This window comes from Aeromonas sp. SER (assembly GCF_038739615.1).
GTDB classification, from domain to species: domain Bacteria; phylum Pseudomonadota; class Gammaproteobacteria; order Enterobacterales; family Aeromonadaceae; genus Aeromonas; species Aeromonas jandaei.
In genome coordinates, this window is sequence record NZ_JBCGFC010000003.1 from 402,478 (window position 1) to 460,148 (window position 57,671).

Sequence of the window (57,671 nt, forward strand, 5' to 3'; positions counted from 1 at the left end):
GTTTCGGCCGCTGCTGGTTGGCAAGCTCACCCGCTGGCGCGCCATCGAGGCCAGTCAGGTGGCCCACGCCATGATTACCCTCTCCCGGCAACCCGCCGGGAGCGAGATTGTCGAGAACGAGCAACTGCTGCGCCTCTGAACAAGCCATCCCGACCACTCATCAACAACAAGGGCAAGCCGATTGGCTTGCCCTTTTGATACCGGCCTGTCTTGTATCGACTCAAGGCCGGTCAGTTCGTGATCGAACGGCCGTTAACCGCGGATATGGTCGATAAAGGCGTCGATCTGCTCGCGGGTGCAGGCGGGGTTCATAAAGACCGCCTTCTCCCCGGCGATGTAAGAGTACTTGCCGCGGGCGTCATAGTCGGAGTGGGCCACCGCCTCCACCCAGTTGGTGTAGAGCCCGACTTTGCCACGCCCCTTGAACAGGCTGCGGTGATAGTCGGTATTGCGCTGCAAGCGCGCCTTGTAGGCAGGATCGCTGGAGCGGGCCAGTTCGAAAGCGAACTCGGCCTCCGGATCGCTCACCCACTCGGGGTTGTAGATCTTGAAGCCGACACTCGGCCCCTGATTCTCCTGCGCCACCAGCTTGACGTTGCCAAGCTGACTGAGGCGATAGCGGAAGTAGTTGGCATTTTGCAGGCAGTGGGCCAGCACGATGCGATACCCCTCCACCCCCATATAGTTGAGCGCCGCATAGGCACCGAACAGGCCGCTCGCCCCGCGGGAGCACTCGATGGTGGATTGCAGGTGGGTCTGACCCTGAATGTCCCGCTCGAAGTAGGAGAAGTTCTCCGGGTCGTTCTCCATCGCCTTGAGGTCATCCTGCTCCTTGATCATCACCAGACTGGAGGTGTAGGGCACATAGCCCCACTTCTGGAAGTCGACGGTAAAGGAGTCAGCATATTTGAGCTCGGCAAAGCGCGCCACGTTGCGTTCGATCCCGGCCAGGGTCGCGGCATTGATGCCAAGCGGGTTGGCGGCAAAGTCGTAATCGAGGAAGAAGATCATCGACCAGCCGATGGCGGCATCGACGTGGATATGCGGTTTGACTGCCACTTCGAACTGCTCGCAGAGGCGATTGCGCAGTTCGAACACGGGTTTCACCTGATCCACCCCGAAGGTGTCGGTAGTGCCCATGGTGAGCATGATGGCGGGCACCACGTGTTTCAGGGCAAAACAGGCGGTCAGGGTGCGCTCGAGGTGGTCGAGATCGATGTCGTTGTTCTCGCCGACCTGAATGCGGATGGTCTTGTTCTCGATGTCGACCCCGAGCAGGGAGAGGTTGGTGATGTTGGAGTAGTGACCGCCCTGGGAGTTGATGATGCGGTAATCCTGATAGTGGCCAAGCCCCTTGTGCTTGGCTTGTGGCAAGCTTTTGCGAATGCCGAGCAGGTAGCCGTAGAGGTTACAAAAGGTCCCCCCCTGGGTGAAGATGCCGGTGGCGCGAGCCGGGTCATAACCCGCCAGCAGGGCAATCTGGCGCACCACCTTCTTCTCCAGCTCCTCGGCCACTCCGGCATATTCGGAGTAAACCAGATTGGGGTTGGCCAGAATACCCATCTGGGCGCCATAGATAGCGGGATCCGCCGACATGGTGATGACGTTCTCGACGCTGGAGGGGTTCTCCCAATCCTTCGACAGCGCGGCGGCAAACAACAGCTCGGCCATCGGCTCGCCCGGAGTGCGCATGGTGGCGGGCACCGGCATGGTCTCACAGAGAGCGGCCAGGCGGGCGCGGCCATCTGGCCAGGCATTCAAACGGGCATCGGGAGCCAGGCCACGGGCCCGAAATTCATTGAGGCTGGCGAATCCGGGTTCGCGAAAGACTGGCCAGAGATCGGGATTACGTGAGAAAAAATTGGCTTTAACGCTGGCAAACCGGTTGGCAAACAGGGGGGAGACGGCGTTGACACTTTGGTCTTGAAGATAAACTAAGTCACTCATTTTTATACCATTAGTACAGCAAATGTCCGGCCCTTATACTCTCGGGTCTGGCGCATCAACAGAGACAATAACTAATGGCCTGCCATACTTTTTGTTATGTTTTAGCCATGGCAAGGGGCAGAAAAAAGGCGCTTTTTATGCGCCTCTTTATATTTCGTGATCCCGATCACTTCAGCAGTTGTGCCTTCAGCGCAGCGCCGCCAGCAGCCAGTCGGCAAACTCGCTCAACGCCTCGCGACTGGCCGGGAACTCCCCCTGCCACCCTTGCAAACAGCTGGCGATCGCATCAGAGCGATAGGGACAACTCACCAGCAGTTGGGCCAGCCGATCGAAGGGTGCCGGATCCAGGGTGTCGCTGAAAATCTGCGCCCGCACTATGCTCCCCTTCTCCACATCAAAATGCAGCTCCACCCCGCCCCAGCCAAAGCGCTCTTCCAGCAGATGAGTGAAGGCGGGCGCGTGGCCAAAGTTCCACTCCCAGCTGCGCTGGCGAGCGAAGGTCTCGGCAAAACCGGGCAGATCGGGCATCTGCTCCGGGGAGATATGCTCGGGCTGCACCCGCTCGCCATAGTGTTCAAAAAAGGCGGCAGCCAGCGCGTCGCTCACCTGATGGTGGTCAATCCCCGGCAGCAGTTCGCACAGATTGGCCACCCGACCGCGTACCGAGCTGATCCCCTTGGCCGCCAGCTTCTTGGGGTCGGGGTTGAGGTAGTTGGCGAGCCGACCGAGATCGGCGTCCAGCAGCAGGGTACCGTGGTGAAAACCGCGATCCAGGGTCTCCCTGTAAGCCGAACCCGATACCTTGCGCTCCCCGTCCGGAGTCGCCACCAGCAGGTCGTTGCGACCGGAGGCAAAGGCCTCAATCCCCAGTCGCTTGAGCCCGTCCAGCACGATGGCGGTGGAGACGCTCTTGTCATACTCCGGCTTGCCCGCCATGAAGGTGAAGCAACTGTTGCCAAGGTCGTGAAACACGGCGCCACCACCGCTGCTGCGGCGAGCCAGCGTCACTCCGTCCTCTTCCATGCGGCGGGTGTTGCACTCCTTCCACGGGTTCTGGGCACGGCCAATCACCACGGTATTGGCGTTGCGCCAAAGGAACAGCACCCGCTGACGGGGATCCATCTGGCGGAAGATGCACTCCTCGACGGCGAGGTTGAAGAGGGGATCGTGAGAATCGGAGAGAAGCAGACGCAAGCGGGACATGAAACAGCCTTATCCGGAACAGGGGGGAACATCATAGCACCAGAGCTCGCCAACCGGGCGACGAGGCTGATTTAACCATCAACAAACAACCGGAATACATTTTTCCCTCATGTGGAAAACATCGCAGAAGTATCGCGTGATATGACGACACAGGCTGACGCTTTCCCGACAAAAAGCGGCAATTTAAACGAAGATTCGGAGGAAAAAACGGCATGATAATGGCTAAAATGCAGCCATTTTCGCAAGCCATATGACTCCGGGATGGGGCAGGCAAGTTGTGAAAACAGACTTCGCAGGCAATTAGTGTGATGAAAAACACAAAAACAAATTCTTATACCGCTACTGCCCTGCTCCGCTAGCCTTTTTCCCCTATTGCAGGTTACAAAAAATTGTTTGACTCTAGCTCTGATACCGCCTCCCGAGAGACACCCTGTATGACGGAGCTCGAACCCTCCCCACGCTGTACGCTCTGGTTCCTGCCCATGCTGGCCAGCTGGATGTTCTCTGCGCTTGCAAGCGTGCCACTGAAGGCCGAAGAGCAAGTCACACTCCAGCTCTCCTGGCAGCATCAGTTCCAGTTTGCCGGTTACTACGCCGCCATCGCCAAGGGCTACTACCGGGAAGCCGGACTCAACGTCTCCCTGCGCGAAGCCACGCCCCGCACCGATGTGGTCAACGCAGTGACCAGTGGCCAGGCGCAGTTTGGCATCAGCGGCAGCGACTTGCTGCTGGCCCGCGCCGCCGGCAAGCCGGTGGTGGTGCTGGCAGCCATGTTGCAGCACTCTCCCCTGCTGCTGCTGACGCTCGATCGCCCCGATATCCGCAATGCCGCCGATCTCGCCGGCAAGCGGCTGATGCTGGAACCCGGCTCCGGCGAGCTGCTCACCTATCTCAGCAAACATATTCCCGCCCGGACGTGGCAGATCCACCCCAACGACAACGGCGTCGAGGCACTGCTCTCAGGCAAGGTGGATGCCATCAGTGCCTACAGCACCACGGAGCCCTTCTATCTGCAGCAAAAGGAGATCCCCTATCGGGTCTTCAGTCCCCGCAGCGCCAACAACGACTTTTACGCCGACAACCTCTTTACCTCCGAACGGGAGCTGGCGACCCGCCCCGGCCGGGTCTTTGCCTTTCGTCAGGCGAGCCTGCGCGGCTGGCGCTATGCCATGGATAATCCGGAGGAGATGATCGACTGGATCATGGAGCACTACCCTAGCGGGGCCGGACGGGAGCAACTCACCTTTGAAGCGCGCGAGACCCGCTCGCTGATGCAGCCCGACTTTGTCGAGCCGGGATACATGCAGCCGGAACGCTGGCTGCAGATCGCCAATATCTATCGGGAGGCGGGCCTGCTCGCCTCCGACATCAGCCTCGATCGCTTTCTCTACAATCCAGCCCAGGAGCGGCTGCGCCAGCAGCGGCAACTGCTCGACAAGAGCGTGGCCATCGCCATGCTGATCACCTTTACCCTGCTAATCCTGCTCGGCATCTTCCTCCACCTCTACCTGCGTCTACGTCAGGAGTCGCGCGACCGCCAGCGCCTCACCCGCGAGCTGGCCCAGAGCGAGCAGCACTACCGCTTCGTGGCGGAGAACAGCGCCGACGTGATCTGGACCATGGATACCGCCAGCCTGCGCTTTCGCTACATCAGCCCGGCCATCCAGCCGCTGAGCGGTTACAACGCGAGCGAGCTGTTCGCTCTGCCGTTCAAGAAGCTGCTGCCCGATGCCGCACGCATAAAACTCAAGGAGGAGATCACCGCCACCCTCGCCGCCTGGTATCGCGGTGAACATGAGCAGACCCGCAGCGTCATTCGCACCGACCTGCGCCACAAGGATGGCCATCTGGTCGCCACCGAGACCATCACCACCCTGCACGGCAACGAGCAGGGGGAGCCAGAAGCCATTCTGGGGGTAACCCGCGACATCACCGAGCGGGCAGCCCGGGAGGAGATGATGCGCCGCCTCGCCTTCTACGATCCCCTGACCGGTCTGCCCAACCGCCGCCTGCTGCAGCAACGGCTGAAAGAGGCGCTGGAGCACAACGCCGACCAACCATTGGCACTGATGTTCATCGATCTCGATCACTTCAAGCCGATCAACGACACCTTCGGCCACGAGACCGGCGATGTGCTGCTCAATATGGTGGCCAAGCGGATGCGCTACTGTGTGCGGGAACATGATCTGGTGGCACGCCTTGGCGGCGACGAATTTGTTATCCTGCTGCCCGACACCAGCGACGAGGCGCTGACCATCGCCGACCACCTCCATCACAGCCTGCGCCACCCCTTCAGGATGAACGACGAGCAGGAGCTGCGCATCTCCAGCAGTATCGGGATTGCTCTCTATCCGGAGCACGGCGAGGATGCCAAAACCCTGATGCACCACGCGGATCAGGCGATGTATCAGGCGAAAAACCGCGGCCGTGGCCGGGTCTGTCTCTATACCGCCGGGCTCGACCCAGCGCAGGGCTCGCTGGTGTGGCAAGGCAGCCACGAGTGCGGCCATCCCCGCATTGATGCCGAACATCGCCAGCTCTTTGTGCTCACCAACCGGCTGCTGGAGCGGATGAAGGATAACGAGGCCCATCCCGCTCTCTATCTGGAGAGTCTGGAGAACCTGTTCGAGATGGCGCACCACCACTTCACCTTCGAGGAGAGCCTGCTGGCCGAGCTCGATTACCCCGAGCTCGAGACTCACCGTCAGGACCATCAGCAACTGCTGCAAAAAGCGGCCCAGCTGATGAACGCCGCCCGCGCAGGCACCCTCGGCAACGACGAGTTGCTCAACTTCATCATTCAGGAGCTGGTCGTCGGCCACATGAGCCAGGCCGACCGGCGCTACTTCCCGCTGCTGAAGGGACGCTGACTCAGCGTCCCAGCCACCTGAATGTGTGAAACGAGAAGGGCCACCGAGGTGGCCCTTCTGTCATTGTGCGCCCGGCTCGTTTGCCGTGATCGCGACCCCACGGCGCGACATCAGGCTGTAGTAGAGCAGCGGGATCACCACCAGGGTGAGCAGGGTGGAGACCAGGATCCCGAAAATCAGGCTGATGGCCAGTCCGTTGAAGATGGGATCATCGAGGATAAACAGAGCCCCGATCATCGCCGCCAGCGCCGTCAGCATGATGGGTTTGGCCCGCACCTGCGCCGCTTCGATCACTGCCTGCTCGAACACCACTCCGGCGCTGCGCTGCTGCTCGATAAAGTCCACCAGCAGGATGCTGTTGCGTACGATGATCCCGGCCAGGGCGATCATCCCTATCATCGAGGTGGCGGTAAACTGGGCTCCCAGCAGGGCGTGGCCCGGCATCACCCCTATGATGGTGAGCGGAATGGGGGCCATGATGATGAGTGGCACCAGATAGGAGCGGAACTGGGCCACCACCAGCAGGTAGATGAGGATCATCCCCACCCCGTAAGCAATCCCCATATCGCGGAAGGTCTCGTAGGTGATCTTCCACTCACCGTCCCACAACAGCGCCACCTCCCCCAGCTTGTCGGGCTGCTGCACGTAATATTGGGGCAGGTCGATATCGGCACCGGCGGCAAACATGCCGTAGAGCGGGCTGTCGGTATGGCCCCCCATGTCGGCAACCACCATCACCATGGGCTGCATGTTCTTGTGCATGATATAGCTGGGGGCCGCCTCATCACGGCGATTCACCAGCTCGGAGACCCGCACCAGCTGGCCGCTCTGGCTGCGCACCTTGAGGGCCAGTACGCCCGCCAGATCCCGTTTGTCACCGGGAGCCAGTTCTATGCGGATCGGCACCGGATACTTAGCGCCGTGCCCCTGCAGCCAGCTGGCATCCTGATAACCCACCCCGCCATTGAGGGTGTTCACCAGATCCCCGAGATCGACCCCGAGCAGGGCCGCCTTGCTGCGATCCACCTCCAGCCGCCACTTGGGCTGCGGGTCGGTCAGATAGATATCCACGTCCACCAGATCCGCCGTGGCCACAAAACGTGCCTGTACGGCGCGGGCAGCGGCTTCGCGAGTGGCCTGCGTCGGGCCATACACTTCCGCGACAATGGGTGACCAGACAGGCGGTCCCGGGGGCACCTCCACCACCTTGAGATTGCCCCCTGCCGCGCTGGCGATGGCCTGCAAGGGCGCACGCACCGACCGGGCAATCTCGTGACTGCTGCGATCCCGTTCATGCTTGTCCACCAGATTGACCTGAATATCCCCCACGTTGGCGCCGCTGCGGATAAAGTAGTGACGCACCAGCCCGTTGAAATTGATGGGGGCGGCGGTGCCGGCGTAGATCTGGTAATCCTTCACCTCCTCCACCTTGGCAAGCTCTCGCCCGACCGCCAGCAGGGTGCGCTCGGTCTGCTCCAGGGTCGCCCCCTCCGGCATATCGAGCACCAGCTGAAATTCCGACTTGTTGTCGAAGGGGAGCATCTTGAGCACTACCCACTGCACCATGGGCATGGCGGCGGCCGCCCCGACTAGCAGCAACACCGCCAGCCAGAGTTTGCGTCTGGCACGCTTGGCGCCATCACCGATCAGGAAAGGGGTCATCAGCCGGTGAAAGAGGCCAGCCTTGGCCTCGCCGTGAGCACCGTGCACCTCATCCTTGAGCAAATGGCTCGCCAGCCAGGGGGAGAAGATAAAGGCCACCAGCAGGGAGATAAGCATCCCCATGCTGGCATTGATGGGGATGGGGCTCATGTAGGGGCCCATCAGGCCGCTGACAAAGGCCATCGGCAGCAGGGCCGCGATGACGGTCAGGGTCGCCAGTATGGTCGGCCCGCCCACCTCGTCCACCGCCCCTGGAATAAGATCCTTGAGGGAACCCTTGCCCAAACCGCGATGGCGGTGGATGTTCTCCACCACCACGATGGCATCATCCACCAAAATGCCGATGGAGAAGATCAGCGCAAACAGCGACACCCGGTTGAGGGTAAAGCCCCACGCCCAGCTGGCAAACAGGGTCAGCGCCAGGGTGATGACGATGGCCACCCCCACCACCAGCGCCTCGCGCCACCCCATGCTCACCAGCACCAACAGCACCACCGCCGTGGTGGCAAAAATCAGCTTGCCGATGAGGGTGTTGGATTTGTTCTCGGCGGTGACGCCGTAGTCCCGGGTCACCGTCACCTCGACCCCGGCCGGAATAAGCCGATTCTTGAGACTCTCGACCCGCGCCTCCACCCGCTTGGCCACCTCGACCGCGTTCTGGCCCGGCTGCTTGCCGATGGCCAGGGTCACCGCCGGATAACTGGCCTGCCCCTGCCCCATCCAACTGCGTTTGGTCGGAGTCTCCTGACCCAGAGAGACCTTGGCCACATCCCCCAGATAGACCGGCTTGCCGTCGTGCAGCCCCACCACCAGTTCGCGGGCCTCCTGCTCGCTTTGCAGGAACTGCCCCACCTGGACCTTGATCTCCCGGTTATCTTGCTCGATAGTCTGTGTCGTGCCTACCTGATTGGCGGCCGCAAGTCGCTGGCTCAGCTCGCCCCAGCTGATGCCGTGGGCGCTGAGGGCCGCCGGATCCGGCATCACCCGCAAAACGGCGCTCTGGCCGCCCAGCGTGTAGATATCGCGGGTACCGGGAATGCGCTTGAGTTCGGTCTCCAGCTCATGGGCAACCCGGGTCAGCTCGGGTGCCCCCAGTTGCTTGCTCCCCTCTTTGCTCCAATCTTTGCTCCATAAGGTCAGACTGACGATGGGGACATCGTCGATCCCCCGGGGTTTCACCAGCGGCTGACCGACTCCGATCCCTTGTGGCAACCAGTCACGGTTGGAGTCGAGCTGGTTGTTGAGATCGACGATGGCCTGCTCGCGACTCACCCCCACCTTGAACACCACCACCAGCAGGGCGCCATCGGGTTGGGAAAAAGAGTAGAGGGTATCAATCCCCTGTATCTGGGAGACCACCTGCTCGGCAGGGGTAGTAACGAGGGATTCCACCTCTGCCGGAGTGGCTCCCGGGAAAGGGATATAGACATCGGCGAAGGTGACATCGATCTGCGGCTCCTCCTCCTTGGGGGTCACCAGCACAGCAAACAGGCCGAGCAACAGCCCCACCAGCGCCAGCAGCGGAGTGATGGCCGAGCCCTGAAACAGCGCCGCCAGCCGACCGGCAGGCCCCATCCTCTCCTTGCTGCCGTTCAGCTCGCTACTCATGGGCCACCTCCTGATGCTGCGCCCAGCCATCGGGGGCCAGCTTGTCACCGGCTTGCAGCCCGGCCAGGATCTCGCACTGCCCTTCAAAGCAATGGCCTACCCGCACCGGCGTCAGGGCCCAGCCAGCGGGCTGCTGCAGATAGACGCCGTTGAACTCCCCTTGCCGCAGCAGAGCGCGATCCGGTACTTGCAGCACCTGACGCTCACCCTGTTTGAGCTGCACCTTGAGCCACATGCCGGGCAATACCCCGGCGGTTTGCGGCGGCAAGTCGAGGCGCAACCTGAAGGCGTGGCTCTGGCTGTCGGCATAGTTGAAGCGGATCAGTTTGACCGGGATAACGGCCCTGCCATCCGGCAGCAGCACCAGCACATCCGCTGGCTGACTGGCGAGTGCGATCACAGATTGGGGCAGGTCTACATCCACCCGCAGCTCATCAAGGGAAAAGCCGGAGAGCAACGGGGTACCGGGGGCAACTGTCTCCCCCAGCTCCACCAACCGCTTGGTCACCACCCCGGCGTAAGGGGCCAGAATGCGGGTATAACCGTAAGCCTCGCGGGCCTGAGTGAGGGCCGCATCGGCCGCATTGACCTCGGCGCGGGCGGCGCGATCAGTCGCCTGGGCACTGTCGAGCTGGGCGCGGGTGATCACCCCCTTTGCAATCAGCGCCTGAAAGCGGGCAAGCTGGCGCTCTGCCTCCACCTGCTGGGCCTTGGCTCTGGCAAGCCGCGCCTCGGCACCGGAAACGGCGGCAAACTGCTCCTTGCCGCTGATCTCGAGCAGCGGTTGCCCCGCCTGCACCTGATCGTTCACATCCACCAGCATGCGGGAGACCCGGCCGCTGGTCTGGGCCGCCACCGTCCCCTGATTGATGGCACTGACAGTGCCATCCAGCGTCAGCCAGTCGGTCACCTGACGGGGAACCAGAGTCAGGGTGGCATCACCATTCGCCTCGGCAGACCATGTCATCGGAGATACAAGAGCGGAGGTCACAGCCAGCATGGCGGCCCCCAGCAAGCGGATCTGTTCCATGATATTTCTCCTTCCCCGACACTAGGGGCAATCCATTCAGGCAGAGCGGGGGTGGCAGCGCTTCTCCCGCACCTTCACCAAGACCCGATCAACAAGCAAAATCCCGGCCACCATGGCCGCAATAAACAACAGTATCATGGGCTGGCCACTGGAAATGAGACTCAAGGCTGGCCCCGGGCAGATGCCCACCAATCCCCAGCCGATGCCAAACAGCGCGGCCCCACCGATCAGACGACGATCCAGCCGAGGGGCCGGTACGGCGGCGATGGGCTCACCCAACACACTCTGACGACGGGGTTTCACCAGCAGAAAATAACCCGGCATAAAGACCAGCAGGGCGCCCCCCATCACGAAGGCGAGGCTGGGATCCCAGGCCCCAGCCAGATCGAGAAAACCGGTGACCCGGGCGGGATCCACCATGCCGGAGATGGCCATCCCCAGTCCAAACAGCAGGCCCGCAAACAAACTTGTCAGCAATTTCATGGCGATCAGCCCCTTACAACAGATGATGAGTGACAAAGACGGTGATAAAGCCAGCCGCCATAAAGGTGAGAGTGGCGACTATGGAGCGCAGGGAGAGCCGCCCCATGCCGCAGATGCCGTGGCCACTGGTGCAGCCATTGCCGACACGGGTACCGATGCCAACCAGCAGACCGGCCAGCAACACTACCGGCCAACCGGGCAAGGTGGTGAATGCAGGCATGCTGGCCCAACCCAGAGTCAGAGCCAACCAAGCGCCCGCCCCCAGTCCCAGTAAGAAGAACAGGCGCCAGGGCGCTTTGCGTTGCAGTGCACCGGCCAGAATACCGCTGATCCCGGCAACCCGGCCGTTGAACAACATCAGGATCAGAGCCGACAGCCCTGCCAGCATGCCGCCGCCCAAAGAGAGCAGCCATTGGCTTTCCATCATCAAGATTCCTTATTTTCTGAGTGACAAAAATGGGTTTGCAGTGCCCCCAGCACATCAGCGGCAGCCTCGCTCACCAGCGAGTAGTAGATCTGCTGGGAAACCTTGCGCGAACGGATCAGGCCGTAGCGCTTCAATACCGACAGTTGCTGGGAGAAGGCCGACTGCCCCAGCTGGCTATGGGCCAGCAGCTCCCCGACCCCCTTCTCCCCCTCCACCAGCTGGCAGAGCACCATCAGGCGTTCAGGGTGAGCCAACGCCTTGAGCAGGGAGGCGGCGGCTGTCGCATGTCTGTTCATCTCGTCGAATTGGCTCATAGAAGTAAATTAGCAATTGCTGATATTTGTTCTATTGTATAAAACAACACTAAATTAGCAACATCTAAAATAGATAGGGAGAAAGGCTATGACAGTAGATAACGGAGTCAGAATCGTCGCGGGTTGCATGTTGCTGCTCTCTTTGATCCTTACCACCTGGGTTCATCCGGGTTTTGTCTGGTTGAGCGTGTTTATCGGGGTCAACCTGATCCAGAGCGCCTTCACCGGTTTCTGCCCGGCAGCGATGATCCTCAAAAGGATGGGATTGAAATAACCGGGTCGGATGACCCAGCTCACATGAGCGTGTAATAAACGCAGGAGGCTGAACATGGCAACGGTAATCGTCATAGGCGCGGGTCTGGGGGGCATGTCCGCCGCCTACGAACTCAAGGCCGAACTGGGCAAGCAGCATGAGGTGATCCTCATCAACGACAAGCCGGACTTTGAATTCACCCCATCCAATCCGTGGATTGCCGTCCAGTGGCGGGAGCGCAAGGAGACCTCGATCCCCATCGAACCCCATGTGAAGAAAAAGGGAATCCACTTTATTCATGCGGCCTTGACAGGATTGCAACCTGGCGAACAGCAGATTGCCCTCTCCGATGGCCAGACCCTGCGTTACGACTTTCTGGTGCTCTGCACCGGCCCGGCGCTCGCCTTTGACGAAGTACCGGGGGCAGGCCCCGAATCGGGCGGCACCGCCAGCGTCTGCACCCTCTCCCACGCCGAAGAGTGCCGTCACAGCGTCAGCTCACTGGTCGATGAGCCCGGCTCGGTGATTGTCGGCGCCATGCCGGGGGCCTCCTGCTTTGGCCCGGCCTACGAGTACGCCTTCATCCTCGATCGCCACCTGCGCGACAAAAAGGTGAGAAAAAATGTGCCCATGACCTTTGTCACCAGCGAGCCCTACATCGGCCATCTGGGTCTGAACGGCGTAGGCGACTCCAAGGGAATGCTGGAGAGCGAATTGCGGATGCGCGATGTGCAGTGGATCTGCAATGCCCGCACCGTGGCAGCAAAGGATGGCAAGATGACGGTGGAGGAGCTGGACGATGAGGGCAACATCAAGCGCACCCACACTCTGCCCTACAAACACGCCATGATGCTGCCCGCCTTTGTCGGCATTGCGCCGCTGCGAGGCATCGAGGGGCTGGTCAATCCCCGCGGTTTTGTCATCGTCGACGAACACCAGCGCAATCCCGCCTTCCCGCAGATTTACGCCGCCGGGGTCTGCATCGCCATCCCGCCCCAGCATAAAACCCCGGTGCCAACCGGCGTACCGAAGACTGGCTACATGATTGAGGCGATGGTTCGCACCCTTAGCCACAACATCAAGGCGGAGCTCAGTGGCCAGCCGCCGGTGACCAAGGCGGTGTGGAATGCCATCTGTCTGGCGGACATGGGGGACACCGGCGCCGCCTTCGTCGCCATGCCGCAGATCCCGCCGCGCAACGTCGCCTGGTTCAAGAAGGGGAAGTGGGTCCATCTGGCCAAGATCGCCTTCGAGAAATACTTCCTGCACAAAATGCAGGTGGGCGATACCGAGCCCATCTATGAAAAACTGATGCTCAAATACCTTGGCATCGACAAGACGGAGTAAGCCGCAAAGGGCGGCCCTGCCAACCTCGCAGGGCCGTCAAGCGGTCGCGGCGAAGTGAGAGCTCAAATTTGTTTCAGGATGTTTCCGCCACTGGCTCGGGGTTTACCCTCTGCGTCAGCTCGGCTATCATTCGAGCCTCTTATCAATAGCGGAGACCATCAGTGGGCAACTCATCAAGTGACAGTTGTAGACCGGCCCTGTCAGCCGGTACCAAGGTCGCGAGCTAGCCGCAGGTCTTTCTCTGCCGCATGCTCGCAACCCTGCGAGAAGCGGAAATCCACTCCCCTCTTCTCTTTTTACACTTGACGTCTGGCGACCATTGGCCAAAAGCCGTGGCCGTCATGCCTGCATAGTTTCTGCTTCCCACAAGGAGGCTGCTATGCGTTTTGTATCAACCAAGTCCGTTGCCAACCCGATGATGGCAACACAGGCTCATCCCCTGCTGAGCAAGCTGGGTCGTGGCTGGCTGCCACTCTGGCTGCGCGGCAAACAGCGCCAACACCATTATCGGTTACAGATCCGCTGCGAGGATCGCGCCGATATGGAGCAGGTGCTGGAGATGGTGAACCACACCCTGCAACCCGCCGGCCTGCAGCCCATGCAGTCGATGCGGCCGGGACGCAGCGGGGGCCGGGAGCTGGTGCTCAATGTGCACTGCACCCCGCCCCAGCGCCGCTATCTGGTGCAGTTTGTCCATCAGGTGGGCGTTGCACATCCGGTGCGCTGGGAGTTGCGGCCACGCAGTGATGGCAATCCCCAGCTCAACTGAGCCAACCCGTTAACCTCGGGGCTTGCCAGCCCCGTTCAATCCGAGTGAAAAAGTGCCTGCTTCTCCGTGCAAACGGGAGAGGCAGGCCCATTTGACGTGCGTGCTCATCCCCTTTGTGATGGCCTTCACCACGCGCGTCCGCTCATCTGCCCGGGTTATGCCAGCACTATCTGGCAGCCCGCTCATCCCGAAGGCCATCGGCAACCAAGAAGGAACAGGCCATGAAAATGTGGCAACAACTTGATCTGATCTCCCTGATCGATACCCTCGCCAGCCTGCTGCTGGCCTTCGTGCTGGGGGCGCTGGTCGGGCTGGAGCGCCAGTACCGCCAGCGTACAGCCGGCCTGCGTACCAACGTGCTGGTCGCCGTTGGCGCCGCGCTGTTTGTCAATCTGGCCCAGCGTATCTATGACCTCCATGGCGGCAGTTACAGCGTGGTCCACGTGGTGGCCTATATCGTCTCCGGCATCGGTTTTCTCGGCGCCGGTGTCATCATGCGCGAGTCGGGCAATATCCGCGGCATCAACACCGCCGCCACCCTCTGGGGAGTGGCCGCCGTCGGTGCCGCCTGTGGTGCCGGGCTCGCCATCGAGGCGATTCTGGGCGCCCTGTTCGTGCTCGCCGCCAATACCCTGCTGCGGCCGCTGGTCAATCAGATCAACCGGCGTCCGGTGGACAATCTCGACACCGAGGTGACCTACAAGGTGACGGCGCTCACTCCACGCGAGCACCAGAAAGAGGTGCTGCACTGGCTGGAGGAGATGCTAGAGCAGGCCAACTACCCCCTGAGCGAGCTCGATATCGAGCCCTTTGGCGAGCGGGATCTGGAGATTTCGGCGGTGCTGCTCGCCACCTCCATCGATGGCGACGAGCTCGATGCCCTGATGGGCAAACTGGGTATTCATCCCCATATCAAGCAGGTGTTCTGGCGCGCCAGCACCACGGATTGACCACAAAAGACCAAAAAAAGAGCCGACACAAGGCCGGCTCTGTTGATTCGGGTGGCTGAAATCAGCTGGTCAGATCGTCAAAGAAGCGTTTCACCCCTTCGAAGAAGCCTTCCGATTTCGGCTTGTGGGTCTTGGCAGCGGCACCGCTGAACGACTCGTCCAGCTGGCGCAGCAGCTCTTTCTGCTGCTCGGTGAGGTTGACCGGGGTCTCGATCACTACCTTGCACATCAGATCCCCTACCTGACCGGAGCGCACTGACTTCACGCCCTTGCCACGCATGCGGAACATCTTGCCGGTCTGGGTCTCCGGAGTGACCTTGAGCTTGACCCGGCCATCCAGGGTCGGCACTTCGATCTCGCCGCCCAAAGCCGCAGCGGTGAAGCTGATGGGCACTTCGCAGTAGAGGTTGTTGCCGTCACGCACGAAGATCTCGTGCTCTTTGACGTGCACCTGTACGTAGAGATCCCCTGCCGGAGCCCCCGCTTCACCCGCTTCCCCTTCACCGGAGAGGCGGATGCGATCGCCGGTATCGACACCTGCCGGGATCTTGACCGACAGGGTCTTGGTGCGCTGGTAGCGACCTTCACCGTGGCACTTGCGGCACGGGTCCTTGATGATCTTGCCGCGACCGTGACAGTGCGGACACGCCTGCTGCACCGCGAAGAAGCCCTGACGCATCTGAACCTGGCCGGAGCCGTGGCAGGTCGGGCAGGTCTGGGCGCTGCTGCCGGTATGGGCACCGGAGCCGTTACAGACTTCACAGTGAACCAGGGTCGGCACCTTGATCTCCTTGGAGACCCCGCGTACCGCCTCTTCCAGCGTCAGCTCCATGGTGTAGCGCAGGTCGGAACCACGAGCCGGGCCACGACGGGCACCGCCACGGCTGCCACCGAAGATGTCACCGAACACATCGCCAAAGATGTCGCCAAAGTCGGCACCACCGCCGAAACCTCCGTGGCCACCGCCACCCTGGCTCGGGTCGACACCGGCATGACCATACTGGTCATAACGGGCGCGCAGGTTGGCATCGGTCAGGATCTCGTAGGCTTCCTTGACCTCTTTGAACTTCTCTTCGGCACCGGCATCGCCCTGGTTGCGGTCAGGGTGATACTTCATGGCCAGACGCTTGTACGCCTTCTTGATCTCGCGCTCGTCGGCATCTTTCGATACCCCCAGCACCTCGTAGAAATCGCGCTTCGACATACTCATCCTGTGGTTACGCAGACGGGCGTTGGTCACCCAACGCCCGTGAATTCATAAACTAAACCGATGGGCGAAGCCTGCTTCGCCCATCTGGGTCGGGCTTACTTCTTGTCGTCTTTCACTTCTTCGAACTCGGCATCGACTACGTCGTCGTCAGCCTTGGCAGAAGAGGAGGACTGACCGGCGTCAGCACCGGCGGCACCTTGTGCCTGAGCCTGCTGCTGGGCAATCTCCATCAGCTTCTGGGACGCTTCCAGCAGAGCCTGCTGTTTGGCTTCGATGGCAGCCTTGTCGTCACCCTTGATGGCGGTTTCCAGCTCGCTCAGAGCGGCTTCGATCTTGGTCTTGTCGTCGGCAGGCAGGGCTTCACCGGCTTCGGTGATCTGCTTGCGTACGGAGTGGACCAGACCATCAGCCTGGTTGCGGGCATGCACCAGCTCTTCAAACTTCTTGTCCTCGGCCGCGTTGGCTTCGGCTTCGCGTACCATGCGCTCGATCTCGTCATCAGACAGACCAGAGGAAGCCTGGATGGTGATCTTCTGCTCTTTGTTGGTCTCTTTGTCTTTCGCAGAGACGTGCAGGATACCGTTGGCATCGATGTCGAAGGTCACTTCGATCTGTGGCAGACCGCGCGGTGCCGGACGGATGCCTTCCAGGTTGAACTGGCCCAGAGACTTGTTGTCGCTGGCGCGCTTGCGCTCACCCTGCAGCACGTGAATGGTCACGGCAGACTGGTTGTCTTCGGCAGTGGAGAACACCTGGGACTTCTTGGTCGGGATGGTGGTGTTCTTCTCGATCAGCGCAGTCATCACGCTGCCCATGGTTTCGATACCCAGAGAGAGCGGGGTAACGTCCAGCAGCAGTACGTCGGTCTTGTCACCGGACAGTACGGCACCCTGGATGGCAGCACCCATGGCCACGGCTTCGTCCGGGTTGACGTCTTTACGCGGCTCTTTGCCAAAGAACTCGGCAACGGTCTTCTGAACCAGCGGCATACGGGTCTGACCACCAACCAGGATCACGTCGTCGATCTCGCCAACTGCCAGACCGGAGTCTTTCAGGGCAACACGAACCGGCTCCAGAGAGTCCTTCACCATGTCTTCCACCAGGGATTCCAGCTTGGCGCGGGTCACCTTGATGTTCATGTGCTTCGGACCGGTGGCATCGGCAGTGATGTACGGCAGGTTGACGTCGGTCTGCTGGGCAGAAGAGAGCTCGATCTTGGCTTTCTCGGCGGCATCTTTCAGACGCTGCAGAGCCAGCTGGTCGTTGCGCAGGTCGATGCCCTGCTCACGCTTGAACTCATCTACCAGATAGTTGATGACGCGGTTGTCGAAGTCTTCACCACCCAGGTGGGTGTTACCATTGGTCGCCAGTACTTCGAAGGTGGTTTCGCCTTCAACTTCGTCGATCTCGATGATGGAGATATCGAAAGTACCGCCACCCAGGTCATATACGGCAACCTTGCGCTCGCCCTTGACCTTGTTCACACCGTAAGCGAAAGCAGCTGCAGTCGGTTCGTTGATGATGCGTTTTACATCCAGACCGGCGATGCGACCGGCATCCTTGGTAGCCTGACGCTGGGCGTCGTTGAAGTAGGCCGGAACAGTGATAACTGCTTCGGTTACCGGCTCGCCCAGGTAGTCTTCGGCGGTCTTCTTCATCTTTTTCAGCACTTCGGCAGAGATCTGCGGCGGTGCCATTTTCTTGCCCTTTACCTCAACCCAGGCGTCACCGTTGTCGGCCTTGGCGATGGCGTACGGCATGATTTTCAGGTCACGCTGTACTTCGTCATCTTCAAAACGACGGCCGATCAGACGCTTGATGGCGAACAGGGTGTTTTTCGGGTTGGTGATGGCCTGACGCTTGGCCGGCTGACCAACCAGGATCTCGCCATCATCGGCATAGGCAATGATGGACGGAGTAGTACGATCGCCTTCTGCGTTCTCGATCACGCGAGCAGTGTCGCCGTCCAGAATGGCAACGCAGGAGTTGGTAGTACCCAGGTCAATACCGATGATTTTACCCATTTGAGAAATCTCCAAATACTTTGAATAAACTGGCGAGGAACTCGCCTTAATGCGTTAACGGCTAGGTGGGGCCTGCCAATCTGGCTTTCAAGCTCCCGGCATCAAAATTTTTGTGCCGCCGTGGCCTTGCATCCTATATGGGGTCGCAAGCGGCCACTTCAAGCCCTGCCCCGCAAAAACCCCACCTTTTGTCGTGATCAGTCCATGACAGACCAGACAGATAAACAAAAAGCCCGCCAAGCGGCGGGCCTGGGCATCAAGTGCCGACTCAGTCGGCGGCCTTGGATACCATGACCATGGCCGGACGGATCACGCGACCGTTCAGCTCATAGCCTTTCTGCATCACGGCGATCACGGTGTTCGGCGCCACATCGGCACTCGGCACCATGCTCATCGCCTGATGGGCATTCGGATCAAACAGCTGGTTGGTCGGATCCAGCGCAACCAGACCGAACTTGGCCACACCGCTCTGCATGGATTTGAGGGTCAGCTCGACACCTTCCACCATCGGCTTGAGGGCATCGTTCTCCTTGTCGGCGAGCTCGATGGCGCGCTCCAGGTTGTCCAGCACCGGCAGCAGCTCGGCGGCGAACTTCTCCAGCGCGAACTTGTGCGCCTTCTCCACGTCCAGCTCGGTACGACGACGCAGATTCTCCATTTCGGCAGCGGTACGCAGGGCGCGTTCGCGCTCTTCCGCCGCCTTCTGGATGGCGGTCTCCAGCTGCTCTTCCAGTTCGGCGATACGGGCCTGCTCGGCTGTCACTTCACTGTCTACATCGGTCGGCTCGACTGGCTGGGCTTCCACTTGCTCCATCGCTTCAACCTTTTGCTCTTCGTGGTTCATGACATCTCCAGATTCCGGGGTTACTTACGAGGGCCTTGACGTCTGGCTGAGCGACCAGTGACATCAGACCGACTATGTTGGCGCTATTATGGGGATGGATCCCTGTCTTTCAAGGGGAAAAAGGCCAATCCGGGTCACTCAAACAGGACTATTGGCACTTTCCTTGCTGCATCTCTGGCAATCCAGCTCAGCTTTTAATCAGCTGCGTCAAGGAGATAGCCCTTCCCCCTCAGCAAGGGAAGCGCGCGGGAGGACGTCACAAGCGTGACAAACCGCTGTATACTGCCCCCAATACTCACCCAGACCCGACAGACTATGGATTCTCCGTTCAAAACCATCGCCCTGATTGGCAAGCCTCACCACGAGGGAGCCAACCAGACGCTGACCGGCCTGCATCAATACCTCACCTCACGCGGTTTCCGGGTACTGGTGGAGAGCCGGGTTGCCCAGACCCTGAGCATCCTCGATGAAAACGTCATGGATCTGGTTCAGCTCGGCCAACAGGCCGATCTGGCCATCGTGGTCGGCGGTGACGGCAACATGCTGGGGGCGGCGCGGGTACTGTCGCGTTTCGATGTGGCGGTGATCGGGGTCAACCGGGGCAACCTCGGCTTTCTGACCGATCTCTCGCCACAAGATTACCTGCTGCCGCTAGAGCAGGTACTCTCCGGTCACTACAAGAGCGAACACCGCTTCCTGCTGGAAGCCTCGGTCTATCGCCACGGCGAGCGCAAGTCGAGCAATCTGGCGGTCAATGAGGCGGTACTGCACCCGGGCAAGATCGCCCACATGATCGAGTTCGAGGTCTATATCGATGGCAGCTTTATGTATAGCCAGCGCTCGGACGGCATCATTGTCGCCACTCCGACCGGCTCGACCGCCTACTCCCTGTCGGCAGGTGGCGCCATTCTCACCCCCAAGCTCAACGCCATCACGCTGGTGCCCATGTTCCCGCATACCCTCAGCAGTCGCCCCATCGTGCTCGATGCCGACAGCGAAGTACGGCTGCTGGTCTCGCCGGATAATCAGGACGATGCCATGCAGGTGAGTTGTGACGGTCAGGTGACCCTGGCGGTCCACCCGGGGGACGAGATCCTTATCAAGAAGAGCCACCACCAGCTTCATCTGGTTCACCCGCTCGACTACAGCTACTTCCACGTACTGCGCAACAAGCTCGGCTGGGGCAGCAAGCTGTTTTAAGCTGCCGGATCAGGCTGCGCAGCAGTGCTCTGACTGAGTGCCACCTCGCTGCGAAGCCAGTCGCTGAAGGCGCGAAAACGCGGCCGCTCGCGGTTCTCCCGCGGCGAGATCAACTCGTAGTTGCGCCCGGCCGCCACCGCCGGGCCACCAACTGCCACCAGCGAGCCCTGTTCCAGCAAGCTGCGAACCAGCACCTCCCGCCCCATCGCGACCCCCATCCCCCCTTGTGCAGCCTGCAGAGCCATCTGATAGTGATTGAAACCATAGTGGCGCTGTTCATGGGGTAGTGTCATGCCAGCGCCATCACACCAGAGCCGCCACTCCGAGAAGAGTTGCTGCACATCGGTCGATTCAGAGGCATGGATAAAACAGGCCTCCGCCAACCGGGCCGGCTCTCTCAGCAACCCCAGTCGCTCGGCATAGGCGGGGGAGCAGACAGGCACCAGGCGCTCCTCCATCAACAGCTCACGGTGCAGATCACTGCAGCGGGTGGCACCGTAGTAGATGGCCAGATCTACCCGCTCCTCGTTGAAATCCACCGCCCCGGCACGAACCCGCATCATCACATTCAACCCGGGCCAGCGCTGCTGGAAGCGCGGTAATCTGGGCATCAGCCAGTTGAGCCCCAGCGTCGGCGCAACCCCCACATGGAGTGTGCCGCGCAGATCCTGAGCACGGATATCTTCAATCTCCTCATTGATCTGACGCAAGGAGTGGCTCAGGGTCGCCAGCAGTCGTGCCCCCTCTTCCGTCAATGCGAGCTTACGGGTCAGGCGAATAAAGAGGCGAAACCCCAATAACCCCTCCAGATGGCGAATACGGTGACTGATGGCCCCCTGGGTGAGGTTCATCTCCTCAGCAGCGCGGGTGAAGCTGAGGTGACGGGCCGTGCTCTCGAAGGTGTGCAGCAGGGCAAGGGTGTTCTGTTGAACCAGCATGGATAACCTCGTGATGACGCGCGTTTCGGTGCAGGCCATCAGTATGCCATTTCCCCTCATGCATGAAACAGGCTAATCCATGCTGCCCCATATTTCGTTTGTCGGCCCGCCCTAGCCCCTCTTTAATAGGGTCCAACCCTATCCCTGCTAATGAGGTGGACAATGAAAAACGGACTCAAGATTGTGGTCATCGGTGCCGGCTCCAGCTATACGCCAGAGCTGATCGAGGGATTAATCCAGCGCCAGCACGAGTTGCCGCTGCGCGAACTCTGGCTGGTCGATATCGACGATGGCCACGAAAAGATGGAAATCATCGCAGCCCTCACCCGCCGCATGCTGGCCAAAGCCGGACTGGGGGTACGGGTGGAAACAAGGCTGGATCGGGAAGAAGCGCTGCGCGGGGCCGACTACGTCTGCTCCCAGTTTCGTGCCGGGTGCCTGGAGGCCCGTATTAGCGATGAGCGGATATCATTGAAATATGGCCTGATTGGACAAGAGACCAACGGACTTGGCGGCTTTGCCAACGCGTGCCGAACCATCCCCATCGCCTTGCAGATCGCCGCCGACATGGAGCGCCTCTGCCCCGATGCCTGGTTGCTCAACTTCACCAATCCGTCAGGCATGGTGACCGAAGCCGTCTTGCGCCACAGCAAGATCAAGGCGGTGGGCTTGTGCAATGTGCCGGTGATCATGCAAAAAGGGGTCGCTACCCTGCTGGAGAGCCACGATGAGCAGGAGTTCATCATGCAGGTGGCCGGACTCAACCACTTTATCTTCGTGCGCCAGATCCAGCATCAAGGCAAGGATAAACTCGGCGAAGTGATTGCCCGACTCGCACAAGGACACGATCCACTGGTTCCACGCAATATTCCCCCCTTTGTCTGGCCCAAGGATTTGCTGACCCATCTGGGCATGATCCCTTGTGCCTATCTGCGTTACTACTACATGAGCGACGATATCCTCAAGCAGGAACTCGGTGAGGCCAGTGGCGAAGGAACCCGGGGCGAAGTGGTCAAGGCCATCGAACAGCAGCTGTTCGATCTCTATCGCAACCCGGATCTCGCAGAGAAACCGAAAGCACTGGAGGGGCGAGGTGGCCAATATTATTCCGAAGCGGCTTGCGAACTGATGAGTGCTATCCACAACGACAAGCGCATCATCATGCACGTCAACACCCGCAACAATGGTGCCATCAACGGCCTGCCGGACGAATGTGCAGTGGAAGTTAGCTCCCTCATCACCAAGTCGGGCCCGCTGCCGCTCAACGTGGCGCCTTTCCCGCAAGATACCCTGCGCCTGCTGCAATTAATGAAGGAGTTCGAACAGCTCACCATCGAGGCAGCCATCACCGGCAACCGCCATACAGCCTGGCGCGCTCTGGTGCTCAACCCCCTCATCACCAGCGGCAGCAAGCTGGAACAGGCTCTGGACGAGGTGACCGCAGCCCATCCGGATCTGATGTCAGCTTTTCACTGACGCTCACCTTGTTGTGCTCCCGCAGGCCACCAATCTGGTGGCCTGCATTCGTTAAAAATGACGGAGCCCTCTTTACTGTATATAAGACCAGTATATACTGGATGCATACACAGTAATGTTGACCTATACAGGATGAGACCATGCTGACCCAGCTGACCGTCAACAACTTCGCCATAGTCAAGTTTCTCGAACTCGATCTGCAACCGGGGATGACCTGCATCACAGGGGAAACCGGTGCCGGTAAATCCATCGCCATCGACGCCCTCGGCCTCTGTCTGGGTGAGCGTGCCGAAGCCAGCATGGTGCGCCCCGATAGCGACAAAAGCGAGGTCAGCGCCCGCTTCCTGCTCGACAACAACCCGGCCGCCCGCGCCTGGCTCGCCACCAACGAGCTGGAGAACGAGGGGGAGTGCATCGTGCGGCGAGTCATCTCTGCCGAGGGGCGTTCGCGCAGCTATATCAATGGCGTGCCCGTCCCCCTCACCCAGCTCAAGAATCTGGGCCAGCTGCTGGTCAACGTACACGGCCAGCATGCCCACCAGATGCTGCTCAAACCCGACTACCAGCTCGCCCTGCTCGACGGCTACGCCGGCCACCATCTGCTGCTCGACGAAGTACGCCAGCACTATCAGCAGTGGCGCCAGCTGCAAAACGAGCTCAACCGGCTCAAGGCCGAGCAGCAGCAGCGAGAAGCCCGTCGCCAGCTTATCGAGTATCAGGTGCAGGAGCTGGACGAATTTGCCCTGCAGCCGGGCGAGTTTGAAGAGATCGAGGAGGAGCACCAGCGGCTGGCCAACGGCACCGAATTGATGCAGGAGTGCGGCTTCTGCCTCGATCTGCTCTATGACAACGAAGAGACCACCATTGCCGGTCTGCTGCAGACCGCCGTTGATCGGGCCGAGGGGCTGGTCAGCATGGACAGTCGCCTCACCCCGGTGCTGGAGATGCTGAACGAAGCCCTGATTGGGGTGCAGGAGAGCCACAGCGAACTGCGCAGCTATCTGGATCGGCTGGAGCTGGATCCCGAACGTTTCAACGAGCTGGAAACCCGGCTCTCCAAGGCAATCAATCTGGCCCGCAAGCATCATGTCAAACCGTCAGAGCTGGCCCAGTACCATCAGGAGCTGGCCTCCGATCTCGCCCGCCTAAACTCAGACGAGGAGCGGTTAGAGGGGATGGAAGATGAGCTGGCCGAGGCCCGTCAGGCGTTTGTTCAGGCCGCCGAGGCCCTGAGCCAGAGCCGCCAGCGTTACGCCCAGGAGTTGGGTGCCAAGGTGACCAGCAGCATGCACGAACTGGCGATGCCCGATGGTCGCTTTGCCATCGAGGTGCGCCCCGATGCCCAGAGCAGCCTCTCTCCGCTGGGTATAGATCGGGTCGAATTTATGGTCACCACCAACCCGGGTCAGCCCATCCAGCCGCTTGGCAAGGTGGCTTCGGGCGGTGAATTGTCGCGTATCAGCCTTGCCATCGTGGTGATCAGCGCTCGCAAGGTCTCCACTCCGACCCTGATTTTCGATGAAGTGGATGTGGGGATCAGCGGCCCGACCGCGGCCGTGGTGGGTCGCCTGCTACGTCAGCTTGGCGAGTCGACTCAGGTGATGGTGGTCACTCACTTGCCGCAGGTGGCGGGCAATGGCCACCAGCACATGGTGGTGAGCAAGCACACCGACGGCAAGACCACCGAAACCCGGATGGATGCGCTCGATCAGATCGCCCGGCTCAACGAACTGGCTCGCCTGCTGGGAGGGGATCAAATCACCGACATTACCCTAGCCAATGCCCGCGAGCTGCTGCACCATTAATTCCCTGGCCAGCCTGATGGCAACATAACCACCGGCTGGCTCTGGCTCTGGCTCTGGCTCTGGCTCTGGCTCTGGCTCTGGCTCTGGCTCTGGCTCTGGCTCTGGCTCTGGCTCTGGCTCTGGCTCTGGCTCTGGCTCTGGCTCTGGCTCTGGCTCTGGCAATAGCATGCATAGTCAGCAGTGGAAAGACACCCCATGCCATTTGCCGAGACGGTAAGATCACCGACCCAGATCAATAAAATGGTGGATTTGGCCAAGCAGGCAGCAACATCTGCCGGGATCGGGTTGCCTTGACGAGGGGGATTTCGCATAGTGTTGCCCCCTTTATGGGTATCCAATTGTGAGGCTTTGTCTATGATCCACGTTTTTGGCCACAAGAATCCCGACAGTGACAGTATCTGCAGCGCTCTGGTGATCGCTGACTGGCTCAATGCACAAGGCCGTCAGGCCACCCCATGGCGCCTCGGCGATCTGCGTACCGAAACCCGCTTCATTCTGGAGCAGGCTGGTGTCGCCGAGCCCGAGCTGCTGACTCAGGATCTGACCGATAAAGATGTCTGGCTGGTCGACTTCAGTGATCTGGAGCAGGGCCCCGCTACCCTCTCCCAGGCCAATGTACTGGGACTGGTGGATCACCACCGCCTCGGCTCCCTGATCACCCAGTCTCCGCTGGATGCCTGGATCCGTGCCGTTGGCTGCACCTGCACCATCGCTTTTGATCTGCTAAGCCAACAAGGTACCGTGACCCGTAGCCAGGCTCGTCTGATGCTGGGTGCCATCATGAGCGACACCCTCTGTCTCACCTCGCCAACCACCACCGAGCAGGACAAGATCGCCTGCGAGCGTCTTGCGCCGCTGGCCGAGGTGTCGCTGGCCGAGTTTGGTCAACAGCTGCTGATGGCAAAAACCGACCTGAGCGGCCTCACTCCTGCGCAGTTGCTGCAGCAGGATGAGAAAGCATTCCAGGCCGAAGGTCTGAACTTCATCATGAGCCAGATTGAAGTGGGCAGCGAACAACAGCTTGCCGACCAGATCGACACTCTGCAGCAAGAGATGGCACACCGTGTTGAAGGCGAAGGGCTCGACTTCTTCGTCCTGATGGTGACCGACCTGACCGCCGCCGCCAGCCGAATCTACTTTACCCGCCACACCAAAGTACCGGCAGAGTCCAGCTACCACCCGGGCTTTGTCAGCCGCAAGAAGCAGGGTCTGCCCTGGGTGATGGAGTTGCTGGCCAAGGCTTAAGCACGCCTATCACCAAGCCTCAGCAAAAGCCCCGCCTCTGTGCGGGGCTTTTTTATTTCACCACAGCTCGAGTCGCAACTTGCCACCCAATTGACAGGTAACACCATAACTTTGCTTACATATTTTCGGCTGTTATTTGCCATGGCTTTGCTGCACGATTGTCGCCCTATAACCCTTTCGTGTTCTGATTTCATTCAGGTGTTCAATGAAAATAAGCTCCAAGCTGAGAACCCGGGCGATCTTCACTCTGCTCGGGCTGGCACTGATCGGCTGGCTGGTATGGCCAAGCGACCCTCCAAAAGCGATCCTCAAAGCGCCGGTTACCCGGGAGGATATTGCCCAGACCGTGCTGGCCAGCGGCGTACTGCAAGCCGTTGAACAGGTTGATGTCGGCGCTCAGGTTTCCGGCCAGGTCACCAAGCTTGCCGTCGAAGCAGGCGATCGGGTCAAGAAGGGGGATTTGCTGGCGGAGATTGATCCGCTCATCGCCCAGAACAACCTGAAAACCGCCGAGGCCGAGCTTGCCAGCAACCGCGCCCAGCTCAAGATCAAGCAGGCTCAGCTCAAGCAGTATCAGCTGGCATGGCAGCGCCAGTCACAGATGTTCAGGCAGGAGGCGAGTTCGCGCGCCGATCTGGAGAGCGCCGAAGCGCAGCTGGCCGTCACCCGGGCTGATCTGCAAAGCAGCCAGGCCAACATCGACAACGCCATCATCAAGGTGGAGCGGGCCAAAACCGAGCTCGGCTACACCAAGATCCTGGCGCCGATGGATGGCACCGTGATTACCATTGTCACCCGCCAGGGCCAGACACTGGCAGCTAGCCAGACGGTACCGACCGTGCTCAAGCTGGCCGACCTCGATACCATGACGGTCAAGGCACAGATCTCCGAAGCGGATGTCACCAAGGTGAAGGCGGGCATGCCGGTATATTTCACCCTGATTGGCGATCCGGACACCCGCTATCAGGGGAAATTGCGCGCCGTGGAGTTAGCGCCCACCAACATTAACGATCAGGCTGCAACCGGTACCACCACCAGCAATGCGGCCGTCTACTACTACGCCCTGTTCGATGTGCCAAATCCAGACCATACCCTGCGGGTGGCAATGACCACCCAGGTGACCATAGTGCTCGGCGAGCGCAAGCAGGTACTCACTGTACCGCAAACTGCCCTCGGCAAGTCGCTGGGAGAGAACGAGTATGAAGTCACCGTGATCAAGGACGATGAGACGACCGAAACCCGCCATATCAAGACCGGCATGAAAGATGAAATCCGGATCGAAGTCGTCAGCGGTCTGGACGAAAAAGAGCAGGTGCAGCTCAATCACGGCGCACCTGCCGCTCAGGATGATGTGGCGGTCATGCTATGAGTGAGCCCCTGATCCAGCTAAAAGGGATCGAGCGGCGCTACCAGAGCGGCGAGCAGGAGGTGACCGTCCTCCATCCCCTTGATCTGGTTATCGAAGCCGGAGAGATGATCGCCATCGTTGGCGCCTCCGGCTCCGGCAAATCGACCCTGATGAACCTGCTGGGCTGTCTCGATCGTCCGAGTGGTGGCCAGTATCTGTTCCGGGGAGAGGATACCGCGACGCTCGACGCTCTGGCGCTCGCCCGCCTGCGCTGCCACCACTTCGGCTTTATCTTCCAGCGCTATCACCTGCTGCCCCATCTCGATGCGGCCGCCAACGTCGAGATCCCGGCCATCTATGCCGGAACCAGCCGCCATGACCGACAAGCACGGGCACGTCAGCTGCTCGGTCGTCTCGGGCTCGCCGAGCGCAGTCACCATACACCGGGACAACTCTCCGGCGGCCAGCAGCAACGGGTCAGTATTGCCCGGGCGCTGGCCAATGGTGGCGAGGTGATCCTGGCGGACGAACCGACCGGCGCGCTGGACAGCCAGAGCGGCAAGGAGGTGATGGCGATCCTCAAAGAGCTCCATCAGCAGGGGCACACCATCATTCTGGTGACCCACGATATGGAGGTGGCCAGCCACGCCGACCGGATCATCACCCTCAAGGATGGTCGGGTGCAGGAAGATAGCGGACGCAAGGTCACCGGCAATCAACCGGTGCTCAACGTACCACCAGCCGCTGGCGAAGGGGCCAGCTACGACTGGGATCGCTATCGGGAAGCGGGGCGTATGGCGGTTCACGCCATGCTGGCCCACCGGATGCGCACCTTCCTCACCATGCTCGGCATCATCATCGGTATCGCCGCCGTGGTGAGCGTGGTCGCGCTGGGACAAGGGGCGCGAACCAAGGTGATCGACCAGATCAATGCGATGGGCACCAACACCATCGAGATCTTTCCGGGCAAGGGGTGGGGTGATGAGAAGATGGCGAGCATCCAGACCCTCAACAAGGGGGATCTCGATGCTCTGCTCGGTCAACCCTATCTGGCCGGCGCCAGTCCCGAGATTGCCAGCCCGGGCCAGCTGCGTTACCGCAACAAGACCAGCAGTGGCAGCGTGACCGGGGTGAGCAACGACTACTTCAAGGTGAAAGGAATGACGCTGGTGAGCGGACGCCTGCTCGAATGGCAAGACATCCAGCAACGTGCCGCCGTCGCCGTGGTGGACAAGAAGAGCATTGGCAGTCTGCTTGGCAAGGATGATCCCGTTGGCAAGGTGGTGATGGTCGGCACACTGCCGGTGCGCATCATCGGGGTTGTCTCGCAGGAGACAGGTTTTGGCCCATCCAGCCAGTCGGTCAATGTCTGGCTGCCCTACAGTGCGGTGATGAGCCGCCTGATTTCGCAGCATCACTTCAGCCAGCTCACCATCCGGGTCAAGGATGGCATACAGCCGGCACTGGCGGAGCAGGCGGTGATCGAGCTGTTGACCAAACGCCACGGCGTGAAGGACTTCTTCACTTTCAGCAGCGACAGCATCATCAAGTCAGTGGAGAAAACGACCGCCACCATGACCCTGATGGTCTCGGCCATCGCGCTGATCTCGCTGATCGTCGGCGGAGTCGGGGTAATGAACATCATGCTGGTGTCAGTGGTGGAGCGAACCCGCGAGATCGGCATCCGCATGGCGGTCGGAGCCCGTCAGTCCGACATATTGCAGCAATTCCTGATTGAAGCGGTGATGGTGAGCCTGCTCGGCGGGATCTGCGGGGTTGGCCTATCCCTCGGGATCGGCATGCTCTTCTCCCTGCTGGTCGACAGCATCAAGATGCAGTTCTCGCTCTTCTCTATCCTGATGGCCTTTGGCTGCTCGTCACTCATCGGGATCCTGTTTGGTTATCTGCCAGCGCGCAACGCGGCAAGGCTCGACCCCGTGGTCGCACTGGCGAGGGAATAACATGTATAAATTATCCTGGCTGGCTATCTGTATCGCCCTTGGTGGCTGCAGCCAGCAGAGCACCTATCACCGGCAAGATCTCGCCATCGCTCCCGTCTGGCAGCAAGCGAACAGCGAACAGCTTGCCACCCAGGCTGGCCCCTGGTGGCAAGCCTTTCACGACCCGCAGCTCAACCAGCTGGTCGAAGCGGTGTTGGCTGCCAACCCGGACATGCGCATTGCCGCCCTCAAGCTCAAGAGCGCCCGGCTGGGTGCTGATCAGGCCGATACCAATCTCACCCCCTCGGTCAATGGCAGCCTGGGCGCGAGTGGCAACAAGGATCTGAAGAGCGGTAAATCAACCAGCAGTATGGGGCCATCACTTGGCCTGAGCTATGAAGTGGATCTGTGGGGCAAGCTGACATCGGCGCGGGATCAGGCAAGCTGGGAAGCGGCCGCCAGCGAGCAGGATCTGGCCAGTACACGTCTGATGCTTATCGGCAATAGCCTTGAGCAATATTGGCAGCTTGGCTATCTCGCCTCGGCCATTGCCCTGAGCGAGCAACAGCTGGCCAACCTGGCCCGCACCGAGCAGCTGACACAGGCCAAATACAAGGCCGGAGCCATCACCCGACTCGATCTGGCACAGGCCCGCCAGCAGCAAGCGGGCAAACAGGCTGAGCTCGCCTCCCTCAAGGCGCAGCAGGAGCAGGCCCGTAATGCCTTGCGCCTGCTGCTTGGCCGCAGCCACGGACAGCTGGAGTATGCACCGACTTCGCTGACAACCCAGCCCATTCCTGAACTTGCAGTCGGCATTCCAGCCGATCTGCTGGCCCGTCGCCCCGATGTGAAAGCGGCGGAGCTGCGGCTGCGCAAAGCCCTGGCCAGAGGGGATGAGATCCGCACCGGTTTTTATCCGAGCCTCACCCTGACCGGCAGTGCCAGCACAGCATCGGATAGATTGGCACAGGTGCTGCAAAATCCGGTCGGCTCTCTGGGGGCAACCCTTGCCCTCCCCTTCCTTGAGTACAACCACACCCGTCTTGCCATTGCGAGTTCACAAGTGGATTACCAGATTGCCGAAACCGAGTTTCGCAAGCAGCTCTATACCGCGCTGGTCGAGGTGGAAGACAATCTGGCTGCACGAAGCTATGGCCAGCAGCGACTCAGCTACCTACAGGAACAACTCGGGTATGCCAAAGAGTCGGAGCGATTGGCCAAGGCGCGCTTTGAAGCTGGGGCTACCGGTGTTCAAGCTTGGCTCGACGAGCAGAACCGCCTGTGGGATGCCGAGCAAAGCCTACTGGCTCAGCAGAAGGAACAGCTCAACACTACAGCGAAAATCTATCGTGCCATCGGCGGCAGCGATAACCTGACCCAATAATCAACATGCCCCACCTCGTGAAAACGGGTGGGGCTTTGTAGATTTCTCCCATCTTCTTCTCTCTTTTTACTTCCCCCTCCAACGCTCCCCCTTGTCTAGAAATATGCAGGATGAGAGATAACGCTTGGTGCAGTTTTGTTTCTGTTGTCATATCCCTTCCCATCATTTTTCATGCAAAGACATTCTCGGTACACACCCCTTGTCGGGATCGAGCCACGCACTACCTGCATTTACCGCAGTTCATAAAATGCTAGAGATAAGGTGTTTACGGAGAACCAGTTCACAAAAAGGGAAGAAAAATAGTGGTGAGCGAATTGAATAATCCAGTGAGAATATGCAGCAGAAAAAAATAATGCCGCACAGAGGCGGCATTATCGAATATCCAAACTGACAAAATCAGATCAGGAAATCGTTCAGGTCTTTGCCCAACGCTACCTGAGCAGCAATGGCTTTCGGCATACGGCCTTGACCGGTCCAGGTTTTTTCCTGACCATCTTCTTCGTACTTGTATTTAGCCGGACGCGGAGCACGCTTGCTCTTGGCAGCACCAGTCGCAGCAGCCGGAGCAGCGGCACTAGCCAGCAGCTCACGAGGATCAATACCAGCCTGCTGCAGCATTTCGGTGAATTCGCTCAACTTGCGCTGACGCTCTTCCTGTTCGGCACGCTCCTGCTCAACAGAATCAGCGCGCTCTTGATAAACCAGATCAAACTTCTCTTTAGCTTCCAGCAATTGCTCAAACGGCAGCTCACGAATAGCCGCACGCAGACTACGAATGTTCAGCAGAACCTTCAGAAACTCGTTCATTATTTCCTCACAAAAATCGGTCACAGAGATAACGGTTTTAGAATAGCATGGACAATTCACGACAACATACAGTTTTTATTTACTTCAAGCTTTTTATTCGCAGTTAAGTCAGCGGTGGTTGTCTGTGTTCGCAAAAGAGAACACAGATAATAGATGAAACATGCTTATGCTAGGCTGCCGTTCTGAAAAAACAAGGCCAAATAAACGACAAAGATAGACTCATAATTACCACATGGCGCCAAGGAACCCACTCTGCATAGACATAGGTCTATGTTTGATAGTTATGAGAAATATCTCAGTAAAAGCACAGCGCAACACAATCCACTATATCAAATCAGGAGAGTAGGTCTGCAAACTCAGTGGTTAATGATATACCCCTTCCCCAATTAAGCCCTCGAAGAAATTGCCATCAAAAATCATCTTATCCATATAAATCATCATGTTATGATGACCCTGATAGCTGGTTCTTGATTTCTACAGCGGCAAAGGTAGTAACCAATAGGAAAGGCAGCACTTTAAGAACTGGCTTTCCCGTGAGATTACTGTCCCTTGGCTTCCTTTGCTGCACTATTGGCTCGCTGATCAACGCTATTGATCACTGAGGTGGCTACAGAGCCTGTCAATAAAGGCTCGGTTGGGTATAGCACCAACGCCTCACGACGCAGTGCATTGGCCTCCTCAATCCGCCCCAGTGCATTAAGAGCTATGACCATATTGGCGTATATATTGGCTCTTGGCGTATGGCGAACAAACTCTTTGCCCCAATCAAGATAAGCTTCAAGTTCACCTTTGTTATGGGTCTGCAAACCAACCATAAGACGAACCGAGTTCACATCGAACTCGACTCTGGTCAACCATGCCATTGGATTAACTATATCCAGCAACAAGGTCGGTTCCTTATAGCCACCTCGCTCATATTTGGTAACTACCCAGGCGGTATGGATCGCAGTCAGCATAAAAGGAACCACGACCAAAGGGATCGCAATTGCCATAAAACGTAATAACAACCTGGGGCGATACTCAAATTCCCACCATGTGGTACGCCCATCATAGGCAAGGTTGGCCTCTTCAATCTCAGCATCAATGACGTAAATAAGCGTCAGAAGCAGCCACCACAATGCGATAGCATGATAGAGAGGATATTCAGTCTGGGTATGCAACAAGATGGGTGTAACCAGCGCCAACAACGCCATTCCATGACTCAATCTAGTCTTACTCAGCCGCCACAATAGTGCCCCCCCCATGATCACCATTCCGACCATAGGGGCAATGCCGCCTTCAACAGCCCAGTAGAGAAATTCATTATGTGGATGATCCAGGTTGTATTCGATCTGAACCATACTAGGATTCAGCGCTTTATCCGCCATGTAGTGATGCAGGAATACAGACTCAAAACTGCCATACCCCCACCCTGTCCAGGGTGCCTGCAAAATCAGCTTTATCGCATATGGCCAATAAATGGAACGCATGCCGCCTGACTGGTAGATCTCCAACCCACGCTTGGCTCCTGCCATCCAGTATTGTGATAGCAGGCCAATCACTACCGCCGACATAACCAGAGCCAATACACGCCAGAGCAATTGGTGACGATGGAGTTGCGGTAGCAATAAAAACAGGGCTAATAGGCCACCCAATTGCCCCACCCGGGATTGCAAAACAACTAGCAACAGTGTTGCAGATAGAATGACACCATAGCGCAGAGTCATCAGCAAGCGACTCCCCTCACTACGTAATTCCAGCCAGATAGCAAGAGCTACCCCTGTTGCCATAAAGGTTGCCATCACATTGGGCTGCTGGAATATTCCATATGGGCGATTGGCCTTGGTGTCATAGCCAATCCAGTTACCTGGCGTCAACAGATAGAACTGTACCAGACCGAGCACTGCCTCCATCGCGATCGCAATCAGAATGAGATAGAGCAAGCGATCACGCTGCACCTTATCAAAGCGCCATTGATAGAGTCCACACAAAAAAAGCAGACCAGCAAACAGCCCCAACAATCTGGGAATTGCATAATCCTTGAGAGCAAATCCCGGATAAAGCATAGGGAAGAGCAGTAAAAATGCTCCTATCCATAAACCTGCTTGCAAGGGAGAAACAACCAGACGCTGGCGTAACGTCACCTGCCACAGTCCAAGCCCAATAACTAACGAAGCAAAAATCCATCCCCATGCATTAAAGGGCAAATAAAGCCCAGCGCCACCAGGGTTGTGCATAAAAAAGTGCATGCCTAATACCCAATAGAGCACGCTTAAAGCCATCATGATTCTCGTTAACGTCACAGCCCTGCTCCTAAGGCCAGCCCCACGTTGTTAAAAGGGCGCTGAAGACAGCGATAAAAAGAAGGGGGGGGCGAATAGCCCCCTTTGAAGATGTAGTAACAATTATGCCTGCTCTGGACGACGAAAGGCATGGCGTACCAAAACAATCGCAACACCCAATATCCCCCCCAGCAGGGTTGCAAGCACAACAATCAGTAGACGCTTTGGTTTGTCACGAGCAGAGGGCTCTTCAGGTGAGTTGATCATGTTAAATGAGTTAAACTTGACATCCTGAAGATTCAATGATTTTAAACTACTCAGCTGCAAACGAATTTTACCTAATTCAGGATTAAGTAACACGGGGTCTTTTATCTCTTCCAGAATATTTAATTTTTCCGCTAAACCCTTCGAACCTAATTGAATATTAAAAACCTCCTGATTATCCATGCGCTCAAGAGGAGTATCCACCCCTGCAGCTTTACTTATCCGCAAGCTATACCTGACACGCTGAATTTCATCCTGCTTTTTCTGCAAAGAATCAGCCTTCATCGTATTATATTGAGCAGTCAACGTTTTTACTTTGTTTTTCCATATAGAGAATAATTCTTCATTTTTAATTTTAAGTTGCTGCAACTGGACAAAGTCGATGTACTTCACCAATCGCTGCTGAGCAAGTTCAGGCGTTTCAGCAGAGAAATTTAAAGTCATATCTTGGCTTGTTTTATCCAGAGCCTTAGCTGATATGGATTCTGCCAGCTTACTCATTAACGCACGTGCACTGCGCTTATCCGAGCTTCCCTCTCTCTCCATCTCTGCGGCGTAGATACCCTCTTGCATCAAAAAAGCCCGCTTATTGTTCATGCTGTTAAAGGCCGAGATAAAGCTCTGATAAATGGCGGGTTGCTCAAGTGAGGAAAATGCAGCTGTCGATGGAGGAGCTCCGTTGTTACCGTTGTTACCGTTGTTGTCGTTGTTGTCGTTGTTGTCGTTGTTGCTGTTGGACATTATTGCTTGTATTTTATCCGCAGCCAATTGTAGGGCCGCAACTTGAGAAACTGACGGCTCCGAAATAAGTGCCTGACTGGTCCATATCTGACGTGCAGTCATAGAGTAACCAATACCCACAACGACAAACACGCTAGTCACCAACAATATCAAGAATTTTTGACGCCACAGCACCAGCACCAACTCTCGCAAATCTATCTCATCTGATGTCGATACTTGTACCCACGGCTCAGGAATAACTGGCGTTTTTTTGCTCATTTCTCTCTCTTCTCTATTAATATTAAAATTTTTACAACATGAATACCATTAAGAGGCACCAACAAAACAAGGGGCTTGGCGATCTTTATCCGACAGCAATAAGGGCCACTGTTCAGATAGTGGCCATTTTATCGCCAGATTAGGGCTATCCCATCGAATAGCAGCTTCCTCACCGGGATGATAATAATCGCTGCATCTGTAAAAAACATCAGCGCTGTCACTTAGCACATAAAAACCGTGCGCAAAACCGGGGGGAATCCAGATAAGCTCACCAAGTTCTGCATTTAACAAACACCCCAACCATTGCCCGTACGTTGGCGACGCTGGCCGAACATCAACCGCCACATCAAAAATGGTTCCGCTGATGACCTGCACTAGCTTGCCCTGTGGTCTGTTGCATTGATAATGCAAGCCACGCAACGTGCCCCCGATCGAACGACTCAGATTGTCTTGCACCAGCGGATAATGGCCGCAGTGTTGCTCAAACTCATCTTGACGAAAACACTCGCGAAATTGGCCACGATGATCAGAAAAAGTTGTGGGCGTAAGGATCATAACCCCCGCCAGCGTTGTTGCACGATATTGCATTGATAAACCCATGCGAAAAAGAACCAGATAACCGCTTGCTTACTGTTTGACTTCCCAGACCGAACGTCTCCTTCAAAAAACTCGCCCGACGCACACATCCGGCCGCGTGGCAAGCAACCGAAGCAGGTATTGACCATATTCATTTTTTGCCAACGGGATAGCAAGTGTGCGCAGCTGATCAGCATCAATAAATCCCTTGCGAAAGGCGATCTCTTCTGGACACGCAATCTTTAATCCCTGACGCTTTTCGATGACCTGAATAAAGTTGCTCGCTTCAATCAGACTGTCATGGGTACCGGTATCGAGCCATGCATAACCTCGCCCCATTATGGCGAGTGTCAATTGCCCTATTGCAAGGTAGTGATTGCTGAGATCTGTTATTTCCAGCTCACCACGGTGGGACGGCTTCAGACTCTTGGCGATCTCTAGCACGCTGTTGTCATAGAAATAGAGGCCGGTGACCGCATAGTTGCTCTTGGGCTCCAGTGGCTTCTCTTCCAGAGAGATAGCGGTACCCTCTTTATCAAATTCCACCACCCCATAACGCTCAGGGTCGTGCACATGGTAAGCAAAGACGGTAGCGCCACTCTCTTTGGCTGCCGCCGCTTCAAGCTGTTTCTGCAGGTCGTGGCCGTAGAAGATGTTGTCGCCCAACACCAACGCACAGGGGTCTGACCCGATAAACTCTTCACCCAAAATAAAGGCCTGTGCCAACCCGTCCGGACTTGGCTGCACCTTGTATTGCAGGTTCAAGCCCCACTGGCTGCCATCACCCAGCAATTGCTCAAAACGGGGGGTATCTTGCGGCGTACTGATGATCAAAATGTCGCGAATACCGGCCAGCATCAGGGTGCTGAGTGGGTAGTAGATCATCGGCTTGTCATAGATGGGCAGCAGCTGCTTGCTCACCGCCATAGTGACCGGATAGAGACGGGTGCCTGAGCCACCGGCCAGAATGATGCCTTTACGTTTGGTCATGATGCTTGTTTCTTATTTTTAAATTGCAAAAGAAAAGGGTGGCTTGCGGCCACACCTTCCTGTTTTATCCCTGCCAGCCAGGGAGGCGTTCAACACATCCCTGACCAGTGATTTATTTGCCCAGGATCTCGGTCAACATCCGCTCTACACCGACGGTCCACTCCGGCAGCACCAGATCGAAGGTACGCTGGAATTTGCTGGTATCAAGGCGGGAGTTATGGGGGCGTTTGGCCGGGGTCGGGAAGGCACTGGTCGGCACAGCGTTGAGTTGCGTGACAGCCAGTTCAACGCCGGCTTCTCTGGCTTTGGCAAACACCAGCTGGGCGTAGTCAAACCAAGTGGTGGTACCGGAGGCAATCAGATGGTAGAGCCCGGCGACCTCGGGTTTGCTCTGCGCCACACGGATCGCATGGGCGGTGCAATCGGCCAGCAACTCGGCGCCAGTCGGGGCGCCGAACTGGTCATTGATGACTGACATCTCGTTACGCTCTTTGCCAAAGCGCAACATGGTCTTGGCAAAGTTGGCGCCACGGGCGGCATAGACCCAGCTGGTACGGAAGATCAGGTGACGGGAGCAAATAGCGGCGCCTTGTTCCCCTGCTAGCTTGGTTTCGCCGTAGACGTTGAGCGGGGCGGTTGCATCGGTTTCCACCCAGGGGCGCTCGCCGCTGCCATCAAACACATAATCGGTGGAGTAGTGCACCAACCAGGCACCCAATGCTTCCGCTTCTTTGGCTATCGCAGCCACGCTGGTGGCGTTGAGCAGCTCGGCAAACTCACGTTCGCTCTCTGCTTTGTCCACTGCGGTATGGGCCGCTGCGTTGACAATCACATCCGGCTTGACCAGTCGTACCGTTTCGGCCACCCCTGCCGGGTTGCTGAAATCGCCGCAATAGTCGGTGGAGTCAAAATCAACGGCAGTGATGCGCCCCAGCGGCGCCAGTGCGCGCTGCAGCTCCCAGCCTACCTGACCATTTTTGCCAAACAGCAGAATATGCATCAGGCACGCTCCCCGTAATTCTGCTCAATCCAGGATTGGTAGGCACCGCTCTTGACGTTGTTGACCCACTGCTGGTTATCCAGATACCACTGCACAGTTTTGCGAATGCCAGACTCGAAAGTTTCTTGCGGTTGCCAAGCAAGCTCACTGCTCATCTTGGTCGCATCGATGGCATAGCGGCGATCGTGACCGGGGCGATCCGCCACATAGGTGATTTGATCGCGGTAAGAGCCCGCCTTCGGCACCATCTCATCCAGCAGATCGCAGATGGTGTGTACCACCTCCAGATTCTGCTTCTCGTTGTGGCCGCCGATGTTGTAGGTCTCCCCCACCAAGCCAGTAGTCACCACCTTGTAGAGCGCGCGCGCATGATCTTCTACATAGAGCCAGTCACGGATCTGGTCGCCCTTGCCATAGACCGGCAGCGGCTTGCCATCCAGCGCATTGAGGATCACCAGCGGGATCAGCTTCTCGGGGAAGTGATACGGGCCGTAGTTGTTGGAGCAGTTGGTGACAATGGTCGGCAGACCGTAAGTACGGCGCCAGGCGCGTACCAGATGGTCGCTGGAAGCCTTGGAGGCAGAATAGGGGCTGCTGGGGGCGTAAGGGGTAGTTTCGGTAAAGAGCGGCAATGGCTCACCGGCAGCCACTTCATCCTGATGGGGCAGGTCGCCATACACCTCGTCGGTGGAGATATGGTGGAAACGGAAGGCTGCCTTGCGCACCTCGTCCAGACCGTTCCAGTAGGCACGTGCCGCTTCCAGCAACATATAGGTGCCAACGATATTGGTCTCGATAAAGTCAGCCGGCCCTGTAATGGAGCGGTCAACATGGCTCTCGGCGGCCAGATGCATCACCGCATCCGGTTGGTGCCGGGCAAACACCCGATCCAGCTCGGCACGGTTGCAGATATCCACCAGCTCAAACGCATAACGCTCGCTTGTCGATACATCGGCCAAGGATTCCAGATTGCCGGCATAGGTGAGTTTATCGAGATTGATAACGGCATCCTGGGTATCACGGATGATATGGCGCACCACGGCAGAGCCGATAAAGCCTGCGCCACCGGTAACGAGAATTTTCAACATATTTAAGCGAGTATTTCTGCGATATAAGGTCGACTCATAAGACACGCCTGAAGACAGAGCATTGTCCCTGATGAGGACAGGGGATTGCTTCGGCACAAACAAACTATTGATGCTCAACATGTCGTCTCTCTGTCCATCAATCTGCTCTGTCATTCACACAAACACTGTGCATTACATAAACCACGCTGTTTAATGCATAGGCTGATGACCCTCTGAATTAAGAAAATCAATGTCCTCGACCACACTAAGGCTCGGTTCATGCTGCAAAGTATTTTTTGCCTGCCACACCAGATCGCAGATCCCGTCGGTAGGATTAAAACCCGTCGGCATACTTAACAGCAGGCTACGGATCTGCTCATGATCAAAGCGGAAACACGCGCTATCGAGCTCGGCCAAAAAAGCTCGCAGTTGTGGCCATGGCAACATCGACTCAGATGCTTTCATGATCCGAGGATGGGCAGTGCCCTCAACCTGCTCACCAATTAGCAGCTCTTCAAACAGCTTCTCACCGGGGCGCAAGCCGGTGATCTTCACCTCAATATCACCAGTGGGGTATCTGTCGCTCTTGAGCTTCAGGCCACTCAAACGGATCATCCGGTGCGCCAAATCAATGATCTTGACCGGCTCCCCCATGTCCAACACAAACACATCCCCCCCCTGCCCCATGGCACCAGCCTGGATCACTAGCTGTGATGCTTCAGGAATGGTCATGAAATAACGAATGATGTCGGGGTGGGTCAAAGTCAAAGGGCCACCATCGCGGATCTGCTTACGAAACAACGGCACAACAGAACCAGACGAGCCCAGAACATTACCAAAACGCACCATGCAAAAACGGGTTTGCTGCTGCGCAGCAGCCAACGATTGCAACACCAGTTCGGCCAATCGCTTGGTGGTACCCATGGTATTAGTGGGACGCACCGCCTTATCAGTCGAAATCAGCACAAAGGTTTCAACCTTGGCCCTGATAGCTGCCTGTGCACAATAAAGTGTGCCAAACACATTATTGCGCACCCCCTCCACCACGTTGTATTCAACCAAGGGGACATGCTTGTAAGCCGCTGCATGGTAAACCGTCTGAATCTGGAAGGTACTCATAACAGCTTGCACGCGATGTTGCCGCTGCACCGACCCCAGCAATGGCACTATCTCAACCAGCAACCCTTCTTGCTGACTTATTTCTTGCAGTTCCTTATCAATCGCATACAACCCATATTCAGACAGCTCAAACAACACCAGTTTCGCGGGCTTGCAACGAATGATCTGGCGACACAATTCAGAGCCTATAGAACCGCCCGCCCCCGTTACCATCACTCTCTTGCCAGATATATTGGCATTGATCAACTGAGGGATCGGGGCAACTGCATCACGCCCCAACAAATCCTCAATACTGACCTCTTTAAGCTCATCGATATGAGCATTCCCCTCAACCAGGTCTGCCATACCAGGAATAGAGAGAACCTCACATGGGCACTGTTCCAGCCGATTGATAACCGCTTGCCGGACACTACGCGAAGCACTAGGCATGGCCAACAAGATCTTTTTAATATCAAAGCGCTCGATCAAAGTCTCGATAGCGTCAGTACTGTAAACGTTCACCCCTTGGATCACTGTTTTAACCAACGCATGATCATCGTCAACAAACGCCACCGGCAGATACTCCTGCCCTTGATTCAAGGCCAGTTGCAACTGCCGGCCCGCAGAACCTGCACCGTAAATCAGCACCGCCACCCGTTGCTGACCACTACGTTGTACCAACGCCCGGAAAAACAACCGCACACCACCGATCAGCAACACCGAAAAAGCAAAATAGATAACCGATACCGTACGAGGAAGTGGCACTTCCATAAAAAATGCCAGCATGACCAACGACATGGTGGAAAGTAGAACGCCAAGTGACACAGTCCACAACACTTTGAAACCGACATAGCGTAATACTGCTCGGTACAGTCCTAACCGTATAAAGACAACAATCGTTATCGGCAGCAGCAATGCCAGCATTTGCCAGTGCAGCACACTCAGCACTGGAATATTGGCATCCAGCCGCACCCAATAGCCGCCCCAGAATGCCAAGGTTAGCAATAGCAGATCAGCACAAACGCTAATACCCCGTTTGTAAACACGGGGAATAGCCAAGAAAGAGGTGAACATAATGGCAGCATCTCATTAATAACGGTGAGAAAGATAAGGTGAAGCAACTCGGCGCAATACTATTTCGATCCAACCGCATCACCAGCACCGCTGCCGGTTGCCGTCATGATGATATAACGAAAATAGCTAGTTAAGGTGAGGGTATCGATCATCTGCCGATCTGTTTTGGCAAGCAAAGTCGGGGTCGACATATCGATATTTTGTACCTGTGCTAGGCCGGTAATCCCGGGTAACACTTCATAAACCCCCAAGGCATCACGCTCTTTGATCAACTCCTCCTGATTAAATAGATTAGGACGAGGCCCAACAAGGCTCATTTCCCCCTTAAGCACATTAATCAGTTGTGGAAGTTCATCAATTTTGGTTTTACGTAAAAAGACACCTAACCTTGTGATCGAACTTGTACTCGCCAAGTGGCTCGCTACCGACTGAGTATCGACCGACATTGTGCGAAATTTAATCAGATTGAATGGCTTTTTATATCGCCCGACCCGCTCTTGTATAAAAATCGGCGAGCCGGTATCAAATAGACCGATCAGGGTAACAACCAACAAAATAGGCCACAGCAATAACAAGCCCCAAAATGCTGCACAAAAATCAAACAATCGAATCAACATTCTTTCTTATCCTCAATAAAACAGCGTTTAATTCCTTCCTCCACCGATATTGGTGGCTGCCAACCCAATGTAATTTTAGTATGGCTTATATCGACCTGCAGATTACCACACAGCCGCTCAATCATCGCTTGTTTACCTGTTAGCTTTCCTACCAATCGTAACCAACTCATTGGCACCGGTAACAAACACGACGATTTACCTGCAGCCTGCGTCATCATTTCAAGAAGCTGTGTGGTAGAAATATCTTCATCATCACTGACCAAAAAGGTCTGATTGATAGCATGAGAGTGGAAAACACAGGTAATGATAAGATCGACTAGGTTATCAAGTGCGACAAAGCTACGCAGATTATTAATTGCCCCAAGCGGTAACCAACGACCATGCCTAACTGCATTAGTTAACTTACCAAAATTACCCGGTGCATTAGCACCATAAACCAATGGCGGACGAATAATGACCACCTCAAGAGCGGACTCACAAGAGATTCTTCGTAAGCCTAACTCAGCTGCATGTTTAGAGCGGGTATATTCATCCCAAGGAGCGGTAACATCATCATACTTGAATGGCCCTTGTTGATTATGGCCACCATTAACACCGATTGAGCTAATAAACACAAAACGCTTAACACCAGCCTCTATCGCTTGACGCGCCAGTTTCAAGGTCCCTTCAGAATTTACATGGTTAAACTCTGCCTGGCGGTTGATCGCATTTTTATTGATATGTGCCTGGGCAGCACAATGAATGACTACATCAACATCAATCAAAGCCGGAGCATAATCCGCCGCAGCGCTAATCTCACCCATCACATGGCTCGCCGCGTGAGCCCTTACATCGACATCAGCAACACGATCAGCATTCATCCCAACCGGTGCACGGCGACCATAAGTACGGATGACTATATCCGGTTGCTGTGCTAACTTCTTTAACACTGCATTACCTAAAAATCCAGTGGCACCGGTTAGTAGTAATATCATGAAATGAGCCTTTATAAAAAATCAAATAATAATACAGTTTACCATGCAACCCGATCACATCGTTCACACAGCCGAGATATTAGTTCATTCACATGATAAAAAAGCCCCCCCTAAAAGACCACACGTTCAATTAAATAAGATTTACGTGTCAAAAACACCTAAAAATCAAATATCATTAATTATATCTAAATATTTTTCTGCTAGGTCATCATATCGTCGATTAGAAATAATCCAATCTCTTCCTCGCAAGCCCATGGCGCATAAAGTATCTTTTGGCAACTTAGATAAACGATGAATTTCTTCTTTCAAAGCAAGAACATCTTCAGCAGGGACAAAAATCCCGCAATCAGCTTCATTAATCATACTAGGGAAGCCAGTATATGATGCTAAAATAGGTTTAGCTGACAGCATATAATCTACGACTTTATTCAAAGATTGACCATAAGACCACAAAGGTGATTTATTAACAGAAAAATATACAACATCAACAAGCTTCAAAACAGATTGGACTTGTTTTTTCTCCACTCTAGGCGCGAAAGTAAGATTTTTTAAGTCAGAGTTTTCTTTTTGAAACCTTTCTTTTAAATAGCCTTCACCAACTATCAAAAAGTGAATATCTTTCATATCCTGCATTATGCGAGCACAAGAAAAAAAAGTTTCAAGCGCATTATCAGCACCTATAGAACCAGCATGACAAACCACAAATTTATTTTCCGGAATGAACTGTTTTATATATTGTTCCGACAGTGGCATAGGCTCAGATAATAATCTATCATCAAAGCCCTGAGGAATACAAACAGCCTCAATTTTCTGACCAGTTACATTGTAAATATGCTCAGATAAATTTGGCATAGTTCCAACAACCTTATCTGCTTTTCTATAAGCCAACTTTTCCAGCCACGCAAGAAAAAGAACAAATGGATTTTTTGAGCTAAAGTTACCCGATACAACCAATACCATCGGCCATATATCACGAACCTCAAATATAAGCTTGCATTTATATTTTTTTCTAAGCAACAAACCGTTTAGAATAGTCAATAGTGACAGACTTGAAACAACAACAACATCTGGTCTAGGGAGATTTTTCTTAGACATTTTAAATAATTGCCATTCAAAATCAAACCAACTTACTATTCTATTAATAGAGCGTGCGCTTTTATACTTCCATGTTTTCAGCCAATAAACATCTACACCATCAACTAGTTCATTGAGCACTTTGCCACGAATTACAGGAGCATCAATTAAGTGATTTGAATCAGAGATTATCAGCGTACAACTGTTTCCCATTTTCACTAGCGACGTGAGAATTAAAAAACCCCGAGCTGTAACTCTAGCAGCATAAGTAGGTGCAATATATTTAGATATATACCAAATATTTTTATTCATAATAATTAGCTATACATTTTAGGGATTGAATTTATAACTTTAACAACGTCAACAAAATTCATGCCTAGGGCATCTAAATACCATCTAATATTTTGATATCTTGGTTGATTCTCATCAGAAACTAACTTTAATGCCTCATCCCTAGTTATTTGACCTTCACGAATCTGATTACTGCGGAAAGTATCATGCTCAGTAAAACCAGCTACCGTATAATAAATATAATTATATAAAGCTGCCGTACCATCACCAATGCGCCAAGTTGTGCTTGTGTCAGGTGCCTTTTCCCAATCATAAACACCTAGTAATGTGTCATCTATGGTCTTTTCATCCCAACGCCAATAATCAAATATGTGGTAATAATCTTTCTTCTCGGTAAAGCTACGATAATACTCACCAGATAAAGTATCCCACAGAGAGCGATTAAAGTATCCAGGACTCTGTAACATTGCTTTAGTACGGTTGTAATGATACCTCAACTGCTTAGAAATACCGTGTGAATAAACTTTCTTTTCTTCAAAGTCTGGTGGAATATCTAAAAATCCAGTTTTAAAGTGCGTTACCTCGAGTGGGTTGACTCCCCATAAGTTTAAGTTGATACCAGTTTGTCTTTTAACCGTCTCTACATGTCTAAAGAAGTGCTTATCCCCGGCTGTCAACATTGCCATCATACCCAAATGAGGAGACTTCAACCAAGCTTCCAAGTTCATGCGAATATTACGACGTTTCTTCGATATATCATCCGCAATAATAATATTTTCGACGCCTAGTTGGGCGCACATGCGGCTAATATTACGTCTACCCAAGTCAGTAACCATTCCCCAATCATAGGTATAAGTTACCGGTTTCATTTTAAGTTCTTCGACTATTAGATGAAGACCATAGCAACTATCTCGCCCACCAGAAAAAGGAACAATACAGTCGAGACCAACCTTTTTCCGATAAGGTGCTACAAGTTCAAAAAGCTCTTCCTTGGGTTTTGGATTATTCCTGGGCTGATAATTATTACAGTAATTACAAACACCTCGATCGTCAAAATGAATAAACGGCATTGTTTCAGGCAAGATACAACATGTACAACGTTTAATACCCAAGTCTGGATTAAACTCAAGGATATCAGCTTCTTTCTTGATGAATTTAAATTCAGGAATTAAGTTCTCAACTCTTGATTTAGACTCATTAATGCTAGGTAAACAATCAGATTTTTGGATATCAAAAAAATACCCGTCCTCTTTTACTTGAATAATCTCATTGCATCCAATTTTGGACAGTGGATAACTTTCTGAAGAAAAGAAAGAATCTCCATCCCTAGTCCCCACATACAGGCTACCGTTATTTGAGAAAACGACTGCTTTACCCATCTTAGGAAAGATAATAGCACAGGCCACAACCCCTCGGCACTTACTCAAAATATAATCAGGTAGAGTGTTTAAATCCCCAAAATTCGAGATATGATCTTCTGCTAAAGCAGCGATAACCTCAGAGTCAATTATTAACTTTCGTTCAAGTCCAGTTGACTCCCAAATTTCTTTATCATTAACTATGATACCATTGTGAATCACAATAACGTCATTTCGCACAACTGGTTGATTATCACCTAATCCATTAGTAATTAATCGACTATGTCCCATTACCAAGGGAGATGCGCTTAAATTAACACGCTTTATTAATTTTTGAATATCGCAATCAGCTTTTTCAACTATATAATTTTTCTTAAAAAACACCAAACCACTTGAGTCGCGTCCACGTTGACGCGCATGATGAGATAATATTTTTAAATCACAACTCTTTATACCGGATTGAGCAAAAAGCCCAAAAATACCACACATGTTCTACCCTTATTTGTTTAAACAACAATCTATATTTCTGTCACCCAGGCATAATCACATAACTAGTCAAACGATAGTTTACAGTGATTGATAGAAATCTAGTAGCTTTTGCTCTTCGATATCCCAGTTGTACTTCTCCTGCACGGCCTTTTGGCCGTTGCGACCCATCTGCTCGGCTTCAATTGGATGAGAAGTCAAATAATCAATCGCTTCCGCAATTGCTTTAGGAGCGAAGGGATCTGCGCATAGTCCACATTGATTACCCTCGATAATTTGTTTCCAAAGAGGGAAATTTGAAGCAATCACAGGTACACCTGCTGCCATGTACTCAAACATTTTTACTGGCAATGAGTCTAAATAATTTATAGCTGGATGCAAAGTAACCAATCCAACTACAGAACTATTCAGTACCCGCTTAACACCTTCACGATCTAGCCATCCAAGATGATCAGTTTTCTCCCATCCAGCTTCTGCTTTCACTGCTTGCTCAAAACTCGCCTCAGAGAAACAACCGCCCAGCAAAAGACGGATATCAGATGTGGTTAATGCCATAGCTTGAACCATCTCTTGTATCCCACGAATACGGCTCAATCCCCCCACATACCCCACCTGTAACTTCTTCTGCGACCAGTCCACCTCACCGGAAGAGAGCTCACCCAGAAGTGGATAGTTATTGATATCAATAGACCGCACCTCCATTGAAGTGAATTTGTCACGAATATATGGGGTAGCAGAAATCACTGCATCTAATTTACGGCAAGCCCAGCTTTCATAAAGGGAATAACTTTTTGACAGTAACCACTTAGCAGGCTTGTTCAAATAAGGTTTACCTAATAATTGCTTAGGCACATCTTCGTGAGCATCAAAAATAACGATCTTACCATGTTTCTTGAGCCTAAGACCAATAGGTATCAGCTCAGGGTCATGTAGATGATAAACATCAGCATCCAACTCCAACGCTTTAACCAAGACTCGACCGGGAGCATTACGAATACGATCTATCCGCCCCGTAGATCCATTCACATCATAAATAGCGACATTACTTTTAGTTTCATCCCCTTTTCCATCAGCAACAACCAGTGAAACAGAGTAGCCGTTGTTAGCCAGTGACACACATTCCTTAAGAAAAATACGAGTATCATAGCGGGGATGGACGGAGGTGAGATGTACGACCTTACGAGTAGTTTTTAACATTACGGCCTAGCACCTTGGATATTATAGACTGAATACGCTTCATAAAGGCATAGCGCGAATCCCAATTGGGATACTCAGAATAATCATGACCATAGGAAGAAATATATTTTTCAAGCTGTTCCACACTAATCCCTAATTTCTTGGCAATATAATGTTTATCCTCACGAAGTTCATTTTCGTCATAGAGTGGCTTAGATAACTCCTCCAACGCCTGCTCACGACTTATCAATCCAGATAATACCATGCTAGATAAATGAGGATTACGTTTATCCATATTAAACTTTGTTGGTAAGTAATGTTCCTGGAAAAATTTGGTAAAGCGAGACTCGCCATGTTTTCGACCATATGGTTTGTAACCGACTTTGTCTTGCAACTCCGCTAAAGCTACTTCTTTGGAGTATGGCAGATAATTCAATGGACGAATAGCCTTCATTTTCTTGATAAATGGATAATAGAAGTAATACTGTAGAAAGCCGATGGTTTTATAGTCTTTTAACGGTAAAGTGCCGAACTTTTTATGAATGGCTCTCAAGTTAATGGCATCCATTGCTGCATGATGCCAAGATTTAGGGAAAATACTCTCTGTCGCAATGTTGCCACCGCTTATGACATAGTTTATTTTATTTTGGACCGCAAAATGATAAAGCGATGCAAAAAATGCGTGATCCTGTACAACATCCTGATTGGCAATACCAGCTTTCAGATATGACAGCTGCAAATCACGCACTTCAGGCCAATTCATGACATGTGTATGCAGATCATATCCACAGTATTTGACAATTTTTTCAATATTGAAAACAGCTAACTCGCTGTTCCAACCGGCATCTACATGAACAACCAATGGACGCATTCCGAACTCTTTCATCACTAGCGCCAAATATGCACTATCCAAGCCGCCGCTTAAACCGAGAATGCAGTCATACTCATATTTTTTTCGCTCTGCCTTAATTTTATTAAATATCTGCGTCAATTGATGCTTGCCTTCCTCATTAGGAAACCAGTTTTTACTGATTTCTGAATCGAACTCATGGCAATGATTGCAAACACCCTGTTCATCGAATGTAATATCTGGATCCGTTGTGTCCATTACACAACGGTTGCACATTTGATAGGTACGATCAGTCATAAAGCCTCAGCCTAAAAATAAATTTTCAAGTTCTGCGTAAGCTGGATAAGTTAGCAATACCGCCTTATGCTTACCATGGAAAGTAAAAAATGCACCTGCAGCCACAGCAGAAGCACCAGCAACGTTCACAGCCTGCTTAATATGGTCCAAGTTGCCTACACCACCCTGTACAATTACGGGAATATCAACAGCACTGGTCACTTGCTGGATTAGTTCAAGATCCAACCCATGCCCCAAACCTTCACGATCAATTACAGTTAATAATATTTCCCCCGCACCGTATAACTGCGCTTTCTTTGCATAGTCAATAGGGTTTATTCCTGTTTTTTGGGTACCATTGTGGATATAGACCTCATAACGACCAAGGAAACTTTTTTTTACATCTATTGCAACTGTGATGCTTTGAGAACCAGCAATCAGACTACACTCTTTTATCAGATTAGGTGTATTGTGAAATTCGCTATTTATAATTACTTTCTCAACACCGAGGCGAAACAAATTCTCCACCTGTTCAACACATCGGATACCACCTCCATAAGCAATCGGCATAAAGGCCTCAGAAGCCATGTCCTCAATCAATGCATAGTCCAGTTCTTTTCCTTCAATACCTGCAGAGATATCAATAAAAGCTAACTCATCCACTTCCTTCTCATTGAAAATACGTACTGCATTAATAGGGTCCCCCACATATTTATGCTTTTTGAATTTTTCGCCTTTAACTAAGCCACCATTCTGCAACAGCAGGATAGGAATGACACGCTTCTTTAGCATTAAATCAACTCTATAAATTTTTTGAAAAGTTGCTTACCAAATTTATGGCTTTTCTCTGGATGAAATTGGACGCCATAGATATTTTTATCTTGTATTGCGCATGTAAAGTCATAGCCATAGTGGCAAACTGCCATCTGATTTTCAGTAGGTACATCATCAGCATGAAATGAATGAACAAAATAGAACCGAGCACGCTGCTCTACTTCATTCGGATGTAAAAGTAGAGAAGAATTCGTTCGCTTCACCTCATTCCATCCCATATGAGGGACAACAAGGCGTTCATTACTACTTAACGTCGAGAAATCAAAACGCTTAACCTCGCCTCTCACCCAACCCAATCCAGGCAACAGACCCTCCTCACTTCTTTCAAGCAAAAGTTGCATGCCAAGACAAATTCCTAAAAAAGGAATCCTTTCATGCAAAACTTTTTCCTCCAGTACTGCCTTGAACGGTTCAAGGTGCTTAACACCATAATCGTAAGAACCGACTCCAGGAAGAATTATGCCTTTCGCCCCCTCTAGACTATTGGGTTGATTAACAATCTCTGCATCAGTGCCAAGATAACGCAGCATATTCTTTATCGAGCCGCAGTTACCCATTCCATAATCAAGTATTTTAATCATCGACCTAACATCCTATGGTAACCTTCAATCATTACCACTTCTTGCTGCTCCCATGAATGGGCTTTTGCGAAATTCTGTGCATTCTCAGACAGTCGCGATATATCTCGATAAACCAAGCCATCAACGGCAGAGTTAATTGCTTCTATTGAATTTTCTGGCAAAATTATACCAAAATCACCACTTAGTACAGCATCCGCCATCTCTTTCATATTAGACACTATAACTGGCAAACCCACCATTGCATACTCAAAAAGTTTATTTGGCATACAAAAATAATAAGATAGACATGTTTTTTCAATTAAAGAAATACCAATGTCAGCAGAAGCTGTATAATCCAATACAACACTAGGAGGAACAGCTGGGAAATAAAAAATATTTTGATACTGTTTGGCTGCCAGTTCTATTTCAGCTACGAGATCGCCGTACCCCATAAAAATAACAATTACACTGTCGTCCGTCCTTATTTTAAAAGAATCCAGTATTAACTGAACGCCACGCCCTTTTACTAAACTGCCTTGATAAAGAAGAATTTTCTGTTCAGGTAAAATGCCCAAGCTTTCTCTAAACAGATTTTTACTTCGTTTCGAGCTAAATCTTGGGGCATTTTTTATCACAATAGGTCGTTCAATTTTATATTTATTTGCATACCAATCAGCAATATTATCGCCCACAACAACTATTAAATCACAAGAGTGGATAAATATAGACTCGATATGCTTTGAAATCCATTTACGAATACCATAGAGGCCATTTTTTTCAGTTTCGAGCTCATGTGCATCATAAACCAAATTTATTTTAAATAATTTCTTTAACAACCACCCCAAGGGTAGCAACGCGAGAGTGTGGATATTAACAACCTCAGCTCTCTCAACTCTTACCACTAGCAAACTTTTAAACATAAACTCAATGAACTTCAAAAACTGAAAGGGCGCACTTTTGGGAAGTTTGCGTGTCATCAGGCTTATTCTTTCTACTTTTGCTTTTGAACTAATGGTATCTTTTTTAGGTAGGTCATCAGCATCGAGTGCAATAACAGTAAAAGAATCAAAAACATTTGATACTTCAAGCGATGAAAGCTCTTTGAGAATACGTGATTCATTACGAAACTCTGTTAGAGTTATATGGATATTTTTCATGATTTAAAACCCAATCGACTTGGACATAAATAGTCAAAGAGTACTGACGACTGAATTAAGTACTATCGCCACAACTCAACCAATATGACGTCTTAATCTTAGCTCAACACTTTAGTTCTAATTCGAATAGAACCACGTGAAACAAGAAGAACTATCACAACAGCTGATATAGAAATAATATAGATACTATATAAATAACCACTGAACCCCGTGACTGCCAAATCTTTAAAAATCAAAATTAACCAAACCAAAAAAGCTATTGTCAGTGGATTAATTTCAACTCGAGAAACCAAATAACTAACAAATGCAAGCAATCCCCCGACAATAAAAGCAACTATAGGAATACCTGAAGGACCAAAGTTCGCATAAGCCTCCCCCCAAAACACCGTTGGCATAGTACCAACCACACCCGATGAAACATCCTCTGGAAAGACCCAATTCATAACTTCAACGGTGTAATTATAAGGAGTATAAGGCATCAATCCTCCCGGATTTGGAAAGGTTCTACCAAATAAAAAATCTTGATGTTCAGGAAAAAATTCTAGATAAAAATATGCCGGCGAAATACTTCCTGAAAATGCACGAGAAAAAACGGACCAGAGTGCAGAACCTACATCTTCTGCCCCCATAAAATAGATATATGTAATTATTAGCAGAAAAACTAAAAACATAGCGAATGGGATCACTATTCTGAATGGTATAACACCGTTAGACTTCACTAAAAAATAGACCATAAACAATCCAACCAGTAACCATGCAACAGGCGCTTTCTCGGTTGCCATAACAGCTACAAACATTGAATAACAAAATGAAATCAGAAATAAAGTTAGCCATCCAAATTTCTTTTTAAATAAATAAATCGCAAAAAATGTGAAGGTCAATAAATTTCCCAAGTCATACATTATCAGCTTATACCAGTGATATTTACCTATAAACGAGTTCCCCATATCACTTCTTGCCAGATTGGCAGCGCCGGCTCCTTCTGCTAGGGCAAAAATGGCGATCCGATCAATGTTACATAAATAATAACAAAGAATGAGAATACAAAAAATCAACAATACTAATAGTAGTTTTTCTTGACGCCAAGTCAAACTTTTTATCTCGACAGATCTGAATGGTAACACATCAAACCCAATAAATCTCCGGAAAAACATAACCCCAAACAAAAAGAATATAATGTTAATTGAAGAATAAAATAATACTTCCAGCACTAACGATGGATTTCTAATGCCGGTATAATACCTGTACTCATCTAACTGAAAAAAAAGAACAAAAGTCCCAATCACCGAGAACATAAAAAGAGCAACAGTTGTTATGCTTACAATACTGACTTGATTTAATCGCTCGCCAATTAATCTTAACTGGATTAGCGCAAAAAAATGCACCAGAAAAAACATTAGTATAAAGCAGAAAGTTAACACCTTCCTCCCCCCAATATATTTTTATATAATGTCATCTCTTTATCAGATTTAAAATGTGAGTTATGCCATAATAAACTAAAGGTACCATTTACGTGCTGACAGCGTTTTTTTAGCAGCCTCATCTTCTCTTGTGCTGCCACAGTCACACCTAACCCTAAGTAAGCAGAATCAATTACCGTTCCCTCCATCACAACCAGCGGCCTGATGCGTAGACTCAATTGTTCTTGTGCTACCGGCTCAAAAGCGGGGTATTCATGGCAAGTACCGCAGCGAAAACCCGGCCTGTCGGCATAACCAAGTGTAGAATCATAAGCCATACCAGCCCCCGCCCAAGCGCGCATGGTAGTGGGTTGTTCCCAGCGCAGGTAGTGCATTCGTCCACCCCATCGTTGTTGCTCAATACTCTCTTCCGCACAAATACGTTTAAGCCGTTCTGCTTCTTGCTTAATTAATTCAGTCTGCTGGAAAGTGCCATAACTCGGGTGCAAGCCTATTTCATGACCACGTTCGTGGATACGACGCATTAGATTACGGATCACAGGATGCTCAGGCATATAGTCGGCGTCATGAGAATGACTACCACCACAGATGAAATAAAATGCACTTTTGATATTGTTGGCTTCAGATATATCCATCAACCACTCAAAGGTGTTGTAAGGATCGGCTGGGTGTAGCTGGCTATGTGTCGCAAGTTTAGCATAGGGTGCAGTAAAAAAAGCCTTGAGATCGCGCCGTTTCAGCAGGTGCCCCACCATCATCCGGCCGATGGTCGACCAATGTTTAAAACCATACATGCTCGGGCTATCTACATCGTGCGAGACCTTAATACTGAACTCATGTCGCTTTAACTCAATATGAGGCCAAACACGCTGAATGACCTGCCCTAGAATCATCAACCACTCATCTACGATGGGTCGCTCTAAGTAACCATGCTGATAAGCATGAGAAGAAAACGCTGAAAAGCGTTGATGATTATCCAAATCCTTACGTCCAACTTCTTCTAACCTCGTTAACATCCAGTAGGTTAAACCGAGAATATCGTAGTGTACAATTGCTCCTTGCTCACTGAATTCAATAATCTGGTTTGGCAGCGCGTTTAAGGAAGGTGCTGGTATGTAGTCTTCGATTGGCGCGGTAAATCCCTCGCTGGAAGCTTGCCACTGCTGACACGGGAAATCTGATCTCGACTGATGGAATATACTTTGCAGCCTAGCGAACATTATAGAACCTTGGCTACCATTTAAATAAAATTGTAGCGTATTAGGTTGTTGAGCCAGTATAAAACGATGGCCAAAACGTTCCAATAAAATGGTCTCGAGCCAACATATTGCGACATCAGAAAAATGAATCATGTATTACCTGTCTTGGAGTTTACCTGCCGTAGCCATGTTGCTAAGAATATTTTATCGCGTTAGTTCAAACCAAGTGGTTCAAAACTAAGCTTGACCTCTTAAAGCTTTTTTCAAGTGAATTGCCGTATTTAACCAACGCGAAGGTCGATGAGTAAGTGCAAAGTATGGGGTTTGTTTGGCACCAAAAGCCCTGAAGAAACGTTCAACTGGTTCAATCATCGAACCTTCAAAGTCAAATCGCTTTGTAACAGTTGATGCAAATTTAATTGCTTCCCACATACAAAGGCTCGTTGCACCACTATTTCTTAGGTCAGGATCACCACCACCCATTAAGTAATACGCTGATTCACTATCCCAAACCAGCAAAACACCTGCATGATTTCTGCTTTCGTTATCTTGAGCAATAAACCAGCGACATTGCTTACGCTTTGTGGCTTGGTTTACGATATTTTCTACAAAGTGTTCAGAATACGGCATAGACAACCCTTGCCGCCTAAATGTCAATTGATTTAATTCAAAAAAGCCACTAATTGGTAAATCACTGTTTACTACTAAGCCAAAGCGATTCTCAGCTTTTCTAATTTCACGTCGTATATTATCCTGTGTTTCTTCCCATATGGAATTGATATCGTCTAAAGAGCTTATAACATATGTATAACGAATAGACTGTTCAAACCCTTTCCAATAAAACGGTAACCAATTAGTGTTTGAATAATGCCAATTTTGATTAAAGTAGTGATATTTGGGTAATTGTTCAATCAGTGCTTCCATCAAATCTTTTTGTTGTGAAAGCTGTTTGCTATATTTTGCATGAACCGGACGAATCCAAGGCCCTAAGTTTTGCGTGAGTGATGGTTGGGTCAACAACGTTAGTCCATACTTCTTTTTCACCACGTAAGGCATTGATGCCTGTATCTTGTTGCCTTTTTCAACGATACATACATCCCAGTTATCTCCAGCAACGGCATCTAACCACCAAGCTTGACTGAAAATAGGAATAGTATGTTCTTCTTCGCACAATTGACGATATTTTTCTTTATTGATCATTGATTCGCTCAAAATTTAAAATTAAGTACGAAAAGCAAAGCTTTTTTTAAGCTGAATTTTATATCAATAAAAATATAACCATCTGGTGTAGCCACAGCTTTTCTTCCTTTATAACGTACTATTGCACCTGGCAGCTCAATATTGCCCTTTCTCTCGTACTCTTCGATTACCCATCGCTGGCCTTTAAAAATACCTTTGGGTTGATCATAAGCATTAAGCCAAAGTTCTGTACCACGTAACACATGCCAAATTCGTTCTATCGGCCAATTTTTCCAATCTATAATTTCTTTATGTTCTTCGGACTTTAAATTTCTGGCTCGAAAGGTTGAACTATGACTTGACTGAGGAATTCGTGGTGCTGAACCCGATTTTATAGCCTGGATTGCTTTTAGAAGCAGAGAAGACCCAACACCACCAATTAGTTTATCCAGTCTTTCAGGTGACTTGGTTCCTAAAGGGATATGCACACGTTCCTGAAAAATGATATCTCCAGTATCTTCACCTTCATCAATATAATGGACCGTTACACCTGGGTTCATTTCCATATTATAGTATTGCCAAAAATCTGGATTAGGCCCACGGTACTCTGGCAACATCGATGGATGTAGGTTTATAACCCCAAGTTTTGGAATATCTATTAAATCTTTTTTAAGGAGTTGAGACATGCTAAAAACTACAATCAGGTCAGGGTTGAGATCCTTAACCCAAGATGTAATAGCAACATCATTTCCATTATATATTTTATTGTAGGGAACTGTTTTATCAAAACAAAACTTTTCAAGACTTATACCGCGCTTGAAAACACTGTGATAAACTCCTTTCAAAGCACGATGAAATTTACTCTCACTGTTAGGTTGCCATCCACGCGGCATAGACTCTAAGACGCCGACGACATCAAATCCATTATCATAAATTGGTTTTAAAATACGAGAAACACCACTCGTGATTATTATAACACGCATACACGAATCACCAAAAATTTAATTTATCAATAGTTGCAACATTCAGTTTTCTTATGCTCTTCTTTATATTACTTTTAAATTCAGTCTCTGCAGCTAATTCTGGACATATTTCTTTTAAAACTTTTGAATTCATTAATGTATCTGAAGCCCACAATCTTAGGTTTCCTCTGAACCAATGTTCTTCTGGAATTGGCCAACCCATTTTATCTTTTCGCCAGGTAATTTCATCAGGTAATTTTTTGTCGAATGCTAGGCGAGCTAAGTATTTAGTCCAACCATTATGCATTTTATAGCATGCAGGAACTTGAGCTAAAAACTCGACTAATCGATAGTCCATAAAGGGCATTCTGGATTCTATACTGTGTCCCATTGAAACACGATCAGAGTAATGAATAAGGTTAATTAATCCTTTTTCGATAGCAGATTTTAATTCTAAATTTAATTCAGTCGGTGGTTGTCGTCCTTTTATTTTCTTGAATAGCGATTGATAAGCTTTCTTACCGAAGATGAACTTAAAATTTGCCATTAAAAAACTAAGCAGTAACGTTTTTTTGGCGCCTGGTATTTTTAAGAAATAAAAAAACTCTTTATATAGGTCAATCAATGAAATTGATGTTAAATAACTAGCGATGTAGGGTAAATACCCAGCTAACTGCTCATCAGCACCTTGGCCATCTAAAGTTACCTTTACACCTGCTTCTTTCACTTTCATAAAGGTGTGCCAACCAGACATACAGGTACTTTCAGGTGGATTTTCCATGGCCAAAATCATTTTTTGATGCTCAACAGGAATATCACCTTCCTGTGGTTCTATTTGATTTGAATTGACCTTCAGCTCCTTTGCCAGAAGGTCTATATATACGCTTTCATCACAATCCAGGGTACCATCAGACTTGTAAACAGAAGAAAAGGTTTCCTGTAGATCAGCTTTACCTTGAGCTCTTAACTGTTCGTTGACTAGGTAAACAATCGAGCTACTGTCTAAACCGCCTGAAAGTGCAGAACCCACTTTCACGTCAGCTCTTAAGCGTAGTCTTACCGCATCTGCTAGTAGGTCGTAATATTGTTTGGCGTATTCTTTGGCTTTATTAGGGCAGAAGCGTTCTTTGCTGGTGTTGGTGGTTAATTCCCAGTACCGAGTAAACTTCGGTTGATTGAGCAGTTGTTCTTTACTACCAAGAAAGTAGTGGGCAAAGGGAAAACGATAAACGTTAGCGAAAGCCGTTTCTGAATCATACTCATTAGGCCCGTTTTCCAAGTAGTTTTTCAGGTAGCTTTTGTTGGGTGCCTTTTTTACCAATCCACTAGCATAGATACCTTTAACTTCACTACAAAACACAAATTTATTGTTATCTAGGCTGTAATAAAGCGGTTTTTTCCCAAATCGGTCACGTGATATAAAAAAAACATTCTCTTTCTTATCATATAAAACGAATGCCCACATACCATTAAAGCGGTCAAGACACTTACCCCCCCAAAGATCATATGCAGCCATGATAACTTCAGTGTCAGTGTCGTTCTTGAATCGATAACCAGCTTCAATGAGTTCTTCCTTAAGCTCTATATGGTTATATATCTCACCATTAAAAGTAATTATGTATCGATCTTGATACAGCATAGGCTGCTTGCCATTTTCTGTTAAATCGACAATTGCAAGTCTACGGTGCCCAAAGGCAAAACTCTCTCCATAGTAATGACCCTCACCATCTGGCCCTCGATGGACTATTGCATCGGTCATATTCTTAAGCGGTAATTTTTCTGCTACTTCTTTGGTTATATAACCCGCAATTCCACACATATTTAACCTTAGCTATTATCGATATTTAACTTGATTTTCTTTATGCAATTATTGCTTTAGTTCCTTTAAGAATAAGAACTAAGTATATCAAATATAAAACTATTTCATGCATAACAAAAGCTATAAAAAACTTCTCTACCGAAAGGGATGAACAAGTATACAGAGTCATGGTAATCGTACATAGGTATAGCAGCTGCCAGAAAACACCCATCCTAATATTTTCTTCCAAGCCAAGTACCGCACTTAATGGACTGACCGCAAAACGAATGGCAACTGCCACTACCAAATAACCAGCATACAAACCAGCTTGTCCCCATTCTTGACCGAAAATGAGTGAAAACAAGGGTTCTCCCCATATGAATAAAATGGGCACTGCCGGCAAGTAAATAACAAAAAGGAGCACAAACATCTTTATGATATATTTATTTAATTTTTCAGGCTCTGTGTGACTAATCTCGACTACTTTTTGAAAAAGAACCTGCGCAATAGCGGATGAGATAATCGATGTAGGCATATTAAGAACGCGAAAGGTCAGACTGAACATACCAGTCAGTGAACTTGAATAAAACTTAGTCAGCATCAAAACCGGCATTTGGACTGCGCTGGCATCACACAAAGCTCCTAACACTCCATATTTTGGATATTTATGATATTTTTTCACCTGCTCTTTTATAAGGGAGATTTCTGTTTTTTTGAATATTTTCTTATCGGTTTTATCTTTTTTCAGCAGATAAACCAACCCAGAAAAAATCCCTATAAATTGTCCCCATATAAGCCCCCCCACTAGTTGCATAGATCCTAGTGATGTTTGTGCTACACCTTGAAAAAAACTCTGATTAACGCGAGAAATTGCCGTGTTCTTAAATTTTCTATGTCTATTATTCCAATAAGTTAGCGCCTGATAAGCCCCTGTAAAAAATACAGAAATAGGAACCAGATATAACCATATTGCAATTTTTTCGTTACCTAAAAATCGTGCTATTTCATCTTTCCAAAGAAAAATAGGGATGCTAATAATTAAAGAT

48 protein-coding genes (2 of these 48 only partly in view) are annotated in these 57,671 nt (G+C 52.1%); 13 read left to right on the forward strand and 35 right to left on the reverse strand.

The genetic code is table 11. The annotated features are described in order from the left end of the window. Nucleotides 1–139 carry the end of an NAD(P)H-binding protein gene (locus tag AAHA41_RS06875; RefSeq protein ID WP_323068725.1) on the forward strand. Its footprint begins 491 nt before the window's first position, so 139 of the gene's 630 nt are visible here — the last part of the coding sequence; its start codon lies off the left edge, out of view; the stop codon is at nt 137–139. A 113-nt stretch (nt 140–252) separates the two neighbouring features. Here AAHA41_RS06875 and AAHA41_RS06880 read toward each other — a convergent pair whose 3' ends face one another. Continuing rightward, the gene (locus AAHA41_RS06880; protein ID WP_323068724.1) at nt 253–1,947 is read right to left on the reverse strand and encodes a pyridoxal-dependent decarboxylase; all 1,695 of its coding nucleotides are present in this window, start codon (nt 1,945–1,947) and stop codon (nt 253–255) included. A gap of 186 nt (nt 1,948–2,133) precedes the next feature. Then, on the reverse strand, nt 2,134–3,150 hold the full coding sequence (locus AAHA41_RS06885; RefSeq protein WP_323068722.1) for a lipoate--protein ligase A: 1,017 nt from the start codon (nt 3,148–3,150) through the stop codon (nt 2,134–2,136). A gap of 434 nt (nt 3,151–3,584) precedes the next feature. Between AAHA41_RS06885 and AAHA41_RS06890 the strand changes: the two genes are divergently transcribed. Further along, nucleotides 3,585–6,020: a diguanylate cyclase gene (locus AAHA41_RS06890; RefSeq protein WP_323068721.1), complete on the forward strand. Its 2,436-nt coding sequence runs from the start codon at nt 3,585–3,587 to the stop codon at nt 6,018–6,020. 60 nt (nt 6,021–6,080) lie between these two features. Here AAHA41_RS06890 and AAHA41_RS06895 read toward each other — a convergent pair whose 3' ends face one another. The 5 genes from AAHA41_RS06895 to AAHA41_RS06915 are packed head-to-tail and all read right to left on the reverse strand — an operon-like array spanning nt 6,081 to nt 11,544. Then, complete coding sequence (locus tag AAHA41_RS06895) at nt 6,081–9,290, reverse strand: efflux RND transporter permease subunit (RefSeq protein ID WP_323068719.1); 3,210 nt, start codon at nt 9,288–9,290, stop codon at nt 6,081–6,083. Next, nucleotides 9,283–10,320 (reverse strand): efflux RND transporter periplasmic adaptor subunit, encoded by a 1,038-nt coding sequence (locus AAHA41_RS06900; protein WP_323068717.1) that lies wholly within the window; start codon nt 10,318–10,320, stop codon nt 9,283–9,285. Before AAHA41_RS06900 ends, AAHA41_RS06895 begins: the two co-directional genes overlap by 8 nt. Nucleotides 10,321–10,356: 36 nt before the next feature. Then, entirely contained in the window at nt 10,357–10,803 is a 447-nt protein-coding gene (locus tag AAHA41_RS06905; RefSeq protein ID WP_041208352.1) for a YeeE/YedE family protein, read from the reverse strand. Nucleotides 10,804–10,816: 13 nt separating this feature from the next. Then, the gene (locus tag AAHA41_RS06910; protein WP_058058005.1) at nt 10,817–11,230 is read right to left on the reverse strand and encodes a YeeE/YedE family protein; all 414 of its coding nucleotides are present in this window, start codon (nt 11,228–11,230) and stop codon (nt 10,817–10,819) included. After that, the gene (locus tag AAHA41_RS06915) at nt 11,230–11,544 is read right to left on the reverse strand and encodes a metalloregulator ArsR/SmtB family transcription factor (protein ID WP_005338008.1); all 315 of its coding nucleotides are present in this window, start codon (nt 11,542–11,544) and stop codon (nt 11,230–11,232) included. The genes AAHA41_RS06910 and AAHA41_RS06915 overlap by 1 nt, the downstream gene beginning before the upstream one ends. Nucleotides 11,545–11,632: 88 nt before the next feature. Between AAHA41_RS06915 and AAHA41_RS06920 the strand changes: the two genes are divergently transcribed. From AAHA41_RS06920 to AAHA41_RS06935, 4 genes are all read left to right on the forward strand, one after another. Continuing rightward, nucleotides 11,633–11,818 carry a DUF2892 domain-containing protein gene (locus AAHA41_RS06920; RefSeq protein WP_139396418.1) on the forward strand — a complete coding sequence of 62 codons (186 nt, stop codon included), beginning with the start codon at nt 11,633–11,635 and terminating at the stop codon, nt 11,816–11,818. A gap of 54 nt (nt 11,819–11,872) precedes the next feature. Beyond that, entirely contained in the window at nt 11,873–13,144 is a 1,272-nt protein-coding gene (locus AAHA41_RS06925; RefSeq protein WP_323068715.1) for an FAD/NAD(P)-binding oxidoreductase, read from the forward strand. Between the two features lie 379 nt (nt 13,145–13,523). Further along, nucleotides 13,524–13,913 carry a hypothetical protein gene (locus tag AAHA41_RS06930; protein ID WP_042032493.1) on the forward strand — a complete coding sequence of 130 codons (390 nt, stop codon included), beginning with the start codon at nt 13,524–13,526 and terminating at the stop codon, nt 13,911–13,913. 221 nt (nt 13,914–14,134) lie between these two features. Continuing rightward, nucleotides 14,135–14,863 (forward strand): MgtC/SapB family protein, encoded by a 729-nt coding sequence (locus AAHA41_RS06935; protein ID WP_033113492.1) that lies wholly within the window; start codon nt 14,135–14,137, stop codon nt 14,861–14,863. A 61-nt stretch (nt 14,864–14,924) separates the two neighbouring features. On the opposite strand, the gene dnaJ is transcribed toward AAHA41_RS06935, so the two are convergent. The 3 genes from dnaJ to grpE all read right to left on the reverse strand — a co-directional run bounded on the left by dnaJ (nt 14,925) and on the right by grpE (nt 18,941). After that, a complete protein-coding gene (gene dnaJ, locus AAHA41_RS06940) occupies nt 14,925–16,067 on the reverse strand; it encodes a molecular chaperone DnaJ (RefSeq protein ID WP_323068713.1) in 1,143 nt (380 codons plus the stop codon). Between the two features lie 101 nt (nt 16,068–16,168). Next, nucleotides 16,169–18,097, reverse strand: coding sequence for a molecular chaperone DnaK (dnaK, locus tag AAHA41_RS06945; RefSeq protein WP_041208341.1), 1,929 nt, complete (start codon nt 18,095–18,097; stop codon nt 16,169–16,171). Between the two features lie 268 nt (nt 18,098–18,365). Then, nucleotides 18,366–18,941 (reverse strand): nucleotide exchange factor GrpE, encoded by a 576-nt coding sequence (grpE, locus tag AAHA41_RS06950; protein WP_323068711.1) that lies wholly within the window; start codon nt 18,939–18,941, stop codon nt 18,366–18,368. Nucleotides 18,942–19,256: 315 nt separating this feature from the next. Between grpE and nadK the strand changes: the two genes are divergently transcribed. Further along, nucleotides 19,257–20,141, forward strand: coding sequence for an NAD(+) kinase (nadK, locus tag AAHA41_RS06955; RefSeq protein ID WP_041208339.1), 885 nt, complete (start codon nt 19,257–19,259; stop codon nt 20,139–20,141). Here nadK and AAHA41_RS06960 read toward each other — a convergent pair. After that, entirely contained in the window at nt 20,138–21,079 is a 942-nt protein-coding gene (locus tag AAHA41_RS06960; RefSeq protein ID WP_041208338.1) for a LysR substrate-binding domain-containing protein, read from the reverse strand. The genes nadK and AAHA41_RS06960 overlap by 4 nt on opposite strands. Nucleotides 21,080–21,241: 162 nt before the next feature. Here AAHA41_RS06960 and AAHA41_RS06965 point away from each other — a divergent pair, with 162 nt between their 5' ends. Continuing rightward, nucleotides 21,242–22,555, forward strand: a complete 1,314-nt coding sequence (locus tag AAHA41_RS06965) for a 6-phospho-beta-glucosidase (RefSeq protein WP_323071133.1) — start codon at nt 21,242–21,244, stop codon at nt 22,553–22,555. Between the two features lie 140 nt (nt 22,556–22,695). Beyond that, nucleotides 22,696–24,360: a DNA repair protein RecN gene (recN, locus tag AAHA41_RS06970; RefSeq protein WP_323071132.1), complete on the forward strand. Its 1,665-nt coding sequence runs from the start codon at nt 22,696–22,698 to the stop codon at nt 24,358–24,360. Here the strand turns inward: recN and AAHA41_RS06975 are convergent. Beyond that, nucleotides 24,357–24,671 (reverse strand): hypothetical protein, encoded by a 315-nt coding sequence (locus AAHA41_RS06975; RefSeq protein ID WP_342697313.1) that lies wholly within the window; start codon nt 24,669–24,671, stop codon nt 24,357–24,359. The genes recN and AAHA41_RS06975 overlap by 4 nt on opposite strands. Before the next feature lie 43 nt (nt 24,672–24,714). Between AAHA41_RS06975 and AAHA41_RS06980 the strand changes: the two genes are divergently transcribed. From AAHA41_RS06980 to AAHA41_RS06995, 4 genes are all read left to right on the forward strand, one after another. Further along, on the forward strand, nt 24,715–25,605 hold the full coding sequence (locus AAHA41_RS06980; RefSeq protein ID WP_323071129.1) for a manganese-dependent inorganic pyrophosphatase: 891 nt from the start codon (nt 24,715–24,717) through the stop codon (nt 25,603–25,605). Nucleotides 25,606–25,810: 205 nt separating this feature from the next. Beyond that, nucleotides 25,811–26,974 (forward strand): efflux RND transporter periplasmic adaptor subunit, encoded by a 1,164-nt coding sequence (locus tag AAHA41_RS06985; protein ID WP_201930114.1) that lies wholly within the window; start codon nt 25,811–25,813, stop codon nt 26,972–26,974. Further along, nucleotides 26,971–28,914: a MacB family efflux pump subunit gene (locus AAHA41_RS06990; protein WP_323071128.1), complete on the forward strand. Its 1,944-nt coding sequence runs from the start codon at nt 26,971–26,973 to the stop codon at nt 28,912–28,914. Before AAHA41_RS06985 ends, AAHA41_RS06990 begins: the two co-directional genes overlap by 4 nt. A 1-nt stretch (nt 28,915) precedes the next feature. Continuing rightward, on the forward strand, nt 28,916–30,277 hold the full coding sequence (locus AAHA41_RS06995; protein WP_323071127.1) for an efflux transporter outer membrane subunit: 1,362 nt from the start codon (nt 28,916–28,918) through the stop codon (nt 30,275–30,277). Between the two features lie 396 nt (nt 30,278–30,673). On the opposite strand, the gene AAHA41_RS07000 is transcribed toward AAHA41_RS06995, so the two are convergent. From AAHA41_RS07000 to AAHA41_RS07110, 23 genes are all read right to left on the reverse strand, one after another. Further along, nucleotides 30,674–31,084 (reverse strand): H-NS family nucleoid-associated regulatory protein, encoded by a 411-nt coding sequence (locus AAHA41_RS07000; RefSeq protein WP_104015297.1) that lies wholly within the window; start codon nt 31,082–31,084, stop codon nt 30,674–30,676. Between the two features lie 539 nt (nt 31,085–31,623). Continuing rightward, nucleotides 31,624–33,348 (reverse strand): Wzy polymerase domain-containing protein, encoded by a 1,725-nt coding sequence (locus tag AAHA41_RS07005; RefSeq protein WP_323071126.1) that lies wholly within the window; start codon nt 33,346–33,348, stop codon nt 31,624–31,626. Nucleotides 33,349–33,468: 120 nt separating this feature from the next. Further along, nucleotides 33,469–34,608, reverse strand: a complete 1,140-nt coding sequence (locus AAHA41_RS07010) for a Wzz/FepE/Etk N-terminal domain-containing protein (protein WP_323071125.1) — start codon at nt 34,606–34,608, stop codon at nt 33,469–33,471. Nucleotides 34,609–34,656: 48 nt separating this feature from the next. After that, the gene (gene rfbC, locus AAHA41_RS07015; RefSeq protein WP_323071124.1) at nt 34,657–35,196 is read right to left on the reverse strand and encodes a dTDP-4-dehydrorhamnose 3,5-epimerase; all 540 of its coding nucleotides are present in this window, start codon (nt 35,194–35,196) and stop codon (nt 34,657–34,659) included. 72 nt (nt 35,197–35,268) lie between these two features. After that, nucleotides 35,269–36,174 (reverse strand): glucose-1-phosphate thymidylyltransferase RfbA, encoded by a 906-nt coding sequence (gene rfbA / locus AAHA41_RS07020; RefSeq protein ID WP_323071123.1) that lies wholly within the window; start codon nt 36,172–36,174, stop codon nt 35,269–35,271. 112 nt (nt 36,175–36,286) lie between these two features. Then, nucleotides 36,287–37,174, reverse strand: coding sequence for a dTDP-4-dehydrorhamnose reductase (gene rfbD / locus AAHA41_RS07025; RefSeq protein WP_323071121.1), 888 nt, complete (start codon nt 37,172–37,174; stop codon nt 36,287–36,289). After that, nucleotides 37,174–38,259 (reverse strand): dTDP-glucose 4,6-dehydratase, encoded by a 1,086-nt coding sequence (gene rfbB, locus AAHA41_RS07030; RefSeq protein WP_323071135.1) that lies wholly within the window; start codon nt 38,257–38,259, stop codon nt 37,174–37,176. The genes rfbD and rfbB overlap by 1 nt, the downstream gene beginning before the upstream one ends. Before the next feature lie 192 nt (nt 38,260–38,451). Then, nucleotides 38,452–40,413, reverse strand: a complete 1,962-nt coding sequence (locus AAHA41_RS07035) for a nucleoside-diphosphate sugar epimerase/dehydratase (RefSeq protein WP_323071120.1) — start codon at nt 40,411–40,413, stop codon at nt 38,452–38,454. 59 nt (nt 40,414–40,472) lie between these two features. Beyond that, nucleotides 40,473–41,030, reverse strand: coding sequence for a sugar transferase (locus AAHA41_RS07040; RefSeq protein ID WP_101531175.1), 558 nt, complete (start codon nt 41,028–41,030; stop codon nt 40,473–40,475). Then, the gene (locus AAHA41_RS07045; protein ID WP_101531176.1) at nt 41,024–42,004 is read right to left on the reverse strand and encodes an NAD-dependent epimerase/dehydratase family protein; all 981 of its coding nucleotides are present in this window, start codon (nt 42,002–42,004) and stop codon (nt 41,024–41,026) included. The genes AAHA41_RS07040 and AAHA41_RS07045 overlap by 7 nt, the downstream gene beginning before the upstream one ends. Before the next feature lie 165 nt (nt 42,005–42,169). Beyond that, a complete protein-coding gene (locus AAHA41_RS07050; RefSeq protein ID WP_342697314.1) occupies nt 42,170–43,390 on the reverse strand; it encodes a glycosyltransferase family 4 protein in 1,221 nt (406 codons plus the stop codon). 5 nt (nt 43,391–43,395) lie between these two features. Further along, nucleotides 43,396–45,216, reverse strand: coding sequence for a hypothetical protein (locus AAHA41_RS07055; RefSeq protein WP_342697315.1), 1,821 nt, complete (start codon nt 45,214–45,216; stop codon nt 43,396–43,398). Between the two features lie 78 nt (nt 45,217–45,294). Next, nucleotides 45,295–46,410, reverse strand: a complete 1,116-nt coding sequence (locus AAHA41_RS07060) for a glycosyltransferase family 4 protein (RefSeq protein ID WP_323071524.1) — start codon at nt 46,408–46,410, stop codon at nt 45,295–45,297. Next, nucleotides 46,391–47,536, reverse strand: coding sequence for an N-acetyl sugar amidotransferase (locus AAHA41_RS07065; RefSeq protein ID WP_323071527.1), 1,146 nt, complete (start codon nt 47,534–47,536; stop codon nt 46,391–46,393). The genes AAHA41_RS07060 and AAHA41_RS07065 overlap by 20 nt, the downstream gene beginning before the upstream one ends. Nucleotides 47,537–47,542: 6 nt before the next feature. Further along, a complete protein-coding gene (locus tag AAHA41_RS07070) occupies nt 47,543–48,307 on the reverse strand; it encodes an AglZ/HisF2 family acetamidino modification protein (protein ID WP_323071529.1) in 765 nt (254 codons plus the stop codon). After that, nucleotides 48,307–48,930 (reverse strand): imidazole glycerol phosphate synthase subunit HisH, encoded by a 624-nt coding sequence (hisH, locus tag AAHA41_RS07075; RefSeq protein ID WP_101531182.1) that lies wholly within the window; start codon nt 48,928–48,930, stop codon nt 48,307–48,309. Before hisH ends, AAHA41_RS07070 begins: the two co-directional genes overlap by 1 nt. After that, a complete protein-coding gene (locus AAHA41_RS07080; protein WP_323092278.1) occupies nt 48,927–50,066 on the reverse strand; it encodes a glycosyltransferase in 1,140 nt (379 codons plus the stop codon). Before AAHA41_RS07080 ends, hisH begins: the two co-directional genes overlap by 4 nt. 98 nt (nt 50,067–50,164) lie before the next feature. Then, nucleotides 50,165–51,487: an O-antigen polymerase gene (locus AAHA41_RS07085; RefSeq protein WP_342697316.1), complete on the reverse strand. Its 1,323-nt coding sequence runs from the start codon at nt 51,485–51,487 to the stop codon at nt 50,165–50,167. Further along, nucleotides 51,481–52,839, reverse strand: coding sequence for a polysaccharide deacetylase family protein (locus AAHA41_RS07090; protein WP_323071591.1), 1,359 nt, complete (start codon nt 52,837–52,839; stop codon nt 51,481–51,483). The genes AAHA41_RS07085 and AAHA41_RS07090 overlap by 7 nt, the downstream gene beginning before the upstream one ends. A gap of 84 nt (nt 52,840–52,923) precedes the next feature. Beyond that, a complete protein-coding gene (locus tag AAHA41_RS07095; RefSeq protein WP_323071589.1) occupies nt 52,924–53,886 on the reverse strand; it encodes a GNAT family N-acetyltransferase in 963 nt (320 codons plus the stop codon). An 8-nt stretch (nt 53,887–53,894) separates the two neighbouring features. Continuing rightward, nucleotides 53,895–54,848, reverse strand: coding sequence for a formyltransferase family protein (locus tag AAHA41_RS07100; RefSeq protein ID WP_323092288.1), 954 nt, complete (start codon nt 54,846–54,848; stop codon nt 53,895–53,897). A 7-nt stretch (nt 54,849–54,855) separates the two neighbouring features. Next, the gene (asnB, locus tag AAHA41_RS07105; protein ID WP_342697317.1) at nt 54,856–56,646 is read right to left on the reverse strand and encodes an asparagine synthase (glutamine-hydrolyzing); all 1,791 of its coding nucleotides are present in this window, start codon (nt 56,644–56,646) and stop codon (nt 54,856–54,858) included. Between the two features lie 40 nt (nt 56,647–56,686). Continuing rightward, a protein-coding gene (locus tag AAHA41_RS07110; protein ID WP_342697318.1) for a lipopolysaccharide biosynthesis protein crosses the window boundary here: on the reverse strand, nt 56,687–57,671 show its 3' portion. 266 nt of this gene lie beyond the right edge of the window; only the last 985 of its 1,251 coding nucleotides appear in the window; the start codon falls outside the window, past its right edge — the gene reads right to left on this strand; the stop codon is at nt 56,687–56,689.

Coding starts and splice junctions, on each gene's coding strand:
- AAHA41_RS06880 (WP_323068724.1), bottom strand. CDS start 1,947: ATGAGTGACTTAGTTTATCTTCAAGACCAAAGTGTCAACGCCGTCTCC.
- AAHA41_RS06885 (WP_323068722.1), bottom strand. CDS start 3,150: ATGTCCCGCTTGCGTCTGCTTCTCTCCGATTCTCACGATCCCCTCTTC.
- AAHA41_RS06890 (WP_323068721.1), top strand. CDS start 3,585: ATGACGGAGCTCGAACCCTCCCCACGCTGTACGCTCTGGTTCCTGCCC.
- AAHA41_RS06895 (WP_323068719.1), bottom strand. CDS start 9,290: ATGAGTAGCGAGCTGAACGGCAGCAAGGAGAGGATGGGGCCTGCCGGT.
- AAHA41_RS06900 (WP_323068717.1), bottom strand. CDS start 10,320: ATGGAACAGATCCGCTTGCTGGGGGCCGCCATGCTGGCTGTGACCTCC.
- AAHA41_RS06905 (WP_041208352.1), bottom strand. CDS start 10,803: ATGAAATTGCTGACAAGTTTGTTTGCGGGCCTGCTGTTTGGACTGGGG.
- AAHA41_RS06910 (WP_058058005.1), bottom strand. CDS start 11,230: ATGATGGAAAGCCAATGGCTGCTCTCTTTGGGCGGCGGCATGCTGGCA.
- AAHA41_RS06915 (WP_005338008.1), bottom strand. CDS start 11,544: ATGAGCCAATTCGACGAGATGAACAGACATGCGACAGCCGCCGCCTCC.
- AAHA41_RS06920 (WP_139396418.1), top strand. CDS start 11,633: ATGACAGTAGATAACGGAGTCAGAATCGTCGCGGGTTGCATGTTGCTG.
- AAHA41_RS06925 (WP_323068715.1), top strand. CDS start 11,873: ATGGCAACGGTAATCGTCATAGGCGCGGGTCTGGGGGGCATGTCCGCC.
- AAHA41_RS06930 (WP_042032493.1), top strand. CDS start 13,524: ATGCGTTTTGTATCAACCAAGTCCGTTGCCAACCCGATGATGGCAACA.
- AAHA41_RS06935 (WP_033113492.1), top strand. CDS start 14,135: ATGAAAATGTGGCAACAACTTGATCTGATCTCCCTGATCGATACCCTC.
- dnaJ (WP_323068713.1), bottom strand. CDS start 16,067: ATGTCGAAGCGCGATTTCTACGAGGTGCTGGGGGTATCGAAAGATGCC.
- dnaK (WP_041208341.1), bottom strand. CDS start 18,097: ATGGGTAAAATCATCGGTATTGACCTGGGTACTACCAACTCCTGCGTT.
- grpE (WP_323068711.1), bottom strand. CDS start 18,941: ATGAACCACGAAGAGCAAAAGGTTGAAGCGATGGAGCAAGTGGAAGCC.
- nadK (WP_041208339.1), top strand. CDS start 19,257: ATGGATTCTCCGTTCAAAACCATCGCCCTGATTGGCAAGCCTCACCAC.
- AAHA41_RS06960 (WP_041208338.1), bottom strand. CDS start 21,079: ATGCTGGTTCAACAGAACACCCTTGCCCTGCTGCACACCTTCGAGAGC.
- AAHA41_RS06965 (WP_323071133.1), top strand. CDS start 21,242: ATGAAAAACGGACTCAAGATTGTGGTCATCGGTGCCGGCTCCAGCTAT.
- recN (WP_323071132.1), top strand. CDS start 22,696: ATGCTGACCCAGCTGACCGTCAACAACTTCGCCATAGTCAAGTTTCTC.
- AAHA41_RS06975 (WP_342697313.1), bottom strand. CDS start 24,671: ATGCGAAATCCCCCTCGTCAAGGCAACCCGATCCCGGCAGATGTTGCT.
- AAHA41_RS06980 (WP_323071129.1), top strand. CDS start 24,715: ATGATCCACGTTTTTGGCCACAAGAATCCCGACAGTGACAGTATCTGC.
- AAHA41_RS06985 (WP_201930114.1), top strand. CDS start 25,811: ATGAAAATAAGCTCCAAGCTGAGAACCCGGGCGATCTTCACTCTGCTC.
- AAHA41_RS06990 (WP_323071128.1), top strand. CDS start 26,971: ATGAGTGAGCCCCTGATCCAGCTAAAAGGGATCGAGCGGCGCTACCAG.
- AAHA41_RS06995 (WP_323071127.1), top strand. CDS start 28,916: ATGTATAAATTATCCTGGCTGGCTATCTGTATCGCCCTTGGTGGCTGC.
- AAHA41_RS07000 (WP_104015297.1), bottom strand. CDS start 31,084: ATGAACGAGTTTCTGAAGGTTCTGCTGAACATTCGTAGTCTGCGTGCG.
- AAHA41_RS07005 (WP_323071126.1), bottom strand. CDS start 33,348: ATGATGGCTTTAAGCGTGCTCTATTGGGTATTAGGCATGCACTTTTTT.
- AAHA41_RS07010 (WP_323071125.1), bottom strand. CDS start 34,608: ATGAGCAAAAAAACGCCAGTTATTCCTGAGCCGTGGGTACAAGTATCG.
- rfbC (WP_323071124.1), bottom strand. CDS start 35,196: ATGCAATATCGTGCAACAACGCTGGCGGGGGTTATGATCCTTACGCCC.
- rfbA (WP_323071123.1), bottom strand. CDS start 36,174: ATGACCAAACGTAAAGGCATCATTCTGGCCGGTGGCTCAGGCACCCGT.
- rfbD (WP_323071121.1), bottom strand. CDS start 37,174: ATGCATATTCTGCTGTTTGGCAAAAATGGTCAGGTAGGCTGGGAGCTG.
- AAHA41_RS07035 (WP_323071120.1), bottom strand. CDS start 40,413: ATGTTCACCTCTTTCTTGGCTATTCCCCGTGTTTACAAACGGGGTATT.
- AAHA41_RS07040 (WP_101531175.1), bottom strand. CDS start 41,030: ATGTTGATTCGATTGTTTGATTTTTGTGCAGCATTTTGGGGCTTGTTA.
- AAHA41_RS07045 (WP_101531176.1), bottom strand. CDS start 42,004: ATGATATTACTACTAACCGGTGCCACTGGATTTTTAGGTAATGCAGTG.
- AAHA41_RS07050 (WP_342697314.1), bottom strand. CDS start 43,390: ATGAATAAAAATATTTGGTATATATCTAAATATATTGCACCTACTTAT.
- AAHA41_RS07055 (WP_342697315.1), bottom strand. CDS start 45,216: ATGTGTGGTATTTTTGGGCTTTTTGCTCAATCCGGTATAAAGAGTTGT.
- AAHA41_RS07060 (WP_323071524.1), bottom strand. CDS start 46,410: ATGTTAAAAACTACTCGTAAGGTCGTACATCTCACCTCCGTCCATCCC.
- AAHA41_RS07065 (WP_323071527.1), bottom strand. CDS start 47,536: ATGACTGATCGTACCTATCAAATGTGCAACCGTTGTGTAATGGACACA.
- AAHA41_RS07070 (WP_323071529.1), bottom strand. CDS start 48,307: ATGCTAAAGAAGCGTGTCATTCCTATCCTGCTGTTGCAGAATGGTGGC.
- hisH (WP_101531182.1), bottom strand. CDS start 48,930: ATGATTAAAATACTTGATTATGGAATGGGTAACTGCGGCTCGATAAAG.
- AAHA41_RS07080 (WP_323092278.1), bottom strand. CDS start 50,066: ATGAAAAATATCCATATAACTCTAACAGAGTTTCGTAATGAATCACGT.
- AAHA41_RS07090 (WP_323071591.1), bottom strand. CDS start 52,839: ATGATTCATTTTTCTGATGTCGCAATATGTTGGCTCGAGACCATTTTA.
- AAHA41_RS07095 (WP_323071589.1), bottom strand. CDS start 53,886: ATGATCAATAAAGAAAAATATCGTCAATTGTGCGAAGAAGAACATACT.
- AAHA41_RS07100 (WP_323092288.1), bottom strand. CDS start 54,848: ATGCGTGTTATAATAATCACGAGTGGTGTTTCTCGTATTTTAAAACCA.
- asnB (WP_342697317.1), bottom strand. CDS start 56,646: ATGTGTGGAATTGCGGGTTATATAACCAAAGAAGTAGCAGAAAAATTA.